The sequence below is a fragment of the Affinirhizobium helianthi genome, from assembly GCF_042680945.1.
GTDB lineage: Bacteria > Pseudomonadota > Alphaproteobacteria > Rhizobiales > Rhizobiaceae > Neorhizobium > Neorhizobium helianthi.
On record NZ_JBHUEQ010000017.1, the window covers coordinates 1 to 56,089 of the forward strand.

The 56,089-nt window shown below is 59.6% G+C and carries 52 protein-coding genes and 2 pseudogenes; 16 read left to right on the plus strand and 38 right to left on the minus strand.

What is annotated here, in order from left to right:
• Window positions 1-197: pseudogene (locus ACFSE1_RS10060) on the plus strand (methyl-accepting chemotaxis protein); the annotation flags it as partial.
• Between the two features lie 59 nt (window positions 198-256).
• Here ACFSE1_RS10060 and ACFSE1_RS10065 read toward each other — a convergent pair.
• From ACFSE1_RS10065 to ACFSE1_RS10115, 11 genes are all read right to left on the minus strand, one after another.
• Window positions 257-739: a 2-thiouracil desulfurase family protein gene (locus tag ACFSE1_RS10065; RefSeq protein WP_377400224.1), complete on the minus strand. Its 483-nt coding sequence runs from the start codon at window positions 737-739 to the stop codon at window positions 257-259.
• Window positions 740-744: 5 nt separating this feature from the next.
• Window positions 745-2,898, minus strand: a complete 2,154-nt coding sequence (glyS, locus tag ACFSE1_RS10070; protein ID WP_377400226.1) for a glycine--tRNA ligase subunit beta — start codon at window positions 2,896-2,898, stop codon at window positions 745-747.
• A 245-nt stretch (window positions 2,899-3,143) separates the two neighbouring features.
• Window positions 3,144-3,473, minus strand: a complete 330-nt coding sequence (locus tag ACFSE1_RS10075) for a TM2 domain-containing protein (RefSeq protein ID WP_377400230.1) — start codon at window positions 3,471-3,473, stop codon at window positions 3,144-3,146.
• Between the two features lie 117 nt (window positions 3,474-3,590).
• Window positions 3,591-5,540 carry a DUF2207 domain-containing protein gene (locus ACFSE1_RS10080; protein ID WP_377400783.1) on the minus strand — a complete coding sequence of 650 codons (1,950 nt, stop codon included), beginning with the start codon at window positions 5,538-5,540 and terminating at the stop codon, window positions 3,591-3,593.
• A gap of 6 nt (window positions 5,541-5,546) precedes the next feature.
• Entirely contained in the window at window positions 5,547-6,803 is a 1,257-nt protein-coding gene (locus tag ACFSE1_RS10085; RefSeq protein ID WP_377400233.1) for a 3-phosphoshikimate 1-carboxyvinyltransferase, read from the minus strand.
• Window positions 6,804-6,862: 59 nt separating this feature from the next.
• Window positions 6,863-7,414 carry a LemA family protein gene (locus ACFSE1_RS10090; protein ID WP_377400236.1) on the minus strand — a complete coding sequence of 184 codons (552 nt, stop codon included), beginning with the start codon at window positions 7,412-7,414 and terminating at the stop codon, window positions 6,863-6,865.
• Window positions 7,415-7,492: 78 nt separating this feature from the next.
• Window positions 7,493-8,425, minus strand: a complete 933-nt coding sequence (locus ACFSE1_RS10095) for a glycine--tRNA ligase subunit alpha (protein ID WP_377400786.1) — start codon at window positions 8,423-8,425, stop codon at window positions 7,493-7,495.
• Window positions 8,426-8,531: 106 nt separating this feature from the next.
• The gene (locus ACFSE1_RS10100; protein WP_377400239.1) at window positions 8,532-8,726 is read right to left on the minus strand and encodes a hypothetical protein; all 195 of its coding nucleotides are present in this window, start codon (window positions 8,724-8,726) and stop codon (window positions 8,532-8,534) included.
• 27 nt (window positions 8,727-8,753) lie between these two features.
• Window positions 8,754-9,626 carry a S49 family peptidase gene (locus tag ACFSE1_RS10105; protein ID WP_377400242.1) on the minus strand — a complete coding sequence of 291 codons (873 nt, stop codon included), beginning with the start codon at window positions 9,624-9,626 and terminating at the stop codon, window positions 8,754-8,756.
• 85 nt (window positions 9,627-9,711) lie between these two features.
• Window positions 9,712-10,482: a tRNA1(Val) (adenine(37)-N6)-methyltransferase gene (locus ACFSE1_RS10110; protein WP_377400245.1), complete on the minus strand. Its 771-nt coding sequence runs from the start codon at window positions 10,480-10,482 to the stop codon at window positions 9,712-9,714.
• Window positions 10,479-10,706: a putative signal transducing protein gene (locus ACFSE1_RS10115; RefSeq protein WP_377400248.1), complete on the minus strand. Its 228-nt coding sequence runs from the start codon at window positions 10,704-10,706 to the stop codon at window positions 10,479-10,481. The genes ACFSE1_RS10110 and ACFSE1_RS10115 overlap by 4 nt, the downstream gene beginning before the upstream one ends.
• A gap of 104 nt (window positions 10,707-10,810) precedes the next feature.
• On the opposite strand from ACFSE1_RS10115, the gene ACFSE1_RS10120 reads away from it, so the two are divergent.
• The 4 genes and pseudogenes from ACFSE1_RS10120 to moaB all read left to right on the plus strand — a co-directional run bounded on the left by ACFSE1_RS10120 (window position 10,811) and on the right by moaB (window position 15,499).
• Window positions 10,811-11,827 (plus strand): polyprenyl synthetase family protein, encoded by a 1,017-nt coding sequence (locus ACFSE1_RS10120; RefSeq protein ID WP_377400251.1) that lies wholly within the window; start codon window positions 10,811-10,813, stop codon window positions 11,825-11,827.
• Between the two features lie 232 nt (window positions 11,828-12,059).
• Window positions 12,060-13,820: pseudogene (locus ACFSE1_RS10125) on the plus strand (tetratricopeptide repeat protein); the annotation flags it as partial.
• A gap of 252 nt (window positions 13,821-14,072) precedes the next feature.
• Complete coding sequence (locus tag ACFSE1_RS10130; RefSeq protein ID WP_377400258.1) at window positions 14,073-14,951, plus strand: 4-(cytidine 5'-diphospho)-2-C-methyl-D-erythritol kinase; 879 nt, start codon at window positions 14,073-14,075, stop codon at window positions 14,949-14,951.
• The gene (gene moaB / locus ACFSE1_RS10135) at window positions 14,951-15,499 is read left to right on the plus strand and encodes a molybdenum cofactor biosynthesis protein B (protein ID WP_377400261.1); all 549 of its coding nucleotides are present in this window, start codon (window positions 14,951-14,953) and stop codon (window positions 15,497-15,499) included. Before ACFSE1_RS10130 ends, moaB begins: the two co-directional genes overlap by 1 nt.
• Before the next feature lie 6 nt (window positions 15,500-15,505).
• Here the strand turns inward: moaB and ACFSE1_RS10140 are convergent, their stop codons facing one another.
• Complete coding sequence (locus ACFSE1_RS10140) at window positions 15,506-16,021, minus strand: glycosyltransferase family protein (RefSeq protein ID WP_377400264.1); 516 nt, start codon at window positions 16,019-16,021, stop codon at window positions 15,506-15,508.
• A gap of 133 nt (window positions 16,022-16,154) precedes the next feature.
• Here ACFSE1_RS10140 and ACFSE1_RS10145 point away from each other — a divergent pair, with 133 nt between their 5' ends.
• Window positions 16,155-17,312 (plus strand): PA0069 family radical SAM protein, encoded by a 1,158-nt coding sequence (locus ACFSE1_RS10145; protein WP_377400268.1) that lies wholly within the window; start codon window positions 16,155-16,157, stop codon window positions 17,310-17,312.
• Window positions 17,313-17,635: 323 nt separating this feature from the next.
• On the plus strand, window positions 17,636-18,289 hold the full coding sequence (locus ACFSE1_RS10150; RefSeq protein ID WP_377400271.1) for a ribonuclease HII: 654 nt from the start codon (window positions 17,636-17,638) through the stop codon (window positions 18,287-18,289).
• Window positions 18,290-18,478: 189 nt separating this feature from the next.
• Here the strand turns inward: ACFSE1_RS10150 and ACFSE1_RS10155 are convergent, their stop codons facing one another.
• The 11 genes from ACFSE1_RS10155 to ACFSE1_RS10205 all read right to left on the minus strand — a co-directional run bounded on the left by ACFSE1_RS10155 (window position 18,479) and on the right by ACFSE1_RS10205 (window position 29,031).
• Window positions 18,479-18,964 (minus strand): F0F1 ATP synthase subunit B, encoded by a 486-nt coding sequence (locus ACFSE1_RS10155; RefSeq protein ID WP_377400274.1) that lies wholly within the window; start codon window positions 18,962-18,964, stop codon window positions 18,479-18,481.
• Window positions 18,965-18,969: 5 nt separating this feature from the next.
• Window positions 18,970-19,590, minus strand: a complete 621-nt coding sequence (locus ACFSE1_RS10160) for a F0F1 ATP synthase subunit B (protein ID WP_377400277.1) — start codon at window positions 19,588-19,590, stop codon at window positions 18,970-18,972.
• Between the two features lie 82 nt (window positions 19,591-19,672).
• Window positions 19,673-19,900, minus strand: coding sequence for a F0F1 ATP synthase subunit C (locus tag ACFSE1_RS10165; protein ID WP_137132375.1), 228 nt, complete (start codon window positions 19,898-19,900; stop codon window positions 19,673-19,675).
• 70 nt (window positions 19,901-19,970) lie between these two features.
• Window positions 19,971-20,720 (minus strand): F0F1 ATP synthase subunit A, encoded by a 750-nt coding sequence (locus ACFSE1_RS10170; RefSeq protein WP_377400280.1) that lies wholly within the window; start codon window positions 20,718-20,720, stop codon window positions 19,971-19,973.
• 61 nt (window positions 20,721-20,781) lie between these two features.
• Entirely contained in the window at window positions 20,782-21,132 is a 351-nt protein-coding gene (locus ACFSE1_RS10175; RefSeq protein ID WP_377400283.1) for an AtpZ/AtpI family protein, read from the minus strand.
• A 230-nt stretch (window positions 21,133-21,362) separates the two neighbouring features.
• Window positions 21,363-22,538: a cell wall hydrolase gene (locus ACFSE1_RS10180; RefSeq protein ID WP_377400789.1), complete on the minus strand. Its 1,176-nt coding sequence runs from the start codon at window positions 22,536-22,538 to the stop codon at window positions 21,363-21,365.
• A gap of 123 nt (window positions 22,539-22,661) precedes the next feature.
• Entirely contained in the window at window positions 22,662-24,575 is a 1,914-nt protein-coding gene (locus ACFSE1_RS10185; RefSeq protein WP_377400286.1) for a potassium transporter Kup, read from the minus strand.
• 14 nt (window positions 24,576-24,589) lie between these two features.
• Window positions 24,590-25,561: a magnesium transporter CorA family protein gene (locus ACFSE1_RS10190; RefSeq protein ID WP_377400289.1), complete on the minus strand. Its 972-nt coding sequence runs from the start codon at window positions 25,559-25,561 to the stop codon at window positions 24,590-24,592.
• 147 nt (window positions 25,562-25,708) lie between these two features.
• Complete coding sequence (locus ACFSE1_RS10195; RefSeq protein WP_377400292.1) at window positions 25,709-26,881, minus strand: Mrp/NBP35 family ATP-binding protein; 1,173 nt, start codon at window positions 26,879-26,881, stop codon at window positions 25,709-25,711.
• Window positions 26,882-27,351: 470 nt separating this feature from the next.
• Window positions 27,352-28,083 (minus strand): LuxR family transcriptional regulator, encoded by a 732-nt coding sequence (locus tag ACFSE1_RS10200; RefSeq protein WP_377400295.1) that lies wholly within the window; start codon window positions 28,081-28,083, stop codon window positions 27,352-27,354.
• A gap of 168 nt (window positions 28,084-28,251) precedes the next feature.
• On the minus strand, window positions 28,252-29,031 hold the full coding sequence (locus tag ACFSE1_RS10205) for an IclR family transcriptional regulator (RefSeq protein WP_377400298.1): 780 nt from the start codon (window positions 29,029-29,031) through the stop codon (window positions 28,252-28,254).
• Window positions 29,032-29,127: 96 nt separating this feature from the next.
• Between ACFSE1_RS10205 and ACFSE1_RS10210 the strand changes: the two genes are divergently transcribed.
• The 5 genes from ACFSE1_RS10210 (at window position 29,128) to ACFSE1_RS10230 (ending at window position 33,174) form a co-directional block, all read left to right on the plus strand.
• A complete protein-coding gene (locus tag ACFSE1_RS10210) occupies window positions 29,128-29,892 on the plus strand; it encodes an SDR family NAD(P)-dependent oxidoreductase (RefSeq protein WP_377400301.1) in 765 nt (254 codons plus the stop codon).
• Window positions 29,892-30,812 (plus strand): 2-dehydro-3-deoxygalactonokinase, encoded by a 921-nt coding sequence (locus tag ACFSE1_RS10215; protein WP_377400304.1) that lies wholly within the window; start codon window positions 29,892-29,894, stop codon window positions 30,810-30,812. Before ACFSE1_RS10210 ends, ACFSE1_RS10215 begins: the two co-directional genes overlap by 1 nt.
• 13 nt (window positions 30,813-30,825) lie before the next feature.
• Window positions 30,826-31,464, plus strand: a complete 639-nt coding sequence (locus tag ACFSE1_RS10220) for a 2-dehydro-3-deoxy-6-phosphogalactonate aldolase (protein ID WP_377400307.1) — start codon at window positions 30,826-30,828, stop codon at window positions 31,462-31,464.
• The gene (locus ACFSE1_RS10225) at window positions 31,461-32,348 is read left to right on the plus strand and encodes an SMP-30/gluconolactonase/LRE family protein (protein WP_377400310.1); all 888 of its coding nucleotides are present in this window, start codon (window positions 31,461-31,463) and stop codon (window positions 32,346-32,348) included. The genes ACFSE1_RS10220 and ACFSE1_RS10225 overlap by 4 nt, the downstream gene beginning before the upstream one ends.
• A 187-nt stretch (window positions 32,349-32,535) precedes the next feature.
• A complete protein-coding gene (locus ACFSE1_RS10230) occupies window positions 32,536-33,174 on the plus strand; it encodes a PRC-barrel domain-containing protein (protein WP_377400313.1) in 639 nt (212 codons plus the stop codon).
• Window positions 33,175-33,268: 94 nt separating this feature from the next.
• On the opposite strand, the gene ACFSE1_RS10235 is transcribed toward ACFSE1_RS10230, so the two are convergent.
• Together ACFSE1_RS10235 and ACFSE1_RS10240 are read right to left on the minus strand one after the other, a co-directional pair.
• Entirely contained in the window at window positions 33,269-34,576 is a 1,308-nt protein-coding gene (locus ACFSE1_RS10235; protein ID WP_377400792.1) for a putative bifunctional diguanylate cyclase/phosphodiesterase, read from the minus strand.
• Window positions 34,577-34,707: 131 nt separating this feature from the next.
• Window positions 34,708-36,387 (minus strand): response regulator, encoded by a 1,680-nt coding sequence (locus ACFSE1_RS10240; RefSeq protein WP_377400316.1) that lies wholly within the window; start codon window positions 36,385-36,387, stop codon window positions 34,708-34,710.
• A 385-nt stretch (window positions 36,388-36,772) separates the two neighbouring features.
• Between ACFSE1_RS10240 and mutL the strand changes: the two genes are divergently transcribed.
• Both mutL and ACFSE1_RS10250 read left to right on the plus strand, forming a co-directional pair.
• On the plus strand, window positions 36,773-38,623 hold the full coding sequence (gene mutL / locus ACFSE1_RS10245) for a DNA mismatch repair endonuclease MutL (protein ID WP_377400319.1): 1,851 nt from the start codon (window positions 36,773-36,775) through the stop codon (window positions 38,621-38,623).
• Between the two features lie 167 nt (window positions 38,624-38,790).
• Window positions 38,791-39,024, plus strand: a complete 234-nt coding sequence (locus ACFSE1_RS10250) for a DUF2093 domain-containing protein (RefSeq protein ID WP_377400322.1) — start codon at window positions 38,791-38,793, stop codon at window positions 39,022-39,024.
• Here ACFSE1_RS10250 and lpxK read toward each other — a convergent pair.
• The 6 genes from lpxK to ACFSE1_RS10280 form a co-directional block, all read right to left on the minus strand.
• On the minus strand, window positions 39,021-40,052 hold the full coding sequence (gene lpxK / locus ACFSE1_RS10255; protein ID WP_377400325.1) for a tetraacyldisaccharide 4'-kinase: 1,032 nt from the start codon (window positions 40,050-40,052) through the stop codon (window positions 39,021-39,023). The two genes, ACFSE1_RS10250 and lpxK, sit on opposite strands and share 4 nt — an antisense overlap.
• Window positions 40,052-40,786, minus strand: coding sequence for an HAD family hydrolase (locus ACFSE1_RS10260; protein ID WP_377400328.1), 735 nt, complete (start codon window positions 40,784-40,786; stop codon window positions 40,052-40,054). The genes lpxK and ACFSE1_RS10260 overlap by 1 nt, the downstream gene beginning before the upstream one ends.
• Window positions 40,786-42,102 (minus strand): lipid IV(A) 3-deoxy-D-manno-octulosonic acid transferase, encoded by a 1,317-nt coding sequence (gene waaA, locus ACFSE1_RS10265; RefSeq protein WP_377400331.1) that lies wholly within the window; start codon window positions 42,100-42,102, stop codon window positions 40,786-40,788. Before waaA ends, ACFSE1_RS10260 begins: the two co-directional genes overlap by 1 nt.
• Before the next feature lie 123 nt (window positions 42,103-42,225).
• Complete coding sequence (locus ACFSE1_RS10270; protein WP_377400334.1) at window positions 42,226-42,465, minus strand: DUF4170 domain-containing protein; 240 nt, start codon at window positions 42,463-42,465, stop codon at window positions 42,226-42,228.
• Between the two features lie 57 nt (window positions 42,466-42,522).
• On the minus strand, window positions 42,523-43,311 hold the full coding sequence (locus ACFSE1_RS10275; protein WP_377400337.1) for a 3'(2'),5'-bisphosphate nucleotidase CysQ: 789 nt from the start codon (window positions 43,309-43,311) through the stop codon (window positions 42,523-42,525).
• A gap of 16 nt (window positions 43,312-43,327) precedes the next feature.
• Window positions 43,328-44,674: a TldD/PmbA family protein gene (locus ACFSE1_RS10280; RefSeq protein WP_377400340.1), complete on the minus strand. Its 1,347-nt coding sequence runs from the start codon at window positions 44,672-44,674 to the stop codon at window positions 43,328-43,330.
• A 100-nt stretch (window positions 44,675-44,774) separates the two neighbouring features.
• Here ACFSE1_RS10280 and ACFSE1_RS10285 point away from each other — a divergent pair, with 100 nt between their 5' ends.
• On the plus strand, window positions 44,775-46,574 hold the full coding sequence (locus tag ACFSE1_RS10285; protein ID WP_377400343.1) for a monovalent cation:proton antiporter-2 (CPA2) family protein: 1,800 nt from the start codon (window positions 44,775-44,777) through the stop codon (window positions 46,572-46,574).
• Between the two features lie 31 nt (window positions 46,575-46,605).
• Here the strand turns inward: ACFSE1_RS10285 and ACFSE1_RS10290 are convergent, their stop codons facing one another.
• The 3 genes from ACFSE1_RS10290 to ACFSE1_RS10300 are packed head-to-tail and all read right to left on the minus strand — an operon-like array spanning window position 46,606 to window position 49,979.
• On the minus strand, window positions 46,606-47,484 hold the full coding sequence (locus ACFSE1_RS10290; RefSeq protein ID WP_377400346.1) for a patatin-like phospholipase family protein: 879 nt from the start codon (window positions 47,482-47,484) through the stop codon (window positions 46,606-46,608).
• Window positions 47,485-47,492: 8 nt separating this feature from the next.
• The gene (gene rsmD, locus ACFSE1_RS10295; RefSeq protein WP_377400349.1) at window positions 47,493-48,056 is read right to left on the minus strand and encodes a 16S rRNA (guanine(966)-N(2))-methyltransferase RsmD; all 564 of its coding nucleotides are present in this window, start codon (window positions 48,054-48,056) and stop codon (window positions 47,493-47,495) included.
• 3 nt (window positions 48,057-48,059) lie between these two features.
• Window positions 48,060-49,979 (minus strand): pseudouridine synthase, encoded by a 1,920-nt coding sequence (locus ACFSE1_RS10300; protein WP_377400352.1) that lies wholly within the window; start codon window positions 49,977-49,979, stop codon window positions 48,060-48,062.
• A gap of 158 nt (window positions 49,980-50,137) precedes the next feature.
• On the opposite strand from ACFSE1_RS10300, the gene ACFSE1_RS10305 reads away from it, so the two are divergent.
• On the plus strand, window positions 50,138-50,611 hold the full coding sequence (locus ACFSE1_RS10305) for a nucleoside deaminase (protein ID WP_377400355.1): 474 nt from the start codon (window positions 50,138-50,140) through the stop codon (window positions 50,609-50,611).
• Between the two features lie 47 nt (window positions 50,612-50,658).
• Here ACFSE1_RS10305 and ACFSE1_RS10310 read toward each other — a convergent pair whose 3' ends face one another.
• From ACFSE1_RS10310 to ACFSE1_RS10325, 4 genes are all read right to left on the minus strand, one after another.
• The gene (locus tag ACFSE1_RS10310; protein ID WP_377400358.1) at window positions 50,659-51,288 is read right to left on the minus strand and encodes a hypothetical protein; all 630 of its coding nucleotides are present in this window, start codon (window positions 51,286-51,288) and stop codon (window positions 50,659-50,661) included.
• A gap of 130 nt (window positions 51,289-51,418) precedes the next feature.
• A complete protein-coding gene (gene ileS / locus ACFSE1_RS10315; protein WP_377400361.1) occupies window positions 51,419-54,373 on the minus strand; it encodes an isoleucine--tRNA ligase in 2,955 nt (984 codons plus the stop codon).
• A gap of 328 nt (window positions 54,374-54,701) precedes the next feature.
• Complete coding sequence (locus ACFSE1_RS10320; protein WP_377400364.1) at window positions 54,702-54,950, minus strand: hypothetical protein; 249 nt, start codon at window positions 54,948-54,950, stop codon at window positions 54,702-54,704.
• Window positions 54,951-55,067: 117 nt separating this feature from the next.
• A complete protein-coding gene (locus ACFSE1_RS10325) occupies window positions 55,068-56,078 on the minus strand; it encodes a bifunctional riboflavin kinase/FAD synthetase (RefSeq protein WP_377400367.1) in 1,011 nt (336 codons plus the stop codon).
• Between the last annotated feature and the right edge of the window lie 11 nt (window positions 56,079-56,089).

The window sequence follows — 56,089 nt, forward strand, 5'->3', positions numbered from 1 at the left end:
CGTCTGCGCTGAACCAGCTGGATAGCGCCACGCAGCAGAACGCGGCCATGGCGGAAGAGACCACGGCTTCTGCCGAGGTTCTCGCCAATGACACCGGCGATCTTCTGGAGCTGATCGGCGGCTTCCGCACCGGAAATGGCAGTGCTTCCACAAGCGCCCTGCATGGCATGGCACAGCAGATGCGACGCGCTGGCTGATCCAGATCGATCACCGAAACACGAAAACGCCGGGCCAAAACCCGGCGTTTTTTTCTGTTTCAGAGGCTTCTTGCCAGATCGTCAATCTGGGACGGCGCAAAGATTTCAATGCCATTCCGCCTCAAAAGCGCGGCGGTTACACCATGGCCTGCGATCTTGCGGCCTGAGAAAGCGCCATCGTAAATCATCTGTGAGCCGCAGGATGGGCTGCCATCGATCAACAGGGCAAAGCGGCAATCATTCTGGCGGGCTGCGGCCAAGGCACGTTCTGCTCCCGCGGTGAAAGCTACGGTCACATCGCCACCCGTCAGTTCCAGAACCCGCGCGCGACCCGCGAGAACATCCTCGCCTGTCATGCCGTTTTCGATTTCCGCAGCTGGGCGCGGCACACTCATGCCGCCAGCCAGTTCAGGACAGAGAGGAACAAGACGCCCCTCCCCCTTCCATTGGTCGATGAATGGATGGACAAGCGGCTTTCCCTTGCCATCATACCGGACGGGCTGGCCGAGAAGGCAGGCGCTGATGAGGATGCGCCCTGCCATTGGCTTTAACCGCTGATCTTGGAGAAATCCGCGACCGTTCCCGTTGCTTCGCGAATAGCCTTTAGCAGAGCCAGGCGATTGGCGCGCACCGCTGCATCCTCATCATTGACGAGCACATCCTCGAAGAACCTATCCACCGGGCCGCGCAGCCTGGAAAGCGCTTCCATGGCAGAGCGGAAATCTTCCGTCTTCACAGCAGCAGCGGCATCCTGCGTCGCCGACGTGATGGCCGCATGAAGCGCCTTTTCCGCATCCAGCTTCAAGAGATCCGGCGAAACGCTGTCCGCAACCACGGTGCCCTTCTTTTCTTCGGCGGCCAGAAGCTGCGTTGCACGCTTGGTGCCCGCCAGCAGGTTCTTGCCATCTTCAGAAGTGATGAAGGCGGTCAGCGCTTCGGCACGACGCGCCACCAGCAGCAGGTCATCGGATTCCGGCGTCAGCACCGCATCGATAATGTCATGCCGCGCGCCCATATCACGCAGATAGACCTTCAGGCGCTCATGGAAGAAGGCGAGAAGATCAGCATCCTTGACGATCTGCGACAGGGGCAGCCGCACCTTGCGTTCAAGCATGATGCGCACGACACCCAGCGCTGCACGACGCAACGCGTAAGGATCCTTCGAGCCGGTCGGCTTTTCATCGATGGCCCAGAAGCCGACGAGCGTATCCAGCTTGTCAGCGAGCGCAACCGTGATCGCCACCTTGTCTTCCGGCACGCGGTCTGACGGGCCTTGCGGCTTGTAGTGATCTTCAATGGCGGCAGCAACGGAGGCATCCTCGCCCTGAAGCACCGCATATTTGCGGCCCATCACGCCTTGCAGTTCCGGGAATTCGCCCACGGCCTCGGTGCGCAGATCAGCCTTTGCGAGAACCACGGCGCGATCCACCAGCTTTTCATCCGCACCGACAATGGGGGCCAGCTGCTTGGCAAGCGCACGGATGCGCGAAACGCGCTCGCCCTGCGTGCCGAGCTTGGCATGGAAGGTGACATTCAGCGCATCGAGCTTGGCCATGCGCTGATCGAGCGGCTTTGCGAGATCAAGGCCGAACTTTTCAGCGGAGGTCTTCAGGGTTTCGAGATCCGGCAGATCGCCCTGGTCTCGGGTCCAGAAATGCTTGGCATCGGACAGGCGCGCACGCACGACCTTGCCATTGCCGTGAATGATTTCCTGCCCGCCATCCTTGGCTTCGATATTGGAGACGAGAATGAAGCGGTTGGAGAGCCCTTCCGTTGCCCCTTGCGGGCGGGTGACGAAGCACTTCTGGTTTGTCTTGATGGTCAGGCGGATGATTTCCGCCGGAATTTCAAGATAGTCTTCCTCGAAAGAGCCCATCAGAACATGCGGCCATTCGACAAGGCCGGATACTTCTTCCAGCAGGCCTTCATCTTCCACCAGATCCAGACCATTGGCAAAGGAGAGGTCGCGGGCGTCATGCAGGATCACATCCTTGCGGCGGTCGGCATCCAGCATGACCTTCGCCTTTTCGAGGCTCGAAACATAATCGTCAAAACGGCGAACCGTGATGGCGCCCGGCGCGTGGAAGCGGTGACCATAGGTCACGTTGGAGGCCTTGATGCCATCCACTTCGAAGGGAATGATCTGCGTCTCGTCATGTTCAGGCCCGAACATGCAGACGATGGACTGCAGCGGGCGCACCCAGCGCAGACTTTCCATACCCCTGCCCTCAATGCCTGCATACTTCATGCCTTTCGGCATGGAGGCGGCACCGGAACGCATGCTCTTTGGCCATGGGAACGAGCGGATGATGCCGGGCATCACATCGGCTATGATCTCTTCCGCCGCACGACCGGGCTTGGAGATGACGGCGACGTAGAAATCACCCTTTTTCGGATCGGATACGACCTGCGCTTCCGATACGGAAGAGAGACCTGCACCGCGCAGGAAGCCTTCAATGGCCTTTTCCGGCGCATCGGTTCGCGGGCCTTTACGCTCTTCCCGCTGGTCGGCAGAGCGAGCCGTCAGCCCACGAATATCCAGCGTCAGGCGGCGCGGCGTCCAGTATTCACGCGCACCCTCATAGGTCAGACCTGCCTCTACCAGCGCATCGGTCACAAGCTTCTTCAGATCGCCCGCAGCCTTGCGCTGCATGCGGGCAGGAATTTCCTCAGAGCGAAGTTCGAGCAGAAGATCAGGCATTGTTCAGTTCCTTGGCCCGCATGAGCTTTACTTCTTTGCGCGTCCTCGCGTCTGCAACGCTGCGGGTGCGCGGCGGGGCAGGAATTTCCTCAGAGCGAAGTTCGAGCAGAAGATCAGGCATTGTTCGGGCGGGCGTCATTGTTTTGCGTTGCGCCGACTTAGCAAGGCCACAGGCAAATGTCATCTGCCGCGATGCAAAAATGCAAGGCTTCCGGGAACGAGAAAGCCGGAGGCCTTGCCGAATATCATGCGCCCGTCAGCATCGCCTGCTGCAAGAGTTCGTTGCGGATCTTGTTCTTGTGCTCGGAGACCATGCCGGGAATGAGGAAAGCATCGACCAGCGCCCAGATGCCGACGATGAGGAACAGGAAAAGGCCAACACCAATGAAGCTGGTGACGAACCCAACCACCGTCAACAGCAGCATGGCCAGACCCGAACCCTTGCGGCCGAGATAAAAGCGGTGGCCACCCAGGCAACCAACAAAGAACCAGAGAAGATAGGCGGCCCCGATGGACTTGGCCTCATTCGTTACACGCTGCTCAATAAGTATCTGCTTTTCAGTCGAAACAGTCATAAATCTTACCCCCGAAATGACTTGTTCCTGCCTTAGCGATGCTTTCGACTTCAAGCAATTCCTAAAAATGATCGGCCATAGCTTCAGATAAATGAAGAGAATGGGCGGAAGGTTACGCTACCAGCCGCCGCCGCCACCACCGCCACCGCCGCCGCCGGAAAAGCCGCCGCTGGACGAGAAGCCCGACGAAGAGGATGCCACTGGCTGCGGAAGGGTGGATGCGATGGTTGACGACATCGAGGAGGAGAAATCACCGATGCTCTCCCCGAAGGATCCGTAGCTTTCTCCGCTATACCAGCCGGGATGATAGCTTGCTGCAACGGCACCGGCTGCGGCTGTGGCAAGCCAGGTCTCGAAGGTACGGCTCCAGGGTTTTTCCACGCCAAGCGCCACCGCATAGGGCAGCAGGGTTTCGAAATGACGGGGCGACATTTCGGGCGCACCGTTCATGTTCATCCGGTCCTTTTCGGCGAGTGTCAGATAAAGGCGCAGGCCCTCGATCTCGTCCATCCGCTTCGCGCCAAGCGGGGTCGGCGCGCCCATGAGGAAGAAGAAGAGCGCATTGAGCAGCACGATGCCGCCCACGCCGACGAAGAGCGGCCACTGGCCATTGCCGAGGCTTTCGACCAGAGAAATGGTGAAAGCGCCGCAGACGGCAAAACCCATGAAACCCAGAACGGCAAAGCTGAAGGCAGCACCGAGGCGAGAGCTGAAGCTTCGCCGGTTGCGCATGGATTTCGCAAGCCGGATGGCAATGCCACCCCAGAACAGACCGAAAAAGGCCGGCATGATGAGCAGACCTGCCAGATCCGGGTTGAGATCGCCAAGCACCAACATGGCCGCAAGCGAAAGAACGCTCAGCAGAATTCCCACCACAATATAGGCGGTGTTGGCCCTGTAATAGCGTCCACGGTTTTCCTTCTCGATGGCCTGCCGAAACAGCTTGCCCAGAGATTGAACCGCTTCGCCATTCTGTTTGTTGATGACGAATTTATCGTTGGCCATGCCGAGCTGGCGCAGAAGCGCCATCTGGCCCACCGGCAAATCTGGCGCTGCGGGCTTGTCCGTCCGGCGAATGACGATGCTTTTCTTCAGATCTTCCAGCAGCACATAGCCCTTCACCGCCAGATCGATGAAGCTGGCGGACAGAGCATCCCAGCCCTGACCGGAAAACCCCTTGTTATCGATGTAATTGACAAGCGCTGGAGACAGGCCCTCAGGCGGATGCCAGTTTGGCACCACAACGCCACGCGGCGGATCGCGCCCCACGCGACGCCAGCCCCACATATAAAAGAGAGCGACGACAGCCAAAGCGGGCAGCGCAATCATCAGATTGAGATTGTCGCGCAGGAGCCAGCCCCTTTGCTGCGCAGTGCTGGGCGGCAGGATGGAGCCATTCGGCATGGCAATCGCAATGGTCAGCCCTTCATTCGGCGCAAGCGCCCGTGTCGTCACGAAGCCGGGCGCGGTTTCGCTGCCTGTGCGGCGCGCATCCTTGCCCGTTGCCCCTTCCGGCCCGGTGAAGAAATCCGTGTTCAGAGCCTTCACGCCCGGCGGCAACTGCACCACCACCGACGCCTGATCGATGCGGAACATCCAGCCATTGCCGGTCACATTCCAATAGAATTCGTCGAAATTCTCCTGGTAACGGATCTGCCGGTCGGTGCGGTAGGTCAGCTCATAGGTGTGCAGCCCCCGATCCAGCTGGGTGTTCTGCGAACCCATATAGATCCGCACGCCACCGGAAATGCTTTCCGTCTTCCATTCTTCCGGCTTGCCATCGCGCGTCACGGACAGCACCTCGAAGCCGACCTTTTGCCGCCGCCCCTGCCGATCCAGCATATAGAGGGGAAAATCACGGAAGATGCCGCGCTTTATATCGTGCCCCTCGGCATTGACGGTGATGATTTCCGTCACGGTCACATCGCCCTGACGCGCAATCTGGATCTCGGAGCGGTAGGCGGCAATATATTCTGCCGCGCGCGCCTCGAAGGCAAAACCAAGCAGTGCCGCCTGCAAGAGAAGCAGGAGGACGAGCCGGATCACCGCCGATGGCGCACGAAGCATCGACACTCAGCCACGCTCCAACGTCACGCCGAGAGAAGCCATGGCATCCCAGTAATCGGGATAGGTCTTGGCCACACAGCCGGGATCGAGGATGGTGATGCCGTCAATCTTCAGGCCAGCCAGGGCAAAGCTCATGGCAATGCGGTGATCGGCAAAACTGTCGATGCGCGCAGGCAACGTCTGGCCAGCCAACCCGGGATCCGAAGCCACGAGAAGATCATCCCCCTCCTCTCTCGCCAGACCATCGCGAATGGTGTTGAGGCCAGTGGAGAGCGCACGAATGCGATCGCATTCCTTCACCCGAAGGTTTGCGATGCCAACGAAGCGCACCGGCGTTTCATTGAAGGCCGCCAGAACCGCAATGGTGGGAATGGCATCCTGCATCTGGCTGCCATCGATCACGGCAGGCATATGCGGAAAGGCAGAGATCACATCATAGGCCTTGGCATCCGGCTGGGTGAAGGCGGTGGCGGGCGTGCCGATATCGATAGCGCCGCCTGTCAGCACTTCCGCGCCCCAGAGATAGGTGGCGGCGGAGGCATCCGGCTCAATGTGGAAATCGGTTGCCGTGTAACCCGTCGGTTGGATGCGCCAGACGGAGGCGGAAGGTTGCTCCACATTCGCACCGAAGGCCCGCATGGCGGCAAGCGTCAGATCGATATAGCCGCGTGCGCCAATATCGGCACCGGCCAGTTCAATCTCGAAGGGCTCGGCAGCGCAGGCAGCAGCCATGAGCAGCGCCGACACATACTGGCTGGAAAGGCCCGCATCGATGACCACGCGATTGGTCTCGAAACGTCCGGTAGCCTCGATCGTGACCGGAGGGCAGCCAGACGGCGCTTCAACGGAAACCCCAAGCGAACGCAGCGCCTCGACGAGCGGCTGAATGGGGCGCTTGCGCATGTGCTGGTCACCGTCCACCACATAGCGACCGTGACCGAGGGCAACGGCTGCGGTGAGGAAGCGGGTGGCGGTTCCAGCATTGCCAAGGAAAAGCGGATGGGCGGGTGGCTTCAACTGGCCGCTGCTCGTCACCACGAACGTGGTCGGGTCCGGCTCGTTCACCGTCACGCCCATGGCCCGCAAGGCTTCTGCCATATAGCGGGTATCGTCGCTCTTCAAAGCGCCGGTCAGGCGACTGGTGCCCTTGGCCAATCCCGCCAGCAAAAGAGCGCGGTTGGTGATGGATTTCGAACCGGGCGGGCTCACCTTCCCCTTCAGGGGCTGAGCGGTCGGGTGAATGGTCAGTTGATCGGTACTCATTCTCGTCTCACAGGGCATTGTGGCGAAGCGCTGGCCTTGCAGCGCTGGCGGCTTGCATATCAGAATCTCACGGATGGGACGGCACGATCCGCTTCATTGGCGATCTCGAAGTAGGGCTTTTTGGCAAAGCCGAACTGGCCTGCAATCAGGTTGGAGGGAAAGCTTTCCACCTTCACGTTCAGATCCCGCGCAGCACCATTATAATAGCGGCGCGACATCTGGATCTCGCCCTCTACCGTTTCCAGTGAGCGCTGAAGCTCCAGAAAGTTTTCATTGGCTTTCAGCTCCGGGTAGGCCTCCGCAAGAGCAACGATCCGCCCAAGCGCCTGACCGAGCATACCTTCCACGGCAGCGCGGCCTGCCACATCGCCGGTTGGCACGGCTTGCGCCTTGTTGCGCAGCGCCACCACCTCTTCCAGCGTCGATTTCTCGTGGGTCGCATAGCCTTTGACGGTTTCGATAAGGTTCGGGATCAGATCGGCGCGGCGCTTCAGCTGCACGTCGATACCTGACCACGCCTCTTCCGCCATCTGGCGAGACTTCACCAGACCGTTGTAGACAAAGACAATATAGAGAGCGACGGCCGCCAAGGCGGCTAAAGCGATGTACATGAAAAGCTCCCGAATTCAGCGCGCGCGAACCCTAATCGTTTAGCGCGCGCCTGTCATCGGGATTTTCTCTTGGCGTTTTCAGGCCGCAGTCGTGAGGTTCACGCCACCGGCATCCGTCAGCAGGAAGGCTTCGCCGCAAGCTTTGGCCAGCGTGCGCACCCGCAGGATGTAGCTCTGACGTTCGGTGACGGAAATGACGCCGCGAGCATCCAGAAGGTTGAAGACGTGGCTGGCCTTGATGCACTGGTCATAGGCCGGAAACACACATTTATGCAGGCGATGATGATCGCTTTCGCCGGGAGCGCCAGCTGCGAGCAGCGCCTGGCATTCCTTTTCCGCATCGATGAAGTGACGATGCAGCATTTCCGTATTGGCGAATTCGAAGTTGTGGCGGGAATATTCCTGCTCTGCCTGCAGAAAGACATCGCCGTAGGAAATCTTTTCCTCGCCTTCGCGACCGTTGAAGTTCAGGTCATAGACATTGTCCACGCCCTGCACATACATGGCCAGACGTTCCAGACCATAGGTCAATTCACCGGCAACCGGCGAACAATCAATGCCGCAAACAGCCTGGAAGTAGGTAAACTGCGAGACTTCCATGCCATCGCACCAGCATTCCCAGCCAAGGCCCCAGGCACCCAGTGTCGGGCTTTCCCAATCATCTTCCACGAAACGGATATCGTGCAACAGAGGATCGAGCCCGATGGCGGCCAGCGAACCGAGGTAGAGTTCTTGCAGGTTGGAGGGGTTCGGCTTCAGAATGACCTGATACTGGTAGTAATGCTGCAAGCGGTTTGGGTTTTCGCCATAGCGCCCGTCGGAGGGGCGGCGCGATGGCTGCACATAGGCTGCTTTCCAGGGCTTTGGACCAAGCGCGCGCAGCGTGGTTGCCGGGTGGAAGGTGCCCGCTCCCACTTCCATGTCATAGGGTTGCAGAACGGCACAGCCCTTATCCGCCCAATAGTTATGGAGCGTCAGGATCAGCGCCTGAAACGAGCGCTTCGGGTCCATATGCGGGGCAAGTGTGGTGGTCATGGGATGATGTCCGAGCCAGTATTCGTGATTTTTGCCCGTCTGGTGCCACGGCAGGGCGCAAGGGTCAAGTGTGCGGGCCGTATCAGGCATCCTCATCGCGCCGAACGCGATATTCGCCAGTGACCGGATCCTTGACCAGCGTACCGATGGCGCCCGTCTCACGCTCCTTTTCCTGGCTGCGGCGGATGCGCGCCAGCTTCTCCGCATCGGCGACGAACTTCCGATACAACAGCCAGCCCCCGCCGATGAGAATGGCAAGAAACAGAAGCTGCGGCATGATGGCGAAGTCCTTGTGCTTGGATAATTAGAGACCGTATCGGCCCCACAATGCCTTTTCTTCCAGCGTTGCCGCAAGACCGGAAGCCGCACCCGCGGCAATTTCCGCAGCATGCGGCATTCCGGCGAGCGAAGCCACACCGGGCACCTTGCGACCGAGGAGGCCACGCGATGCCCCGATAAGCTGCAATTTCGCCTTCGGTCCGAAGCGACGCTTCAAGACGTCGCGCATCTCGCCGATCCCATCGACAAGCCCAAGCTCCACGCCGCGATTGCCGGTCCAGAACAGGCCGGAAAAGATGGTTTCATCATCGCTCAAACGCTCGCCACGCCGCGCCTTGACCATATCGATGAAGACCTTGTGGATCTCCAGTTGCAGCGTCTTGAGATAGTCGACATCGCTTTGCTTTTCCGGCTGGAAGGGATCGAGGATCACCTTGTTCTCGCCAGCGGTATAGACGCGCCGCTCCACGCCGATCTTGTTCAGGAGTTCCGGGAAGCCGAAACCGCCGGAGACAACGCCAATCGAGCCAACGATCGAGGTCGGGTCCACGAAAATCTCATCACCCGCCAGCGCGATCATGTAACCGCCCGATGCCGCCACATCTTCCACGAACATCAGCACGCGCTTGTTCTTTTCTTCGGCAAGCGCGCGAATGCGCTGATAGATCAGCCGCGATTGAACGGGCGAGCCGCCGGGCGAATTGATGGAGATGGCAACGACCGGCACATCTTTACGAGAAAAAGCGCGCTCCAGCATGGGCGCTACAGTGGCAAGGTTCAGCGTGGGGCGAAGCTGGCTTCCGCCAGCCATGATGGCACCGTGAAGCCGCACAACCGGAATGACCGTTTCATCCTTGCGAAAACGCTTCGGGACCAAAGTCTTCAACAAGCCGGCCATGTCATCTCCTGTTTTATCTGCTTTTCCGTCATGTATGCAACGGAATGGCCGGCGCAATGGTTGGTTCCTGTAAATTCCACGTCATTCACCGGCCTTTGCGGCCATAGGCATCGCGACCGTTGTTCAGCGCATCCACCGGGGGGGCGAAGGCATGGCCCTCTTCACCATGCATGAAAAGCGGCGCGCGCCAGACAAGCCGGGATTTGGAGCCCTTGATGGCCGTAACCAGTAGACGGATCGCATCTTCACCGGGACGTGGGTGGATCGCCGTCAACTCCAGCCCGCCGAAGCGTTTTCCACAGGCTGCAATAATATCTGCCACCGATTGCGGCCGGGCAATCAGCGACAATTGCCCGCCGGGAACCATGATGGCACCGGCCGTGCGCAGCCATTGCTCGAACAGATCCTCCGTCATGGCATGGGCTTCGGCCTTCAGCGCATCCGGGGTGCGGCGGTCGCGGCTGTCATTGAAGGGCGGGTTCATGATGACGTGGTGAAAGTGATCGTCCGGCAGGCCAGCGTCCAGCCGGGCCTTTCCGCGCAGCGTGACATCGGCCTCGATCACCGAGAGACGGCCGGAGAGAGCTGCGTTTTCAGCAAGAGCCAGATTTCGCCGCGCATAATCGGCCATCAGGGCCGAACGCTCGACAAGCACCACCTGCGCGCCTTTCAGGCGGGCGGCGACGGCAAAGCCTGCCGCCCCTGCCCCGGCCCCCAGATCCGCCACGCGAATCTCTCTCTCATCCGCCACGAGGGAGGCGAGCAGCATGGCATCCATGCCCGCGCGGTGGCCGCCCTTTTCCGGCTGAAGAAGATGGAAGGCACCACGATGGAAGGCGTCCAGCGTATCGGTCATCTCTCTGTCCGCAATTCCGCTTCAAGCCCCGCATCGATGAGAAGGCGGCGCGCCTCACCGGCCCTATCCTCTTCCACGAGAAGCCGTCTTGGCAGCAGTCCCAGGGAACCTTCCAGCACGCTCATCGATTGGTCAGCGATCAGCGAGTGGATGCCGGCATCGTTGAGGAGACTCGTGGCAAAGGAGAGGACAACCGCATTATTGGTGCGGATCAATTCTTTCATGCGTCAAAGCACCTCAATTCCCGGTCAAAACGATAATTGGCACTTGCCGGTTCTAGCGCCCCTTTCTATTGTCCGGCGCAACATTTGAACAGGAGGCCATTTCATTGGGCGTCGTTATTCCGCTCGAAGAGGGCAAAAACAAGCAGGCATCCGTAAAGCCATTGGTCGATCTTACCAAATCGGACATGGATCGGGTCAACCAGCTGATCCTGTCGAAGGCGGGATCGGATGTGCAGATGATTCCCGAGGTGGCCAACCACCTGATCTCTTCCGGGGGCAAGCGCCTGCGGCCCATGCTGACACTCGCTGCGGCGCAGATGTTCGGCTATGAAGGCGAAGGCCATATCAAGCTCGCCACCAGCGTCGAATTCATGCACACCGCCACGCTTCTGCATGACGATGTGGTGGATGAGAGCGATCTGCGCCGCGGCAAATCCACCGCCCGCATGATCTGGGGCAATCAGGCCAGCGTTCTGGTGGGAGATTTCCTGCTCGGCCAGGCCTTCAAGATGATGGTGGAGACCGGATCGCTGGATGCGCTCGACGTTCTCGCCTCCGCCGCCGCCGTGATTGCCGAAGGTGAAGTGTTGCAGCTTTCCGTTGCCAAGAACATGGAAACGACGGAAGACGATTATCTCTCGGTCATTCGCGCCAAGACGGCGGCGCTTTTCGCCGCTGCGGCAGAGGTTGGGCCGATCATCGCCAATACCGACAAAGCCAGCCGTGCAGCCCTTCGCTCCTACGGCATGAACCTTGGCCTTGCCTTCCAGCTTGTCGATGACGCGCTGGATTATGGCGGCAAGGCCGCCGATCTCGGCAAGAATGTTGGCGATGATTTCCGCGAGGGCAAGATCACGCTGCCGGTCATTCTCTCCTACCGCCGCGGCACGTCTGAGGATCGCGATTTCTGGAAAACGGCCATCGAACAGGGTGAGAGCAGCGACGAGAATCTGGAGCGCGCGCTCGGCCTCATCACCAAGTATAACGGTCTTGGTGACACGATTGCCCGGGCAAAGCATTACGGCGCAATCGCCCGCGATGCACTTTCGCCGCTTCCCGCCTCTGCGCACAAGGATGCGCTGATGGAAGTGATCGATTTCTGCATCGCCCGCGTAAACTGACCTCGGCACTGGACAGAGAGACAGCGCGCCGGACGAGACGAGCCGGCGTAAGGCAAAATCGGCGCGAACGGATGGCATTCGGCTCTTCACGAATTTTCGAACTTCGCGGCAGCCGTGAAGAGCGCCAGATTCTTGCGAAGCTGCTCCAAAAAAGCCATTCTGTAGTGAATCATCGGCTGATCTTTTTCGGCGGCCCCAAGCCCGCCCTCAGCTTTTCATGAAAGGCACCTTCATGCGGCAGAATTTCGCCCATCGTCTGCTATCCGGCGCGGCCTTCGTGTCGGCTCTCATGCTGGCGACGGTTGCGCCCGGTCTTGCATCGGCACAGGATAAGCCGGTCACGGAATCGGCGGTCTTCTCGGCTGACAAGGTCAACACCTTCTCCGGCGCGTTCCTTGCGGCACGCACGGCCGATGTGGATCATGACTACGCGACCGCCATCACGCTCTATCAGAAGGCGCTGGAATTCGAGCCCGCCAATCTGGACATTCGCGAGCGGTTGATGGTTTCGCTGCTGATGAACGGGCAGTTCGATGAAAGCCTGAAGCATGTGAACGCCTTGAAGGACGATGAGGCTGTCGAACGCATCACCACCATCGTTCGCGGGCTGGAAGCCATTCGCAAAGGCTCGTATGCCGAAGCGCAGAAAATCCTTGCCTATAAGGGCGGCAACGATCTGGACCGCCTGACCCATTCCCTGCTCATTGCCTGGGCAAAGGTTGGCGCAGGCAAGGGCCAGGAGGCGGTGAAACAGATCAAGTCCCTCAAGGGGCCGGACTGGTTCAAGGTCTTTACCGAATATCACATGGGCGCAATGGCCATTGTGGCCGGCGATGTTGCCACAGCCCGCACCCATCTGACCGCAGCCATTACCAGTGAGGAAGGCGTTGCCACCACACCGGACACCTTCATGCGCGCCGTGATGGCGCTGGCACGGCTGGAAGCGGCACAGGGCAACAAGCAGAAGGCGCTGGACGCGATTTCTGTCGCGGAACGCCTGATGCTGAACTATGCGCCGCTGAAGGCATTGCGCGCCAGCATCGAGCGCGGCGAAAAGCCCGAACAGCAGGTTGCCGACGCCACGCAAGGGGCAGCAGCCGTTCTCTTCTCCATTGGCGGCGCCCTCAACCGCCAGGGCGCGGAGGAGATGGTCTCGCTCTATCTGCAAATCTCCCATGCTCTCGACCCGAAAAGCGCCGATACGCTGATCATTCTGGGCGGCATTGCCGAAAAGCTGGAGCAGCCGAAGCAGGCCATCGAGCTTTACGGTCGCGTGCCGCAGGATTCGCCGATGCGGCGCATTTCCGAGTTGCAACTCGGCCTGACACTTGCCCAGACCGGCGACATGGAGGGCGCGAAGCAGCACCTGAAATCGCTTCTGGAATCGGATCCTTCCGACATCCGCAGCTACATTGCCTATGGCAGCGTGCTTTCCGATGCGAAAGACTATGCCGAAATGGCCCGCATCTATGACAAGGCCGTAGATGTCGTCGGGCCTGCGCCACGCCCGACCGATTGGTCTGTTTTCTTCCAGCGCGGCATTGCCTATGAGCGCCTGAAGGAATGGGACAAGGCAGAACCGAATTTCCGCAAGGCTCTGGAACTCAATCCGGACCAGCCACAGGTGCTGAACTATCTCGGTTATTCCTGGGTGGACATGAACCGGAACCTTGAGGAAGGTCTCAACATGATCCGCAAGGCCGTGGATCTGCGCCCCGATGATGGCTACATCGTCGATTCGCTGGGTTGGGCCTATTATCGCCTTGGCCGCTACGATGACGCCGTGACGGAACTGGAACGCGCCGTTCAGTTGCGGGCTGGCGATGCCACGATCAATGACCATCTGGGCGATGCCTACTGGCGTGTTGGACGGCAGCTGGAAGCCAAGTATCAGTGGCAGCGGGCGCTGACCATGAAGCCGGAAGCAACTGAAATCCCCAAGATCGAGCAGAAGATCCGCGAAGGTCTGGCCGAGGCGCCAACGCCTCCGGTTCAGACGGCCATGTCTTCCCCCGCCGCAACCGCGCCTGCAGTGGCAACGGATGCCCAGAACGGCGGCAAGCCTGAAGAACTGCAGAACTACACGGTGGGCGCGGGCGACACACTGCGGAAGATCGCCACGGATACCTTGGGCAATGGCGACCGGATTCAGGATATCATCGAGATCAATCCGGAGCTGAAGCGCAATCCGAACCGGCTCTATCCGGGGCAGGTTCTGAAGATCCCCGCCAAGAAAAACTGATCCATGGCAGGATCGATATCGGAAGCAGCGCGCGCAAAAATCAATCTCGCGCTGCATGTGACCGGACGCCGCGCGGATGGCTATCACCTGCTGGATAGCCTGGTCACCTTTGTCGATCTGGGTGACGCACTGGAATTTTGGCCTTCCGAGGCGGACGGATTTCACGTTGAAGGACAGTTTGGCGCGCTGCTGGGCGCAGAGCACGATAATCTTGTGCTGCGGGCGCGGGACGCCCTGCGCCAGCTGGCGCAAAACCTTGGATGCGCAACGCCGCCGGTCCGCATCAAGCTGGTGAAGAACCTGCCGATTGCATCAGGTATCGGCGGCGGATCGGCAGATGCCGCTGCAACCCTTCGCGGGCTGTCGCGGCTCTGGAAGCTCGATCTTCCAGAGGCAAAGCTGAAGACGCTGGCCGTTTCACTGGGCGCAGATGTGCCCATGTGTCTTGCCAGCACTCCGCTTGTCGCACGCGGCATAGGAGAGGAGCTGACCCTTCTTCCCGATCTGCCCGCCTTCCCCATTCTTCTTGCCAATCCGCTGGTCGGCGTATCGACGCCGGAGATCTTCCGGGCTTTGACGAAGCGCAATAACCCGCCCCTGCCACCCTTCCCGCTTGAAGGGGCGGATTGGTGGCCCTATCTGCATAATCTGCGCAATGATCTGCAGCCACCGGCTGAAGAGCTGGTACCAGAGATCTCCACCGTGATCACGGCGCTTGAAACAAGTGGCGCGGGCCTGGTTCGAATGTCTGGTTCAGGCGCAACCTGTTTCGCGCTGTATCACTCTCAGGCCGAGGTTGAGGCGGCACTTTCCCGCCTCAAAGAGACCCATCCGACCTGGTATCTGGCCGCAAGCCACACACTGACAGGGAGCCAAGCCTGATGCACCGCATTGATGAGAGCCGACCCTTCATTCCCGTTGGCATCGCGGTTCTAACCGTTTCCGATACAAGGCGGCTGGACAACGACAAATCCGGCGACACGCTGGTTCAAAGGATTGCCGAGGCGGGCCACACGCTCGTCGCACGTGCTATTGTTGCCGATGACCGGGAGCAGATTTTCGAGCAGGTTCGCAACTGGACGCTCTCCGACGAAGTGGATGTGGTCATCACCACCGGCGGCACGGGCTTTACAGGCCGCGATGTGACGCCAGACGCGCTGGAGCCACTGTTCGAGAAGCGCATGGATGGCTTCTCCGAAGTCTTTCACCGCATTTCCTATGACAAGATCGGCACATCCACCATCCAATCCCGCGCCACAGGCGGCGTGGCAAACGCGACCTTCATTTTCGTGCTTCCGGGATCTCCCGGTGCCTGCAAGGATGCATGGGACGGCATTCTGAAATGGCAGCTCGATTACCGCCATATGCCCTGCAATTTCGTTGAAATCATGCCGCGCCTGAATGAACATCTGAAGCGCAACAGCGGATAAGACGGTTCAGGCGCGTGAAGCCGCCCAGCTTGGCACCATTTCCGAGGCAAGCCGAAACGGTTTCAATCCGGCCGCCAGATCGGTGAGCCCCGCAGCCGGTTTTGCTTTCGAGAGTGCCAGCGACGCCGGCAGAACCAGACCCATTTCCAGGGGACCACGCCGGTGCAGGAACCGCGCCAGCAATGGCCTTCGATAATTGCGGGAAAGCGAGAAACGGATTGGCTGGCGGCTATGGGCCATATGCTCCGCCAATTCGTCGATCCAGCCCATCTGCGGCCGTGCTCCCGGCTCTATCAGTAGCACCCATTCCCCGCGAAGGGTTTTGAGCACATCCGGCAAGTCCCAGTCCTGCAGGAAACGGCAGCCTGCCGCATCGGCAACGCGGGCGCTGCCGTCTTTCGAACCCTTATCGAGAATGACGACATCACTCACGAGGCCTTCAACGGCACCCGCCACCAGCACAGACAAGGTCTGCGCCAGTTCAGACTCCTGATCTCGACATTCCATCAGCACTGTCAGCATAGATGACCTTTAGCCGATTGCATGACGGATTGCCATCATCAGGCTACGCCAAATTTGTTCTTGCAATGTTCTCTTTTGCGCGTTAGGTTCAACGCATCGCTCGGCAGTGGCCGCAGGCGTCAGGAGTTTTCCAATGAACGAGTTGTCGCAGTTGCGGCAGGTTGCATTTGCGCCTGCCCATGGGGCAGATATTGCCGATGCTCTGGTTCAGTCTTCCGGCCTCAGGGTGGAGGAAGAACGTCGCCGTGGCCGTGGCGCAGGTCTCAATCCAAGCGGCCGTTTTGAGGAAAAGCGCCGCGAAAGCTTCGACGATGGCTGGCAGAGCCTGGAAGAGCTGGAACCGTTCAAGACGACGGTGCAGATCGAAAAACCGAAGACTGCCATCACGCGCAACGATTCTCCCGACATTCCCTTTGACCGTTCGGTCAACCCCTATCGTGGCTGCGAACATGGCTGCATCTATTGCTTCGCCAGACCGACACATAGCTATATGGGGCTTTCCGCCGGGCTGGATTTCGAGGCCAAGCTTTTTGCAAAACCGGACGCACCACGCCTTCTGGAACGCGAATTGAGCAAGCCCGACTACAAGGTCAAGCCGATTGCCATTGGCACCAATACCGACCCATACCAGCCCATCGAAAAGGAATGGCGCATCATGCGCCAGCTTCTGGAAGTGCTGAGCAAAGCCAATCATCCGGTCATGATTGTCACCAAATCGGCCATGGTTACACGCGATATCGACATCCTGTCCGATATGGCGGCGAAGGGGCTGGCGAAAGTGGCAATTTCCGTGACGACGCTGGATCGCAAACTGGCTCGCACCATGGAGCCGCGCTGCTCCACCCCGGAAAAACGGCTCGATGCCATCCGCCAGCTAAGCGATGCAGGCATTCCAACGGCGACCCTTGTTTCGCCGCTGATACCAGCCCTCAACGATCATGAGTTGGAGCGCATTCTGGAGGCCGCCAAGGCCGCTGGTGCATCGGTGGCAGGCTATATCCTGCTGCGACTTCCCTTGGAGGTCAGCCCCCTCTTTCGCGACTGGTTGTTGCGCCACTACCCGGAGCGCTACCGGCATGTGATGTCGCTCATCAAATCCATGCGCGGAGGAAAGGATTACGACGCTGAATTCGGAAAGCGCATGAAGGGAGAAGGCCCCTATGCCTGGCAAATTTCCCGCCGCTTCGAAATGGCAACGAAACGCCTTGGTCTCGGTCGACGTGGCGTGGCCCTGCGGGATGATCTGTTCATTCGCCCGGATGGCGGCGGCATTCAGCTATCGCTGCTATAGCTAAGCGGAGCGGATGCGCTGCTCGTTCTCAAAGCTCATGAAAGTGAAAGGCAATATGGAGCCGCGAGGGATAGCGGTTTGCTGCATGATCTTCTGAAACACCTGACGTTCTGAATCAAACCAAGGGCTTGCGCGGCTTCCCTGAAACTTTGGCGCAAATGCTCTTCACAGGTCAGATGAAGGTGTGAATCTTAAAGTTTCAGTTCCAGCCGCCGCAGCTGGTTCGCCCCGTATGCCTGATCCCCTCAGGCAGGAAGCCGCACCGCCTGAATTGGCTTCCACGGGGCTTGCAGGAGATCGGGTGTGCGTGCGAGTGAAGCCGCATGTCACGTGTCACGCCACCCGATTCTCCCGCCCTTTTTGAACTGGCGGCTCCGCAACCCGATTTCAGTCTGGAAACGGCTGCACGCCGGGCTGGCTTCTGGCCCGTTGCTGGCACCGATGAGGCCGGTCGTGGCCCGCTTGCAGGGCCTGTGGTGGCGGCCGCCGTGATCCTCGATCCCGATCATATTCCTGCCGGACTGAATGATTCAAAGCAGTTGACGCTCAAGCAGCGCGAGCGCTTGTTCGAGGAAATCCTTGATACCGCTCATGTTTCCATAGCCTCATCCGGCCCCCGCAGCATTGATGAGCAGAACATTCTGCGCGCCAGCCTGGATGCCATGCGACGGGCAGTCGCCGGTCTACCCATCAGAGCGGATTATCTTCTCGTCGATGGGCGCGATGTGCCACCTGCGCTGGATTGTGAAGCCAAGGCTATCATTCAGGGCGATGCCCGCAGCCTCTCAATTGCCGCAGCCTCCGTCATTGCCAAGGTAACCCGCGACCGGATGATGGGGCGCGCCGATGCACTCTTCGGAAACTACGGCTTTGCAAAACATTCCGGCTATGGCACTGCACATCACCGGCGCGCTATCGAGGAACACGGCCCCTGCCCGCTCCATCGCATGAGCTTCCGCCCCCTGCGCAAGGACTAACCCAAGGTAGACTATTAGCCGCACATGGCTTCACGCGGTCTGGGAAAAGTCGTGTCCAGAAAACGGCACCATGCACGCTTGCGTCTTTGGCTATGTGCGGAGGTGCAATACATAGACGCCCAATCCAGAACGCAGAAAAGGCCGGGTTTCCCCAGCCTTTTCATAAACATTGTAACAGGATCAGAAGGATCAGTTCAAACGAGCCTTAACCTGACCGACCGACTGGGCGAACAAAGCCTGCTGTGTTGAACTATCTGCCTTGGAGGCGATGATCTTCTCAGCAGCTGCAATTGCCAGATCAACTGCTGCGGCACGCACGGCGCCAATGGCATCCGCTTCTGCCTGACGAATCTTCTGTTCGGACAGCGCATTGCGGCGGGCCACGAACTCCTCCGTCTTCTGACGCGCTTCTTCGGTCAGGGCAGCAGCTTCACGCTCTGCAGAAGCAATGATGTTTGCAGCATCGGCTTCCGCTTCCTGGCGCTTCTTCGCGTATTCTGCCACCAGAGCCTGAGCTTCTTCGCGCAGGCGCTTGGCCTGCTCCAGCTCGTCACGGATGTTGTCGGCGCGCTTGTCCAGAGCGCTAGCCATCATGCCGGGGACCTTGAGGTAGGCCAGAAGCACGAAGAACAGGATGAGTGCAACAAGTGCAAAGAATGATGCGTCCAATGCCATGGTGCTCAAGCCTCTACTTTGGCAGCGGAAACCGCAGCCCGGATGTCGTCGGCAGATGCCTTGGCGCCGATCAGCTGATCGACGATGGCTGTCGTAGCCTCTTCGGCGATAGCGCCGACCTCGGCAAACGCCTGCGCCTTGATGTCGCCAATGCGTGCTTCAGCAGCAGCAATCTTGGCAACCAGCTCAGCTTCGATCGCGGCACGATCAGCGGCTGCCTTGGCCTTGGCGGCTTCACGTGCGCTTTCAGCGATTGCGCTGCCCTTTGCGCGGGCATCCGCAAGTTCTTTTTCGTAGGTCTCGACAGCGGCGTCAGCTTCAGCCTTCAGGCGCGACGCTTCATCAAGATCCTGCGCGATGCGGTCATGGCGGTGTTCGAGGATACCGCCGAGACGCGGTACGATCACCTTCTGCATGACCCAGTAGAATGCAGCAAAAGTGATGACGAGCCACAGGACCTGCGACGCATAGTTCGAGCTATCGAAGGGCGGAAACACGCCAGTGGCATGATCACCGTGCGCCACACCGGTTTCAGTATGGACTTCGCCAGCCGGTTGAACGCCAACTGCTGCATTCGTATCGCCATTGGCCGGCGCGCCTTGCGCGAATGCCGGTGTCACGAACATCATCACCTCCAGGGGTATTCAAATACGAAGAATCACGGCGCGCTGTATTTCGAGCGGCCGTGATCCAAACTCCAGGCCGATATTAGACGGCGAACAGGAGAAGAAGAGCAACGAGCAGCGAGAAGATGCCCAGAGCTTCCGTAACGGCGAAGCCGAATACCAGACGGCCGAACTGGCTGTCAGCGGCAGACGGGTTGCGCAGAGCGCCGGTGAGGTAATCACCGAAAATGCGGCCGAGTGCGAGGGACGTACCAGCCATGCCGAGGCATGCGAGACCCGCGCCGATGAACTTTGCTGCTTCCGCTTCCATATGGATACTCCTTCGAAATGGTTGTTGCGGCTAGTAAGGGCCCGGCATGCCGGGACCCGCGACTATATTCTCAGTGACCACCATGCACGGCGTCGTTCAGGTACATGCAAGTCAGTACCGCGAAGACATATGCCTGCAAGAAAGCAACGAGAAATTCGAGAGCAGTCATGGCGACTGTCATCAAGAGCGGCAGAACCGCGCCGCCAACACCGAGTGCACCGAGCGCACTCATGGAAGCAACGAAGCCTGCGAAAACCTTCAGCGTGATGTGACCGGCAAGCATGTTGGCGAAGAGACGCACAGACAGACTGATCGGGCGCGACAGGAAGGAGATGATCTCGATGGAAGACACCAGCGGCAGCAGCACCTTGGGCACGCCAGACGGCGCAAACACACTGAGGAAATGCAGGCCATGCTTATAGAAACCGTAGATCACCACCGTCAGAATGACAAACAATGCCAATACGAAGGTGACGATGATCTGGCTGGTAACCGTGAAGAAATACGGGAACATGCCGAGCAGGTTCGCGGTCAGCACGAACATGAACAGCGAGAAAACCATGGGGAAGAACTTCATGCCCTGGTTGCCGGCGCCTTCGCGCAGCATCGAGGCGATGAATTCATAGGACATCTCCGCCACCGACTGCATGCGTGTGGGGATGAGCCCGCGGCTGGACGTGGCCAGATACAGGAAGCCCGCCGCACTGGCGACTGTCGCAACCATGAACAGCGAAGCGTTGGTGAACGAGAAGTCGATGCCACCGATTTCGATCGGGACGATCTTGAAGACCTGGAACTGATGCGTCGGATCGTTGGCCACCGCTTTACCTTCTCTCTTCCTTGCACCCGCCGCAATCGGCAGATTACCTCATCACGTCGTTTCAGCTGCCGCCCTTGTGGTCACCGTCCCCGAAGGATCCCGGCTGGGCAACCATACCCAGGGCACGCAGCACATTCAGCACACCGGCGCAAAAACCAAGCAGGAGTAGAACGATCATCCCCCAAGGCCCCGTACCGGCAAAACGGTCGAGCAGATAGCCAAGCAAACCGCCCACAGCGATGGCCGCAATAAACTCAGAGGAAATTTTCAACCCGAGAGCCATTCCCTTACGGCTTTCCTCGGATTGCTTTTCCTTTGCGGTTTCCACTGCCTCGCTGCGCTCTCTTGCCGCCAGTTTTGCGGAAAGAGCCTCGCGTCGTTGCTCCAGACTATCATCCCTGTTGTCCGTCATGCGCCTCTCCCTGGCTTCAGCAGGCTGCATTTGCAGCCTCAAGCCTCTCTCGAAGCCTTGGGAAATAGCGCCTTCCGGCCCGTTTTGAAGTCGGGCGCAACATAGTTTTGCGCGCCCCCATAGTCAAGGCGTTAACCGAGGCTCATCCAGAACAAAATCATCACGTGAAATCAATTATTTAGGGGAGACGTATATGCTTTATGCCCCCGCGACGACGGAATCACCCGCCGTCAGCTCCAGCCGCCGCCATAGGTGCGGTAAAAGACGTGCAGCCCTATGCGGCCTACCTTTTTCATGGTGCGGGCCCAGTTTGGCCGCACATAAACCGCATGATAATGGGTTGAAGAGCCTACTTCCTTGAGCCAGATCCTGCCCGCAGTCGTTGCCAGGGCAACCTCGCGCGCCAGTTTCCAATGCTGCTCGGAGCGTATTCTGTCCTTGATATTGTCACAGGCAAAAGAGAACTGGCAGCGGTTGCGCCAATCTTCATTCTGGTAAACCACACCACAAATTGTCTTGGGATAAGCCGGATTGCGCACGCGGTTGAGGATAACCTGAGCGACGGCGGCCTGTCCGCGCACCGATTCGCCACGCGCCTCGAAGTAAATTCCAGATGCCAGGCATTGCTGTTCTTCCGGCGTAAACACACCAGCTGGCAGCGGCGTTGCCGCCCAGGCATGATCGTCCGGCCCGATGCTGGGGACGAAGCGGCCATTATCCTTCTTTTCCGTCAGAATGGCATCGAAGGGCGACTGACGGGCAAAATCGGGCTTGGCCGGCGCAAAGGCGGTAGCCAGAACATCACCCTTGTCATTGTTCATCAGGCTCGCCACCATGGGCGAGACAGCCGTCTGCGGCTTCTTTTCCTCCTCACGACGGAAATAGAAAGCAGCAAGCTTCACTTCTTCGGCTGCCTTGGGGGGCTTTACGAAAGCGACATGATCGGCGTTGCGGGCCACCGGGGCCAAAAGTGAGCTGCTGCGCTGAAGCACGGATCCGGCGCTGAAGGCGCGCGGCGGCAGCATAGGCTCTACAGCAACCACCCGCCCCTTCTTGCCGGAACGATTAACACGCTCTTCATCCGGCACGGTCTGGTCATTCTTGGAACCCGCCGTAAAGGCAATCTTGCGCCCATCGGGCAAGGATAGGCCCGCATCGGCAACCAGCCTCTGCTCTTCGGCCGGAAAGGCAAGCTCTGCGGTGTGCAAAGAGCCTGCGGGCGAATTGGTCAGCACCATCCGCCATTGGGCGCTTCCACGATCGAAACCGGTGAACAGATCGGTCAGATCGCCGTGACCGGGAAGAGAGGGAAAAACAAGCCAGGCCACCAGCCCGAGACATGCGGGCGAGGTCCAGCGGTCGCGCAGGGAAAGCCGCCCTGTTCTTCTTACTTTACGCAGATCCACACGCAAAACCGCATACTCCAACGCGTCAACTCTTCAGCGAGGAGAATCTAATATTAACCTAAATGGAGGGTTAACGCGCAGGGACTCACGCCCGCCTTCACGCGAGCGTGAGGGATCTCCTCGTCAAATAATGACGTGCGAACCGAGTTCCACCACGCGATTGGCGGGCAGATGGAAGTAATCCGACGGATCGGTGGAGGTGTTGGCCAGCGCGATGAAGAGGCGATCCTGCCACATGGGCATGCCTGATTCGGCATCCGGCACCAGCTTGCGACGCCCGAGATAGAAAGAGGTCGACATGATATCGAACTTGATGCCGCATTTGCGCAGATAGCCCAGTGCCTGTGAGACATTGTGCGACTGCATGAAGCCGTAGCGCAGCTCGATCAAGGTGAAGCGATCGTTCAGCTTTTCGACGGAGAAACTGTTTTCCTGCGCCACACGCGGCTTGTTGACCGTGCGGATCGTCAAGATCACATTCTTTTCATGCAGAACATGATTGTGCTTCAAATTGTGCATCAGGGCGGCAGGCGCCGATTCCGGATCGCTGGTCAGGAAGATCGCGGTTCCCGGAACATTGACCGGCGCATGCGCGCTCTTGTTTTCGATCGATTTTTCGATCGAGGTGGCAAAGCTGGTCAATGGCACATCGATACGCTTGGTCTTTTCCGCAAGAATGAGCGTTCCGCGCTTCCACGTCCACATGATCAGTGTGAAGGCGATGGCCATCAAGACGGGCACATAGCCGCCATCATGGATCTTCAACAGGTTCGCGCCAAGGAAGATCAACTCCAGCACAAGCAGGGGTGCCAGTGCCACAGCTGCCAGAAGACGCGGCCAGTGCCAGCGCGCCCGCACGAATTCAAACGCCATCAGCGTTGTCACCACCATGGCACCGGTGACGGAAATACCATAGGCCGTGGCCAGCGCATCGGAGCTTTCAAAGCCCAGCACAAGCGCCAGAACACCCACCAAAAGGATGATGTTCACGGCAGGCAGGAAGATCTGCCCCGTATTGGTTTCCGATGTGAAAAGGATCTGCATGCGCGGCAGATAGCCAAGGTGAATTGCCTGACGCACCAGTGAGAAGCCCCCGGTGATGACTGCCTGGCTGGCAATGATGGTGGCAGCCGTCGCCAGAAGCACCATGGGCAGAAGCGCCCAGGAGGGGAACATCAGATAGAAGGGGTTTTCCATGGTTTCGGGATGCTTCATCACCAAAGCCCCCTGCCCCAGATAATTCAGTGTGAGCGCCGGGAAGACCAGCAGGAACCAGGCCCACTGAATGGGGCGGCGTCCGAAATGGCCGAGATCCGCATAAAGAGCTTCCGCCCCCGTGACCGTCAGGAACACCGCTCCGAGCACCACGATACCGACAAATTGCTCGTGAATGAGGAAGGTCACCGCATAGATCGGGTTGAAGGCCCAGAGGATCGAAATATCATCGGTGATATGCAGAACGCCGCCGGCACCCATGGCGATGAACCAGACCGCCGTGATGGGGCCGAAATAACGGGAAACCTTGGCTGTTCCCTGTGACTGGATGGCGAAGAGCGCAATCAGGATGACCACCGAGATCGGCAGCACCCACTCATCGAAAGCGGGGGTGACGAGTTTCAGGCCCTCCACCGCAGACATGACCGAAAGGGCTGGCGTGATCATGGCATCGCCCAGAAACAGCGCTGCTCCGATGAGCCCGAGAAAGATCAGGATCGTCTTGCTGCCGCCTGCGGTCTTGATCAACATGGCCAGCAGGGACAGCGTGCCGCCCTCACCGTCGTTATCCGCTCTCAGCAGAAACAGCACATATTTGATGGTGACGATGATGGTCAGCGTCCAGATCATCAGCGAGATGATGCCGATGATCTCCATCTGCGTCACGCCATCGGCGGACACCGGGCGCAGCGCCTCGCGAAAGGCATAAAGCGGACTTGTGCCAATATCGCCATAGACGACGCCGATCGAGCCGATCGTCAGCCCCACAAAGTGTCTGAGGCTGTTCGGGTCTTGAGTCTGTGCATCAGAAGCATGAGCCATCGGGTGATCTGGCGTCAAAGCCAGCCTTTCCAACGAAAGAAAAAGAAGGGGACTACGGCTGAAACAAGCATGGCGACAAGCGCCAGCGGATAGCCATGACTCCAGTTGAGTTCCGGCATGAACTGGAAATTCATGCCGTAAATGGATGCCACGAGGGTGGGCGGCAGAAAGACCACCGAGGCAATGGAGAAGATCTTGATGATTGCATTCTGCTCAACATTGATCAGGCCCAATGAAGCATCCAGAAGGAAAGAAATATTGCCCGCCACAAAACCCGCATGCTCCGAAAGCGTGGTCACGTCCCGTCCCACAGTCGCGCACAGATTGCGCACATTCTCGTCGCTCTGAATAGCGGGGGTGTTCAAAAGAAATGTGATTAGTCGCGAGAGCGAGCCCAGGCTGTCGCGCACTTTGCCCACCAAACGATGGGATTCGGCGATTTCAGCCAGCTTACCTTCGAGAAATTTGGGTGGTCGCCGTGTTTCCCTGTCGCGGAAGATATCGCTCGAAAGCCGGTCAAGGCGGGCTATGGCCGTCTCGAGAATTTCTGCGGTCCTGTCGGCAATGGTCTCAAGCAGATGGGCCAGCAGCGTCGGGCCGTTGCACGCATCCTCCGGCACGCGCCCCAAGGCCGCGATGAACAGGTTGAAGGACTTCGGATCAGCATAGCGCACGGTGACCAGACGATCGCCGGACAGAATGAAGCCGACATCGGTCAGCTGCGGATCGTGCGAGTCAGCCCGCCAGACAAGCGAGGCGGTCATATAGATCGCACCCTGCTCCAGATAGAGCCGGCTGGAAGGCTCAATGTCCTTCAATTCGTCGCGGGTTGGAATGTCAACGCCCAGCAATTGCTCGACATGGCTTTCCTCTTTCGGCCCGGGGCCGATCAGGTCAAGCCAGACGATGCCTTCGGGAAAGGCAGCCAGCGGCTCTTCCGGCGAGAGCCTCATCGTCGAGCCATCGGACAGGTAGGCGTTGATCAAGCAGCAACTCCGTGCCGGAAACACGCGGCACATGTTAACCCGGACCAGCTTTTTTTCGTTCCCTCAGGTGAGGAGCTGGCCCAAACGAAGGCGGCGTATAAGACTAGCCCCCTTCGATTGCAAGCAAAACGAGTCGCATTACCGCCTTTACTCGAATAGGATTGCCGGAGCCTGGCGCTGTTTGCTTCCGGTAAACTGCTCCCAAACGCGCTTTGCAATGTCGCGATAGATCAGGGCCGAAGGGCCTTGCGGATCGGAAACCACGACGGGTGTTCCGGCATCGGATTTCTCGCGGATATCCATAGTCAGCGGCACTTCGCCGAGGAATGGCACGCCAATCCGCTCAGCCTCGGCGCGGGCACCGCCATGGCCGAATATATCGTAGCGCGCGCCAGTATCGGGAGCGAGGAAGTAGCTCATGTTCTCGACAATGCCGAGAAGCGGAACTTCCACCTTCCTGAACATGGCAATGCCCTTGCGCGCATCGATCAGGGCCAGATCCTGCGGCGTGGAAATGATGACCGCACCAGCCAGCGGCACCTGTTGCGCCATGGTCAGTTGCGCATCGCCCGTACCGGGGGGCATGTCGACAATCAGTACATCCAGCTCACCCCAGGCCACGTCCCGCAGCATCTGAAGAATGGCGGACTGAACCATGGGGCCACGCCAGATCATGGCGGCATCCTCTTCCACAAGGAAGCCCATGGACATGGCCTTGAGGCCATAATTTTCCATCGGCACGATGATCCGGTTCTCGATCTGTTGCGGGCGGCCGGAAATCTTCAGAAGCTTCGGCACCGACGGGCCGTAAATATCCGCATCCAGGATGCCGACCCGCAGGCCGTTGGCCAGCATTCCAAGCGCAAGATTGACGGCGGTCGTGGATTTGCCAACTCCACCTTTGCCCGAGGCCACAGCGATGATGGCACCGACGCCGGGGACACCCGCCTTTTGGGGACGCACAGCACCGGCTTGTGGACCTGGCGCATGGGAATGACCATGCGCGTGTCCATGGGCATGAGAATGGCCGTGGCCGACAGCGGCGGGCTTTGCCGTCGGCGCACCGGCCTTGCGATCCGCCGTCAGCGTGACCAAGGCACTCTTTACGCCGGGTATTGCAGTAACCGATCGTTCGGCCGCCATGCGAAGGGGCTCCAACTCCTTGGCCCGTTCTGCCGGAACGGAAATGGAGAAATAGACCTTACCGTCGGCGATAAAAACATCCGACACCATGTTCCGGGATACGATATCACCTTCCAGGTCCGGGCCGCGCACCTTTCGCAAAGCCTCGATAACCGTATCCTTCGTTACTTCGGACATGCCTGCTCCTGCTGACTGCCCATCATCTGGTGAGGGCGTGGAAATAGTATTGGAGAGACATATAGGTTCGCTGGCGCAACGGTGGCAACCCGCTATCGCAGGATAGACCTCTTGTGCGGCAATCGGCGGTAGGACGTCCGGACGAGAAACGCCGCCGCCCGGCTGCTGCGCTTTGGCAACGCGCATGCCAGACGACGGCTTTTTCTTCTCCGCGCATCTTCGTGCGCTTTTCAGTCCCCTCTGGACCAATGACTGACATGCACAGGGCATGCCAGTTCGAGAGAAAGGGAAACTTTTTTCGAGACGCGCCGTGTTTTCCGCTTTGGCAAACGGCTGAGGCAACGACCTTATTCTTTCCTTTGCCTATCGCTCACCCGATGCAATGCACGGCACGCTTGCGCACTGCCGGTTTTTTGTGCGTCGCAGCCTGCACAAAAAATGTAGCTTAGATGCCTGTATGACGGCATCGTCTATTTGATCAATCCGAGGCGCAAAGCCTTCGCTACCGTCTGCGTGCGGTTGACCGCATCCAGCTTCTTGGTGGCCCGGTTGAGGTAATGATTGACGGTGTGCTCCGAAAGCTGCAGGATTTCAGCAATTTCGGCGCTTGTCTTTCCGGCCGCCGTCCAGATCAGGCAGGAAATTTCCCGCTCCACCAGATCGCCGCCCGTTTTTTCATCCCGCTGGCGAATGCCTGCAAGGCGCTGGAAGATATGGATGGAGAGAAAGGAAAGCTCCATCATCTCCGTGAGCGTGAACTCGGCCTTGTCACCGGAGAAGGAAACGCAGCCCCTTCGGCCTGAGTCGTCATGGACAGGAAAGATTGCGCTATTCGTCAGACCAAACCGTTCAAACAGGCGCTTGGATGTGTCGTCTCCCCGCTCCGCCGCGATTTGGTCCATGGAGAATGTGAAGGGGATGGTGGTGTCCCTCAGCTTGCGCACAAGAGGGCTGGTGTGGAGCAGTTGCGCCTTGTCGAAGAGGGTCAAAAGCTCGCTCGGCCAGTTTGTGATAATCGTCTTGCCGGACAACTCCAACGTTGCAGGATCCGGAAGCTGCGCGATCAGGAAGGCGCGGTTGCCATAGCCCTCCGCCAGTCTGCGCATGAAACGGAAAATGTCGAACTGTGTTTCCAGTGCGGCCAGTTCATCAAGCCAGCGAGCAATCGGGGTTTCGGCTAACTGCCGCTGATCTATGTCCATGATTTTATCTGCGAATCCTAAAGCTTGGTCAGCTGATACGACCGACGAAGCGGCGCTGCCGGATGCACGCTTACCGCAGGATGCCTATTGGCGCTATTGCAACTTTTCGCAACTGAACGGTAAATCGACAGGAATTATCGAGTGAAAAAGGACGGATTCTGCGACAGATTAACGACTCGGGCCAAGCCCGGACAGAATATCGGCGACAATGTCTTGCGCAGCCTCTTTGACAGCCGGAGCCCAAAGGCTCAACTGTTCCAGATCGGTACGGAACGCTGGTGCGGTTACTGATATACCCCCTAGAAAGTCCTGATCCGGCACATGAATGGGCGCGGCAACGCAGCGAATCCCAACTTGGTGTTCTTCCAGATCAAAGGCGCAACCCTCTTGTTTTGCAGCCTCCAGCTGGCGCTTGAGCGAGGATTTGTCGACCAGCGTGTGCGGTGTGAATTTATTAATCATCAATTGATCTAGGCGCGAATGCAGCTCACTTTCCGAGAGGCAGGACAGCGCTGCCTTGCCGATTCCCGTGCAGTAGACAGGAGAGGTATTGCCCACCTGCGAATGCATGCGCACGGCCTGCTTGCTCTCCAGCTTGTCGAGATAAATGATCTCCGTGCCGCGCAGCATGCCAAGATGGACGGTTTCGCCCGTGGCCTCATGCAGCGCCAGCATGTGCCGTTCCGCAAGCTGACGAACCGAACTTCTTGCCCATGCGCGCGATGCAAAGGCCAGAAGGCGCAAGCCCGGCGAAAACGCTCCGTCCTTGTTCTGATCGAGCAGACCTTCCGCCAGAAGGTGGCGCAATTGCCGATGAAGGCTGCCGCGTGGCTGTCCGGTCATTTTCAGAAGATCGGTGAAGCGCACAGGCTCATCGCAGCGTGAAACGAGATCAATAAGCTGAACCGCCTTGCCGAGCGTTCCCGTATCCTGCTTTTCCTGAGCCATGCGCGGCATCCCAACTTGACAATGAGCCCAGGTTAGATCTTGTATTCCGAATAGTCAAACTTAGTTCCGAATAATGGAACTGCTGCGGAGGGCGCGATGAGCGGGGCAAGGCATCCAGATCTGGCGGGGCGCGGCGTCCTCATCACCGGCGGCGGGTCCGGCATCGGTGCGGCTCTCACGGAGGCCTTTGCCGCCCAGGGCGCGAAGGTGGCATTCATCGATATTGCGGAAGATCCATCCCTTGCTTTGGCCGAGCGGCTTTCCCGCACTCACGGCCAGACTGTTCATTACATCAAGGCGGACCTGCGCGATGTGGCGGCAATCCGCAATGCGGTTGAAGAGGCGGCGGCAAAGCTTGGGCAGCTTGGCATCCTCATCAACAATGCAGCGCTCGATGACCGTCACGACCTTCTGGAGATGACAGAGGAATACTGGGACAAGAACCAGGCCATCAATGTGCGCCACATGGCCTTTGCGGCGCAGGCGGCGGCCCCTCATCTGATTGCGGATGGTCAAGGGGCCATTGTGAACATGTCGTCCATCGCCTTCCTGTTGAACATGGGGGCCATGCCCGCCTATGAAACGGCGAAGGCGGGTGTGCTGGGGCTGACGAAAAGCCTGGCGGGACGGCTTGGGCCGCAAGGCGTCCGGGTCAATGCCATTTTGCCCGGCATGATCGTGACCGACCGGCAGTTGAAGCTGTGGCTGACAGACGAGAGCATGGCGGCGATGCGTGAGCGTCAATGCCTGAAACGCAACCTTTTACCGGCTGATCTGGTGGGGCCGTGCCTGTTTCTGGCATCCTGCGCATCCGGCGCAATGACGGCGCAATGGATCACCGTCGACGGAGGAGTTTTGTAATGAGTGAAGCCGCCTATGTGGCCGTGGATTGGGGAACATCGAGCTTTCGGCTGTGGCTGATGGACCGGCAGGATCAGGTTCTGGCCGAGAGACGGAGCGGCGAAGGCATGACCAGCGCCAGCCAGACCGGCTTTTCCACTGTTCTAAATATGCATTTGCAGGCGGTTCAGGCAGGCCACTCTCTTCCCGTCATCATCTGCGGCATGGCAGGCGCTCGTCAGGGCTGGGTGGAGGCTGGCTATGTGGATGTGCCCGCCCCCCTTTCCTCTGTGCTCAAGGGGGCGGTGCCCGTCAACGGCGAAAGCCGCGACATTCGCATTCTTCCTGGCATTGCCCAGCGCAGCGAAGACATGCCGGATGTCATGCGCGGTGAAGAGACCCAATTGCTCGGCTCATCGCAGCAGGGCGGATCGAGGCTCGTCTGCATGCCCGGAACCCATTCCAAATGGGTGAGCGTGGCGGGTGAAACGGTGAAAGGCTTCTCCTCCTTCATGACCGGCGAGGTGTTCGAAGCCCTTTCCAAGCACACGATCCTGAAGCACGCCATGGCCGAGGCGCAAAGCTTTGACGGCCATCATCCGGCTTTCGTCGCCGCGTTGCAAGCCGCCCATGCCCGGCCCGCCATGTTCACCAATCTCATCTTCACCTGCCGTTCCGGCCAATTGCTGCATGGGCTTGATGCGACCGCCGCTGCAGCGCGCCTCTCCGGCATTCTGATTGGTACAGAAATGGCAGGCGGACTTTCCATCGCCGACCGGAACACGAAGATCCAGCTCGTGGCATCCGGCAAGTTGCAGGCGCTTTATGAAGCTGCCTTCGCGGCACTCGATCTCGACTTTTCAACCGTCGATGCCGATCTTGCCGTGAGAAAGGGGCTGGCCGCCGCCGCCCATTCCTTGTTTTCCGTAGCCCACAATTGAAAGGACCAGCGCCATGAGCCGCATTCCCTTCCCCGACATGAAGCGCCCGCTGGTTGCCATTCTGCGCGGGCTGAAGCCTGAAGAAACGCAAGCCGTTGTTGGCGGCCTGATCGAAACCGGCTTTACCGCCATCGAGATCCCGCTGAATTCGCCCGACCCCTTCCGCTCCATCGAAATGGCGGCCAGACTGGCACCGACCGATTGCCTGATTGGTGCTGGCACCGTGCTGACGGTTGAGGATGTGCGATCGCTGGACGCTGCGGGCGGCAAATTGATGGTCTCTCCCAATGTGGAACCGGAGGTCATTTCCACGGCGGCGGCCAAGGGCATGGTAACGCTTCCCGGCTGCTTTACCGCAACGGAAGCACTGGCTGCTGCACGCGCAGGTGCGACCGGCCTGAAGTTCTTCCCCGCCAGCGTTCTCGGCCCATCGGGCATCAACGCCATCCGCGCGGTTTTGCCGAAGGACCTGCTGATTGCCGCTGTGGGCGGGGTCTCAGATGCGAATTTTGCGGAATATGTCAAAGGCGGCATTACGGCTTTCGGCCTGGGGTCCAGCCTCTATCGTCCGGGCATGAGTGCCGCAGAGGTTATTCAGAAGGCACGTATCACCATCGAAGCCTATGATCGCGCCATGGGAGAAGCCGCATGACTGAGCTGCATGATTTTCAGGGCAGGATCCTGTCCGACGCCGCATGCGAACTGGGCGAAGGCCCGACCTTCGATCCGCATACGGGCACGCTTTACTGGTTCAACATTCTGGGCCAGGAACTGCATGAACTGCACCTCGCCACGGGGGCGAAGAAGGTTCACGCCCTGCCCTGCAAGGCAAGCGTTCTGTCGCGCATCGATGACGAACGGCAGCTTCTGGCAACCGAACAGGGCCTGATGATCCGCAACCGCATCTCAGGCAAGCTGGAGCGTTATCTGGAACTGGAACCGCCGCATATGGGCAATCGCTCCAATGATGGACGCGTTCACCAGAGCGGCGCGCTGTGGATTGGCACCATGGGACTAAAGGCCCAGGATGGCGCGGGCTCGATCTATCATGTGGCGAAAGGCAATATCACGCGCCTGTTTACCGGGATCAGCATTCCAAACTGCATCTGCTTCTCGCCAGACGGCTCGATTGCCTATTTCACCGATACGCGCGTCAACCGCATCATGCGCGTGTCGCTCGATCCGGCCACCGGCCTGCCGAAGGAAGACCCTTCCGTCTTCATCGACACGAGCGACCGGGGTGGCGGCGCAGATGGCGCAGTCTGTGATCGGGAAGGACATCTCTGGAATGCGCGCTGGGGTGAAGGTGCCATCGACAGATACTCCGCCGGAGGACGTTATCTGGCCCGCTACAAGCTCCCGACGGCTCGCACCTCCTGCCCAGCCTTTTTTGGCGAGAAGGCCGAACGCATGTTTGTGACGACGGCATTCGAGGGCGCAAGCGCACAGGAAATGGCCGAAGACAGGCAGGCAGGCTTTACCTTTGAGCTTGGCATAGAGGTTCAGGGACGTTTCGAACCCGATTACACACTTTGAAGCACACGTTGCAAAAGATCGCGCAAACCGTTGAAAGGCAAAAATGTTCCGGCATTTTTGCCTCTTTTTTTCGCAAACATCTTCGGAACTTACCTCCTGCGGGCGCATTTCCCTCTCGAACCGGCGCGGAGATAGACAACAAAGCAGCCGCGCTTTCGCTGAAACACCCAAGGAAGGTAGATTCGAGATGAAAAAGACCCTTAGCACCATGGCAGCAGCCGCCGTACTGATGGCCTCTACCGCAATTGCGCCGGCGTTCGCACAGTCCAATTCTGCAACTCCCGCAACGCCGAATACGCAGACGGACACTGGTGCAATGCCGAAGGCAGGTGCCCCGGCTGGTGGCGCGATGACGAATGACAGCGCAGCCTCCGGCACCAATGCCATGCCGAACAACACGGCAGCCGCTTCCGGTGAATACCTGACGCAGCAAAGCGAAACGCAGATCAGCGCCAATGACTACATCGGCAAGCCGATCTACAATTCCGAAAACAACAGCATCGGTGATGTGAACGACCTCATCCTGGAACAGAACGGCGGTATCGTCGCAGCCGTTGTTGGCGTCGGCGGCTTCCTCGGCATCGGTGAAAAGGATGTTGCTGTTCCGATGAGCAAGATCACCATGTCACGCGAAGACAATAACAATGTCCGTCTGACCACGACCGAAACGGCTGACAGTTTGAAGGCTGCTCCGGAATTCAAGACGCTGGATGACCAGCAGGCGGAAGCCCGCTCCAACTCCACGGATACGACCACCACATCCTCGACCGGTGGTGCAGCTCCGGCAGGCAACGCCACTACCCCGTCGACGCAGGCCAAGCCGTAATCCACGGCCAGCCGCTGGAACGAGAGACACGTTGCCAATAAACTGGGATGGTGCTTGTGCGCCATCCCTTTTTCGGTTCAGGCTGTTTTCGGTTTCAGGCTGTCTCGCGCTTAAGGTTGAAGCTCTCGCGATAATGGTGCGCCAGATAATCCAGCGTCGCAGCGGCATCGACCGGGCGGCCGTAAAAATAGCCCTGCCCCATGCTGCAACCCAGCGCACGAAGCTTTTCCGCATCGGCCTTTTCTTCAATTCCTTCCGCCACCACCTGCAGATCCAGGCCGTCGCACATGGCGATGATGGCCTTGACGATATGCTCCGAGGCACGATCCGTGGTGATGCGTGAGACAAAAGCACGGTCGATCTTCACCTTGTCGAAGGTGAAATCGCGAAGACGCCCGAGGCTCGACTGTCCCGTACCGAAGTCATCAAGGGAGATGCGCATACCCGCATTGCGAAGCTCGCAGATGATCCGCTCCGCGGTATCAGCGGAGGTCATCACCGCCGTTTCGGTGATTTCAAGCTCCACGCGGCCTGGATCGAGACCAACGCGCGAGAGGGTCGCAAGGATTGTCGGGGCAGTGCCCGGATCCATCAGTTGCGCGGAAGAGAGATTGAAGGAGAGGAAGAGTTCCCGGGGCCAGGACAGTGCCGCCTCCGCCGCCTTGCGCAGCAGCGTCTCCGAAAGAGCATCGATGAAGCCGCGCTCCTCCGCCAGTGGAACGAAAACGGCGGGCGATACGAAACCAAGGTCGGGATCGATCCAGCGCGCCAGGGCCTCGAAGCCCACGGTCGAGCCATCGCGAATGCGCACAATGGGCTGAAAATGCACATCCACCGCATCCGACATGATGGCGTTGCGCAGCGCCTGTTCCAACTGGGTGGAACGCTTCATTTCCTGCGCGATCTCGCGGGAATAGACCGTGACCTGCCCGCGTCCTCGCCGCTTTGAACGGTAAAGCGCCGTTTCTGCACTTTTCATCAGTTCGTCGAATTCTTCCCCGGCAAAGGGATAGATGGCAAAGCCGAAAGATGCCGACAGCCGCACATTACGATCGCCCAGGTCATAGGGCGCCGACAAAACTTCGCGGATCATCAAGCCAATGCGTTCAGCGCTGGTCTTCTCGAAAACAAGCGGAAGCAGGAAGGCGAACTCGTCTCCATCATGGCGTGTCACGACCGCACCATCGGGGATGCACGCCTTTAGGCGATGCGCGACCTGGCAGAGAATCTCGTCCCCGGCTTGGCTACCGAAGAGGTCGTTTATAGGCTTGAAGCCATCGAGATTTGCGATGCCAACGGTGAAGGGAGCAGGATCGTCTGCCCTCTCCTGAACAAGCGTACGCAGCTTTTCGCGCAGCCGATGACGATTGCCCAGGCCCGTCAAAGGGTCGCGATAGGCCATCACCTGCAGTTCGTTTTGCGTAACCTGTGGCAATGTACCCGCCGAATTACCAAACTTGCCCTGTTTTAGGGATTTCGATCACAATGCGGATGAAAGCTTAAAAAACTCTATCGGGAGAAGCCATAAAGATCTCAGTTGACCGCCGGAACGGTCAGAAGCTGGGGCGGCTGCTCGCAAAGAAACTTGCGGAATTTTTCCTCAAGGCTATCAGGGCTGAGCGGCTTCAGCACAACATCATTCATCCCGGCGGCCCAGCAGGCATCCCGGTCTCCTTCAACCGCGGGTGACAAAACGCCGATGATCGGGGTCTTTCCCGGATGCTCCTCGCTCTCACGGATCTTGGAGGCGGCCTCGAAGCCATTGAGCTTCGGCAGGGTAATATCCATGAGCACGATGCGCGGGTTCAGCTCGCGCCACATCCGGACCACTTCCTCGCCATCCCCGGCAATGGCATAGCGATAGCCGAAGCCTTCGAGGATCTGCTGGAAGACGATGCGGTTGACGGCATTGTCTTCCGCCACGAGCACATCGATGCTCTGGCTGGCGGAGGGCTTGTGTTGCGGCGATGCATCCTGCGCGGCTGCATCCGGCCTCGGCTGCGAGAGATGTCGCGCCAGTTTTTGAACAAGCTCGCACCCGAGCTGGAAGCTATCGAAAACCATCACATCGACACCGCTCGCTTCCGCCACATCCAGGCAAGAGAGATCCATCGCATTGTCGATTGCAATCAGGTCTATGCCGATCGTGTTTGCGGCAGCATATTCCAGAATGGCGTGAACTTCGTCGGCGCTGCGTGCGGCCGTGGCGTCCAGTCCCAGCCGCTCCATCTGGCTCAGGCACTCGGCTTCACCTTTGGCGTCCTGCGTGACCAGAAGAACGCGCTTGCCTGCAACCTCGTGCGGCAAAGGCTGTGCGGAAGCAGTCTCCTGCCTTGCCATGGGGCGAAGGTCTGAGTGAATGAAATCCACGCCCTCCAGTCCGTGGAAGATTGCCTCCTGCGGCACTCCGGATTGAAGCAGTTCCGTCACATCCTCCATGGCCGTGACAACCAGATAGCGCCCCGGCTTACCCACCCGGAAAAGATGCGTCACCATGGCTGAACTGCCGCCATCAGGGCGCACGACATGCTCTGCCACCTGGTAGGGTTCCCCGGTCTCCAGCACGCGCCGATCAACCGCGTCTATGCGTTCTGCGACCTCGACGGGCAAAAGATCGCCCAGACGCCGCCCGAGGATTTCTTCCTGCGGGTGATCGAACAGGTCAGCAGAGGCTTTGTTGATGCCGATGACGCTGAGATTGCGATCCTTCACCATGACGGGGAAAGGCAGGTTGTCCAGTATTTCTTCCGTGACCTGCACACGTTCGAGATCCGCCCGCCACTGATCCTCACGCTTGCGATGTTCCGAGACGTCACGGAAGACGCAAATACCGTAGCCGGAAGGCAGCCGGCGCTTCGAAAGGCTCATCCACCGATCAGAGCCCCGGCGTTCGACGCTTTCAACCCGCTCCTTCCAAAGAGAGGCGATCTCCCCGGCAATCCAGTCCTCGCGCGTAACCCGCGGCCCCTCTTTGCGAGAGGTCTTGCTGAAGGAATAGCCCCCTTGATCGTAGATTGCGCCAAAGAGATCCCTCAGACGTGTTCCGGGTGCTGGGGCGATGGCAAGCAGCGGCAGGAAGCTGCGGATCTGCGCACTCGCATAAAGCAGGATATCATTGGAATCGTAGATAAGGATGGCACCGGAGATCGCCTCCGCGACAATATCGAGAAGCGGGATATGATCCAGGCTACCTGTATGCACGCTCTCACTCATCGGCTTCCCCAACGAGTGCGAGAGTTCTCCTTTGAGGAGCCGCCGTTTTGACGGGCGCCGGTCGCATTCCAACCATTCCTTTTCCAGCGTTTCTCTACCTGACGCCGGTTGCCGTTGTTCTTTCGTCCGTGCCACACTATAAAGCGCATCGCGAAGTTTCAGATTCGCTTTGACACTTCAGGTCCCTGTTTTGCCACCAGCCGTAACGCAAAAACGCTTCACATTTCTGCATCACGGGTTTCCTGACCCGGGCAAGCGCGAGGCCGCCGGGTCCGTTCCAAATCAATCCATACCCTCCGGATGTTAAGTTGAGATTAATCTCTAAATCGGGGACAAATCGATTAAATGCTGCCACGTTCAGGCGCCAATCCGGGATCATGACGATATGCCTGTCAAACAACTGCCAGAGACCCTGATCAACCAGATTGCTGCTGGCGAAGTGATCGAGCGCCCTGCCAGCGCCGCCAAGGAATTGATCGAAAATGCCATCGACGCAGGCGCAAGCCGGATTGAAATCGCCACTGCTGGGGGCGGCAAAAGCCTGATCCGCATTACGGACAATGGCAGCGGCATGGATGCCGAGGACTTGAGCCTTGCGGTGCGCCGCCATTGCACGTCCAAGATCGATCAGACGCTGGACGATATCCGCACGCTTGGCTTTCGTGGCGAAGCACTGCCCTCCATCGGCTCCGTGGCAAAGCTTTCCATCGTCAGCCGCCGCGCCGGTTCGGACATGGGTGTCGAGATCACCGTGACTGGCGGACGCCTCGATCCTGTGCGCCCGGCTCCGGCCAATCAGGGAACCGTAGTGGAGGTTCGGGATATTTTCTTTGCCACGCCTGCCCGCCTGAAGTTCCTCAAAACCGAGCGGGCGGAAGCCGGTGCCATTACCGAAGTGGTCAAGCGCATGGCGATTGCGTTTCCGCATATCCGCTTCACGCTGTCCGGTTCCGACCGGTCGACACTGGAATTTCCCGCAACGCCCGGCGATCCGCTGGGCCGCATGGCGCAGGTTCTGGGCAGCGATTTCAAGGACAATGCCATCGAAATCGAGGCGGAGCGCGAGGATGTGGGCCTTAAAGGCTTCGTCGGCGTGCCCACTTTCAACCGTGGCAATTCCGCCCATCAATATGCCTTCGTCAATGGCCGTCCGGTTCAGGACAAGCTGATCCTGTCTGCCATTCGCGGTGCCTATGCGGAAACCATTCCCTCCGGTCGCTATCCGGTTGCTGTCCTTTCGATCACGCTCGATCCGGCGCTGGTGGATGTGAACGTGCACCCGGCGAAGGCCGATGTTCGTTTCCGCGATCCGGGTCTGGTGCGCGGACTGATTGTCGGCGCCATTCGCGAGGCGCTTGCCCGCGAGGGAGACCGCGCCGCAACCACAGGCGCTGACGGCCTTCTCCGCGCCTTCCGCCCAGGCTCCATCGCCCAGCCCGGCTTTATGCGCCAGACCTATAATGCAGGCTGGTCTGCCACGAATTCTCCCTCCCGCCCTTTCACCTTGGCGCAAAGCACGCGCTTTTCCGAACAGCGGCAAAGCAGTTTCGTGACCTTTTCCACCCCCAGTGCGCGTGGTGAAGATGAGGCGACAGCTGCTTTCCCATCCGTTTCGCCAGAGACGGCCTCCACCGCACTGGCTGAACCGCAGCTTCAACACCCGCTGGGTGCGGCACGGGCGCAGGTGCATGAGAATTATATCGTTGCGCAAACGGAAAACGGGCTGGTGATCGTGGATCAGCACGCAGCCCATGAGCGGCTGGTCTTTGAGGCCATGCGCAAGGCGCTGGAAAAAGACAGGCTGACCTCACAGGTGCTGCTGATCCCCGAGATCATCGACCTGCCGGAGGAGGATTGCGACCGGCTGATGATGCATGCCGAGCAATTGGACAGGCTGGGACTTTCCATCGAGCGCTTCGGCCCCGGTGCGATTGCCGTTCGTGAAACGCCTGCCATGCTGGGTGAAGTGGATACCCCGAGCCTGATCCGCGATCTTGCCGATGAAATTGGTGAATGGAATACGGCGGGAGGGCTGAAAAGCCGTCTTGAACATGTGGCCGCCACCATGGCCTGTCACGGCTCCGTTCGCTCCGGTCGCAGACTTCGAACCGATGAGATGAACGCGCTCTTGAGGCAAATGGAAGCCACACCCGGTTCCGGCCAGTGCAATCACGGGCGCCCGACCTATATCGAGTTGAAGCTGACAGACATCGAGCGCCTGTTCGGCCGCAGTTAAAGCATGTCGCGCAAAAGTGTGCAGCGGTTTTGTGATAACGACATGCGTAAAAACAAGAATCTAAAGCAGGTTGCATGAGGCTGATAGGCCGCAACTTGCTTTAGATCTAGCTTGCAGGATCACGCTAGGATAAAAGCATTCCCATGATTTTCGGCAGGAGACGACGCATGAACCGTTTTGAAGGAGGCGGAAGCCGCGAGGCAAAGATCCGCTATCTCGATGGAGATTACCAGATCCTTCAGCCGGGTTCCTTCGTGACCTGCGCCATGACGGGAGAAGCCATCCCCGTGGATGAGCTGCGCTATTGGAGCGTGGCCCGGCAGGAGGCCTATGCAAGCTGCGCTGCCTCTCTGGAGGCAGACAAGCGGGCCGGAATTTTGCCCAACCAGAGCCGCGCCTAAACTCGTTCCAGCAGGCGCTTTCTGCAGTTTTCCAGAGCAAGGTCGATCATTTTCGATGGACCTTGCGGATCGTCGAAGACAAGTTCCACTTCAACCACTTGGCAGCGCGCCAGAAGTTCTTCCGCCACACCGTGATGTCCTGCGAGGCGCGCGGCATCCTTGGCGGTGGTGACGAGGGTAAGTCCCTTTTTGTCCGCATCGCGCATCAGATCGCGCAGTTCATCCTCGGCAAAATAGTGATGGTCAGGAAAATCGCGCTTTTCCACGATCTCGCCGCCGATAGAGGCCACCGTGCGGTAAAACTTTGCCGGATCGGCAATGCCTGCAAAGGCCATCAGCTTGCGGTCCGAGACCTTCGCATTGGCAATCGGCACAAGATTGGCAACGGCAACCGGCTTTCCGGCCCGCGAAGCCTGACGCACCAGAGGATCGGCAGCGGCGCCGTTTCCCACCTTCAGCAGGCAAGACATCTGCCGCATCTGAATGACCAGGGGCGCACGCACAGGACCGGCAGGCACCATATAGCCATTGCCGATGCCACGAACGGAATCCACGACCACCAGCGCAAAATCGAGCGTGAGCCTTGCACTCTGGAAACCGTCATCCATGACGATCAGATCGCAGCCTTCCGCCACAAGCCTTTGCGCACCTTCCAGCCGACGGCGGGAAATAACGGTTGGTGCTTCGCGTGCCAGAAGCAGAGGCTCATCGCCCACGGCATCGGCCCGGTGATGACCGGGCTCAACCAGCGTTGTCACATCAAGGGAACCGCCATAGCCGCGACTGAGAAAACCCGGCCTCAGGCCCTTGGCCTTGGCGGCCCGTGCGATTGCAATGGCAGTCGGCGTCTTGCCGGCACCACCCACGGTGAAATTGCCGACACAAAACACCGGCACCGGCACAGCGGGACGTTTCGCCCGCGCCATGCGCCGACCGGCAACCTGCCCGTAAAGCGCCGAAAGCGGGGATAGACACCAGGCTCGCCAATCCGCCTTATCCCACCAGAAGGGAGGCGCTTCGGAAACCATCAGGCCCTCTCACGCGTGGGAAGAAGCGTTTCAATGCCGGTGATGTCGCCGAGCAGATGATCGGCCATGGCCTCCAGCGTGGCCGGAGAGCCGGTTCCGGTCAGCACCGCCACCTTCAATCCGGCACCGGCGGAAGCCGCCATATGCAGATCGTGATTGTTGTCGCCGATGACGGCGACCTGCGATGGATCGAGACCGACCGCCTTGCAGAACCCCAGCACCATTCCAGGCTCCGGCTTGCTGCCGTGGCCGCTATCGTATCCGGCAATGAAGTCCAGGTATTCGAGAAAACCGAAACGGCGCGCCGTCTCACGAATGGAGCGTTCGTTATCGCTGGAGGCAACGCCCAAGCGGAAGCCCCTCGCCTTCAAGCGCCCGAAAAAAGCGGAGAGATCGGTCACCGCCACGGAAAAATCCGAGGCGCGGACGAAGAGATCATCCAGTTCGACAGTCAACGCATCCACAGCCAGAGGTGAACCAGCCGTGACGAACCCTGCCGCAATTTCCGCAGCCGTACCGGCGGCAAAGAGGCTGTCGGGCCTTGTCTTGCCGCTCACCGGGTCCATGCCGCAGGCATCGAGCAACCGCTCTTCAAGCTCGCTGCCGCCGCCGGCTGCGGCAATGCGCGCCGCCTCACGGTTAACCGGGCCCCAGCTTTCATCATAGCGAAGAAGCGTTCCGTCCTTATCGAACAGCAGCCCCTGAATGGCGGAAAGATCGCTTTGTACCGCCATCAGCCGCTCGCACTCACAGGGCGCAGACGGGCAGTCACCGTCAGCGGATTGATATAGGGTTCCAGCGCCTTGATGGTGGTGGACAGCGCACCGCGCATATCCTGGATCGCCTCATGGCCGCAATCGATCATCTTGCGGCGGGCAATCTCGTTGCTCATGAGGTAATGCACCGCTTTCGCCAGCATTTCCATGTCGCGGATCATGCGGGCGCCACCGCGCCGGATGATGTGCTGATAGGTTTCACGGAAGTTCTGCACATTCGGGCCGGAGAGAACCGCGCAGCCCAGCATAGCGGATTCCATGGGGTTCTGCCCGCCTTCCGCCGTCAAGGAACGACCGACGAAAGAGATTTCGGTAAGGCGAAGATAAAGTCCCATTTCGCCAATCGTATCGCCGAGAAACACATCCGTCTCCGGCGTGATCTCATCATTGCGCGAACGGCGCGCAACGACGAGACCCTTTTCCTGCAACATGGCCTCGATGGCATCGCCCCGTTCGGGATGACGCGGAACGAGAATGGTCAATTGCTGGTGGCGGGGCTTCAGGGCGCGCTGAACAAAAGCAGCCCCCTCCTCTTCGCCCTCAAACGTGCAGACGGCGGCCCAGGTCGGGCGGGCGCCGATCTGGCTACGGTAGCGCTCAAGCACCGCTTCGTCACAGGGAGGAGGATCGCTATCGCCCTTCAGATTGCCGGAAACAACCACAGGCCATGCGCCAAGGTCCCGGAAACGCTCTGCGTCCACATCGGAGCGGGCGACCACAAGCGAAAGCTTTCCAAAGAGAAGTTCAGCGATCTTGCGATGACTTTTCCAACGGTCGAAAGACCGGTCGGACATGCGGGCATTCACCCGGATCTGCGGAATGTTTCTGCGGGCCAGTTCAGACAGCGTCGTCGGCCAGATTTCCGATTCGGCGGTGACTGCCGCATCGGGGCGCCAATAGGCAATGAAGCGCTTGATGGAGAATTTCAGGTCCAGCGGAACATATTGATGGATCACCTGTCCGCCCAGGCGGCTTTCCACCAGCGAAGCGGAGGTGACTGTGCCGGTGGTGAGCAACACATGGATCTCACGGCGCAGAAGTTCCTGAATGAGCGGAATGACGGCGTTCGTCTCGCCAACACTGGCGGCATGCACCCAGATCAAGGGGCCATGCGGGCGCGGCTGGCTGGCATAGCCGAAGCGCTCCAGCTTTCGCTTCTTGTCTTCCTTACCCTTCAAGGCACGGTAGGCGAGATAGGGAGAGGCGAGCGGATAGGCGCAGATGCCTGCCACGCGATATCCCAGGAGGGCTAATTGCGCCATGCCGCTACTCACTTCGCCTGCCCCTTCAATTTCGCCATCCGCCTTATGCCTTCGCCCGCCTTGCAGCACATCATGCTATGCTCGTGAATTGCGTCAAAAACGCGCCACAGCGTGGCTGGCGAGGGCACGCCCTTGTCAGGCTGCAGCGTCCGGATCCAGAAGGCGGTGCATGTGGACGATGAAATAGCGCATCTGCGCGTTATCAACCGTCTGCTGCGCCTTGGCCTTCCAAGCCTGGAGCGCCGTGGCATAATCCGGGAAGATGCCGACGATATCGAGCGCGTTGAGATCCTTGAACTCGACGCCCTGAAGACTGGACAGCTCGCCCCCGAAAACAAGGTGAAGAAGCTGTTTCTTGCCGCTTTGTTCGGTCATTTTAAGCTTTTCCTTTCATCTCCCCCGCTCCTCTCCTGCGAGATTTCGCAGCAAAGGTCAACAGGAGCCAATGCCCTCTATCAGGCTTTCCAGAACATGTTCCGCCCCGGCGCACAGTTCCTCGTGGGCAACGCCACGCCGGTTATAGCTGAGGCGGTTTCCCTGCCGGTCCACAAGCCTGCCGCCCGCACGCTCCAGAATGATGTCTGCGGCGGCCAGATCCCAGTCATGGGAGTTGCGCTTGACCACCGTACCATCGATCCGCCCATCGGCCACCATGGCAAGTCGATAGGCAAGCGAGGGGACATGGCGGATACGCTTCAGCGTTCTGCGCAGGTCCTGGGGGAAGCGCACCAGCATATCCTCCGGCAGGGCGATCTTTCGCGGCTCGCCTGCCTGCGCGGTCGAGACCTGGATCGAGACGCCATTCTTGAATGCCGGGCCGCCGCTGACAGCCCAGAACTCCTCTTCCAGCGCGGGCGCAAACAGCACGCCTGCCACAGGCACACCGCCATGCACCACAGCCACGCTGACGCACCAGACCTTGTCGCCATGGATGAAGGCGCGCGTACCGTCGATGGGGTCGATCACGAAGGCGGTTGAAGCGGTCAGTCTTGTCTCGTCGTCATCGGTCTCTTCGGATAGCCAGCCGTAATCCGGCCTCTCCTTCAGAAGCAACGCCCGAAGCCGGTCATTGGCGGCAAAATCGGCCGCGCTGACCGGTGAGCGTCCGCCCTCGCTCTTCCACCAGACCTCGGGCGATTGGCCGAAATAGCCAAGCGCGATCTCGCCAGCCTCACGGGCGGCCCGTCTGATCAGCGAGAGGTCATCGTTCCAGTTGGTCATCGCGGTCTGGGGTCGGTCACCGTCCGGCAAGTGTCATGCCCTCAATGGCAATGGTCGGCGCTGCCGTGCCGAACTTGCGATCGATATCACTGGCAGGCGTGATGCGCATGAACATGTCTTTCAGATTGGAGGCAATCGTGACTTCGGAAACGGGATAGGCGATCTCGCCATTCTCGATCCAGAAACCCGTCGCACCACGGCTATATTCACCCGTGATCATGTTGACGCCATGCCCGATGAGTTCCGTGACGTAGAAGCCCGTTCCAATGCTGCGGATCAGATCCTCGGGCGAGATATCGCCCGGCTCCAGCGCCAGATTGGTGGAGGCGGGCGTGACGCTGTTGCCGCCGCGAACACCGCGTCCATTGGTGGGGAGGCCGAGTTCCCGACCGGTGGAGGTGGAAAGGAACCAATGGTTCAGCACGCCATCCTCGATCATGACAAGCCGCTCTCCGCGCACGCCTTCGCCATCGAAGGGGCGAGAGGATGAGCCCCGAACGATCACCGGATCATCGGTGACATGCAGGCCGGATTTCAGCACCTGCTGGCCCATCTTGTCGCGCAGGAAACTGGTCTTGCGGGCAACCGATGCGCCATTGATGGCACTGGCAATATGCCCCACGAAACCGCGCGCCAGACGTGGCTCGAACACTACGGTCACATTGCTGGCAGTCGGCACCTGGCGGGGGTGCAGGCGCTTGACCACACGCTCGCCCGCACGGCGGCCAATCTCTGCCGAACTCTCCAGATCGGCGGCGTAAAGGCGGCTGTCGAATTCGTAATCGCGCTCCATCTTCGTGCCTTCGCCGGCAATCACGCTGACGGAGCGACCGAAGCGGCTGGCCATATAGCTGCCGGAAAAACCATGCGAGGTGACGAGCACCAATCCGCCCGCACCGGCAGAAGCCCCGGCACCCGAGGAATTGGTTACCCCCTGAACGGCGAGCGCTGCCGCTTCACAGGCAAGCGCCTCTTCGGTCAAGGCGTCCGTTGGAATCTCCGTCGGATCGAAGAGTTCAAGATCGGGAAATTCATGCGCCAGATCCTTGGCATCGGCTTGGGCTGCAAATGGATCTTCCGGCGAAACCTTCGCCATGGCAACGGCACGTTCAGCCAGGGCCTTCAGATCGAAACCCGGATTGGCCGACACGCTTGCCACCCGCTGACCGACAAAAACCCGCAGCGAAAAATCATCGCTTTCGGAGCTTTGCGTATTCTCCACCTTGCCAAGACGGACACTGACGGAACGCGAGCGGGAACGCACGATGACGGCATCCGCCTGATCGGCCCCCGCCTTCTTTGCCAGATCGATCAGATCACCAGCCCGCGCCAGCAGAGAAGAAGAGGAAATTTCAGACGCCATGATTATACCTTTCGTTGACGAACCATGTATTGTGCGCTCAAGAATCCATCAAGGGCGAGCTTGAGATTCTTCGAAGCTCGCCAGTCGCATCGAGATACCTATGGCTGCCCCGGATCCGCTTTTCAACGAAACGCTTCTTCTTTTGGGTGGCGCCGTGCTCGCCGCACCGATTTTTCGCAAGCTGGGCTTGGGAACCGTGCTGGGCTATCTGGCGGCGGGCGTCGTCATCGGCCCCATCCTGCGGCTGATATCCGATCCGGAAGAGGTGCTGCACGTCTCGGAACTCGGCGTGGTCTTCCTGCTTTTCATCATCGGGCTGGAACTGAAGCCCTCGCGTCTTTGGCAGATGCGCGGCGATATTTTCGTCCTCGGCACGGCGCAGGTTGTCTTTTCCGGCCTTCTGCTTTCCGGCCTTGCCTATCTCGCCAATATCGCCAGCTGGCAGGGCAGCGTGATTGCCGGCTTCGGCCTTGCCCTTTCCTCTACCGCCTTTGCGCTGCAAATTCTGGCCGATAATGGTGAAACCAACGCGCTTTACGGCAGGCGCGCCTTCTCTATTCTGCTGTTTCAGGATCTGGCCATCGTGCCGCTTCTGGCGCTTGTCACCATTCTGGGGTCCGGCCCGGAAGCCAGCACATCCACCATTCTCGTGGATGTGGGCCGTGCGGTGGTTGCCATTGTCGCCATGATTGTCGCAGGGCGCTACCTGCTGACGCCGATGTTCCAGATCATCGCCCGAACCGGTGCCCGCGAGGTCATGCTGGCTGCGGCGCTTCTGGTGGTGCTGGGATCGGCAGTTGCCATGCAGCTGGTCGGGCTTTCCATGGCCATGGGCGCGTTTCTGGCTGGCATAATGCTGGCGGAATCGAGCTATCGCCATGAGCTGGAGGCAGATATCGAACCCTTTCGCGGGCTGCTGCTTGCCATGTTCTTCATGGCGGTCGGTCTCTCCCTGGATCTCGAGGCAATCCTCTCCAACCTTCTGCTCATTCTCGCAGGCGTGCCGCTCTTCATGCTGGCAAAGGGACTGGTGATTTTTGTTCTCTGTCGCCTCTGGGGGTCCAACAAGGAGGATTCCTTGAGCATTGCAGCCCTTCTTCCGCAGGGCGGGGAATTCGGTTTCGTGCTCTTTACCACCGCCGTCAGTGCCGGGCTGCTTTCGGCTCAGACCTCCTCATTGCTGATTGCCAGCGTGACGCTATCGATGGCCCTCACACCTCTGGGTGCCGCACTTGTGCGCCGTTACCTGCCGGATGGCCGGAAGCCGGAGGAAATCGAAGAGGATTTCGAGGGGGCCGGTGCGGATGTGCTGATGGTTGGCTTCTCCCGTTTCGGCCAGATTGCCGCGCAGATCCTGCTGGCCGGTGGGCGCGATGTCACCGTGATCGACGATTCGCCGGATCGTATCCGCCAGGCCAGTTCCTTCGGTTTCCGCATCTATTTCGGTGATGGAGCGCGCAAGGAGGTCTTGCTGGCGGCGGGTATCGAACGTGCGAAAATCGTGGCTGTGTGCACCCATCGCCGCGACATTACTGACCGGATCGTGGATATGATCCGCACGGAATTTCCGGAAGTGAAGCTTTTCGTGCGCTCCTATGACCGCATCCACACCATTTCGCTGCGAGCGCGCGAAGTGGCCTATGAAATCCGCGAAACGCTGGAATCCGGTCTGGTCTTTGGCCAGAAGACGCTGGAAGCACTTGGCAAGACGGAAGCCGAAGCGAGCGAGATCGTCGACGACATTCGCCAGCGTGACGAGCAAAGGCTACAGATCCAGGCGGCGGAAGGGCTGTCTGCCGGTCTTCACATGCTGCACACACGCCCGGTTCGCCCGGAACCGCTGACCAAGCCGAAGCGCACGCCTGCCCCGCAGGAAGCGGAATCTGCCGGTCAGGCGTGAGAGCGCCGGTTTGGCAAGGGGGATCGGGCGATCAGCTGGAAATCCGCTGTAACAGCCCCTCATAGGCCCGCTTCAGCTCATCCTTGATCGGATCGGATTCCTCCAAGATCTCCCGGGCTTTGAGGAAATCGAGCACCCGGAAACGATTGACCGAGGGCCTGAGGAAAATATGCGGCGGATGCAGCTTCATCTTGAGGGCGATGGCCGATTGCATCATCAACTGGCTGGCACCGAACATGCTGTCAAAGCGGTTGGGCGCATGGGTTCCATCGCCTTCCGGCGCACCGACGACATCCACCCCGATCACGATGTCGCACACATCCATCAGATGTTCCCAGGGGATGGGGTTGAAAATGCCGCCATCCACCATGATGCGGCCATTGATGCGAACCGGCATGAACAGGCCCGGAATGGCGGCAGAGGCAGCAATGGCCGTGTGCAGCTTGCCTGTCTCCAGCATTGCCTCCGCCTGACCGTAGTAATCGGTCACGGCGATTTTCAGCGGGATCTTCAGATCGGCGAAATCCTGCGGAATAGTGTCCGGCAAAAAAGCTTCGAGGATCCGTTCGAGGTTGAAATGGCCGAGACGAAAGCCGCCGATGCCATCGCGCATGCTGGCAGGCCCCAGCGACCAGAGCCGATTGAGAACAGCACCGCGATTGCCAATCGTATCCAGCGTATAGGCCCTGATATCGGCCCCACTCATTCCGGCCGCCATGCCAGCGCCAAAGATGGCGCCGATGGAAGAGCCGGCAATGGCAACCGGTCGGATACCCAGTTCATTCAATGCTTCAATGACGGCGATATGGGCAATGCCCCGCGCACCGCCGCCGCCAAAGGCAATGGCCACGCGTGGCGCATGGCTGCCTGACACGAGCGTCTCATCAACAAGCGAGATCCGTGTCGTCATCGTCCGCCTCAGCCCGGCTGGTAGCGGAAGAAGTCGACGCGCGTATCACCGAACAGGCGGCTTTCCAGCGGCTGGAAAACCGGATCGAAGTGGATGGCGGCATCGGCCCGCTCTTCCAGAACGACCAAGGCACCAGGCATGATCCAGCCGCCCTGATGCGCGGACAGAAGGGCTGCCTCGCCAAGACCCTGGCCATAGGGCGGATCGGCGAAGACAAAGTGGAACGGCTCGATATTGCCCACCGAACCGAGCTTGGTGGCATCGCGCCGCATGATGCGGGCACGGCCATGCAAGCCGAACTGCTCGATGTTCTCCCAAAGGATGCCGCGCCCTTCGACGCCGTTCTCCACGAACAGAGCCGTGCGGCAACCGCGCGACAGCGCTTCCAGCCCCACCGCACCGGTTCCGGCGAAAAGGTCCAGCACGCGTGCTGAACCCTCGATTGCTTCCGGATAGACGTGCCCGATGATGTTGAACAGGCTTTCGCGAGTCCGGTCTATGGTGGGCCGGATTGCATTCGTCTTCGGCGTGACCAGGGAGCGGCCTCGAAACTCACCACCAACGATGCGCATCGATTAACCCCTTGGCCCTCTGGAACGGTTGCCACCGCCCTTGGGGCCGGAACCCGGGCCACGACCGCCTGTCGGCTTGCCACCCGGACGACCGCCGGAAGGCTTTCCGCCGCCCGGCTTGCCGCCAAACTTGCCAGCGGGCTTGCCGCCGAAGGATTTGCCACCCGGCTTGCCACCGAAGGATTTACCGCCTTCGGGTCTGCCGCCAAAGCCGCCGCGCTCACCCGAGGGACGACCGCGACCTTCGCCACGCTCACCGAATGGTTTGCCACGGGCTTCACCGCGCTCGCCTTGCGGACGGCCAAAACCGCCTTCACGGTTCGGGCGTTCCGATCTTTCCGGGCGCTCACCGCGGAAAGGACGTTCTGCCCGTGCCGGACGCTCGCTGCGCTCGCCACGATCCGGTCTCTCACCCCGGAATGGGCGATCACCGCGGTCTGAGCGTTCACCCCGGTCGGATCTTTCACCACGGAAGGGGCGGTCGGAACGCTCGCGGCGCTCGCCGCCACGTCCACCAGAACCTTCACCATCTTCGTCACGCGGGCGGCGCTGTGGCGGAGCCTCGGCGCGAATCCAATCGCTATCGCCCTCAACGCGATTGACGTTGGGACGGCGTGTCTCTTCCCGATCCTTCTTGAAAAAGCGTTCGGCCTCAGCGCGTGCAGCCGATTTTTTCTCCACGCCATCCGCCGTGGGACGTGCGCCCGGCGCCATCCACACATTCGCGGTGCGTGAGGTGCCCATGGGAGGACGCTTCTTCGGGCGCTCGTCATCGAAACGACCACCGCCCCTGCCCTCGGACTTGCCTTCGAACTTGCCGCCGGTTTTGCCGCCAAACTTATCGCCGCCACGCCCCTTCGGCTTGTCGCCAAAGCGGTCGCCACCTTCGCGTCTTGGCTTGCCACGGGCTTCGCCACGGTCTGCCGCCCAGTTTCCTTCGTCGGAGCGCGCCGCCTTCGGCTGCGGCTTCTCGTCGTCGGCCACCGGATTGTTGTAGATCGGCGCGTCGAAATTCGCCTTCGCCTCTTCGATGAGGCGCGGCCCCAACTGGTCGCGCAGCATGCGGCCGCGCACTTCCACCACATGGCCTTCCGGCAGGTCGCCCAGCTGGAACGGCCCGTAGGATACGCGGATGAGACGGTTCACATCCAGCCCCAGCGCGCCCAGCACGTTCTTGATTTCGCGGTTCTTGCCTTCGCGAAGGCCCATGGTGATCCACACATTGTGGCCCTGGGTGCGGTCCAGCGTGGCCTCGATCGAACCGTACAGAACGCCATCGACGGCAATGCCGTCCTTGAGCTTGTCGAGATCGTCCTGGCTCACCTCGCCATGGGCGCGCACGCGGTAACGGCGCAGCCAGCCGGTGGTGGGCAATTCCAGCACGCGGGAAAGACCGCCATCATTGGTCAGCAGCAGCAGGCCTTCGGTATTGATGTCGAGGCGACCGACGGACATGACACGCGGCAGATCATCCGGCAGGTTTTCGAAAACCGTCGGGCGGCCTTCCGGGTCGGAATTGGTCGTCACCAGACCGGCAGGCTTGTGGTAAAGCCACAGGCGCGTGCGCTCGATACCGCGGATCGGCTGACCGTCCACCTCGATCTTGTCGGCGAGCGTCGCATTGACCACCGGCGTATCCAGCACCTTGCCATTCAGGCTGACACGGCCTTCCATGATCATGCGCTCGACATCGCGGCGGGACGCCACGCCTGCACGGGCAAGGATCTTGGAAATGCGTTCCGGCTTGCTGGCCGTGGCTTCTGCCGCTTCCGATGCGTCGACCACGGGCTTGCGTGCCGCCTTCGGGGCGCTCTTTTCGCCTGAAAGGGAGGGACCGGCGCCCTTGCGCGGTGCGTTTGTTTTCTTGCTGTCGCGAGCGAAGGGTTTGCCCCCTTCGCGCTTCGGCTTGTCTTTAAAGCTCATTCGTTGTTTGCCTGAAGCGTGGGTCGAGCGGAATGCGCCCTGACCGAGTGCGTGTTGACTTGGACTTGCATCTTGTCGCATCTCGGAGAAACCGGCGCGACGCAGGTTGGGACCGTTCCTATCAGGTCAGGCTCTCCGGGTTAAGAGGAAATCGCCGCATGGGCGGGACAAATCGTTTCATGGATCTGGCGCTGGAGGAGGCCGAGAAGGCTGGTCAGCGCGATGAAGTGCCGATTGGTGCGGTGGTTGTTCTGGATGGCCGCATTATCGGCCGCGGCGGCAACCGGACCCGCGAGTGGAAAGATGTGACGGCGCATGCGGAAATCGTGGCGCTGCGAATGGCCTGCGAGGAAGTCGGGCAGGAAAGACTTCCCCTCGCAGATCTCTATGTCACGCTGGAACCCTGCACCATGTGCGCGGCGGCCATATCCTTTGCACGCATCCGCCGCCTTTACTACGGCGCGAGCGATCCCAAGGGAGGTGCGGTGGAAAGCGGCGTGCGCTTCTTCAACCAGCCAACCTGCCATCACGCGCCGGAGGTCTATTCCGGCATTGCCGAAACGGATTCAGCCAGACTGCTTCTGGATTTCTTTCAGGCAAAGCGAACCGGGACATTTCCGGCAGAAGGATAATTGCGCCCTTCCATCCGGAACGGCGCAAAAACTGTTGCTGAAACCGCTTACTTGAAGGGGTTCCACCAGGAAGACGTATTGGCGGAGGCAGCAGCGGCAGATTTCTTCCGCTCGCGCTCCTTCTTCAACTCCGGCTCGCCGAGATCGTTCAGATTGGCATTGTCTGCCACACGATATTGTACCGGCGGCTCCGTCAGGGTGCGGCGCTGGCCAGCAATCCCCGGGCTTTCCGCATTGGCCTTGGCCTGACGGAAGGCTTCCCACTTCTGACTCTCGGTCATGGTGCCCGCAGTGCCATTGCCCGCCAGCAGCGGCGAACGATAGTTGGGGTTGTTCTTGTTGGCTTCCGCCTCATCGCGAAGACGCTGGCGGGTTTCTTCCGGCGATTCCAGCCAGCCGGAATTGCCTTCGCGGCTGGCAAGCGATGTTTGCGGCGCAGGCAGCGTATCAACGCGGTTCTTGTTGACCACCAGAGCCGGACGCGGATTGTATTTCGTAGAGGGCTTGTCCTGCGGGCCAAGCGAAATGGCCGAACCGAGATCATCCACCAGCTGTTCACCGGCAGTCTTGCTCGTGCCATAGGTGGGGCTGGACACGCAGCCGGACAAACCCATTGCAGCAAGAACGGCCACGGCGCACACGCCTGACCTTGCACGAATTGCCTGCATCGTCTTCATACGAACCCTTCCAGACGCGCCCGTCCCGACACGCGAGATCTTCAAAAACCTCGACTGACCGAAAATTCCGGCCAATTTCAGGCAGACTTACCGGATGACGCGCCAAAGCGCAATCATCCGGTCAGAGACTTCATTTCTGTGCGGCCAATTCCCGCAGTGCCTGGGCATCGCGGGCGGAGACATCCGGATAGTCCGGATCGGAGCCGACATCCTTCGTGATCTTCCACGAACGGGCGCATTTGGTGCCTTCGGCAAGCTTCGGCTCAACCGCAACCTTGGTGCCGTCATCCAGACGGAAAGCCTCGGACGGCCCCTCGCCTGCCACAACGGAAATATCCGAGGTGATGCAGATTTCTGCGAAATCCAGCCCGTCCAGCGCCTTCAGCAGCTCCTGATCGCCCACGTAAACGACGGGGGCCGCTTCCAGCGACGAGCCAATGCGCTTTTCCTTGCGCTCCACTTCCAGAGCACCCGTCACGGCACGGCGAACCGCACGCACGCTTTTCCACTTGTTCGAGACGGCCTCGTTTGCCCATTCCGCAGGGACCACCGGGAATTGTTCCAGATGCACCGATTCCGCCTGCGGATTGCGCGAAAGCCATGCCTCTTCCGTGGTGAAGGGCATCATGGGTGCGAACCACAGCACGAGGCAATCGAACAGCTTGCGGATGACGTAAAGAGCTGCGCGGCGCTTCAGGCTGGACGGCGCATCGCAATAGAGCGTGTCCTTGCGGATATCGAAATAGAAGGCCGACAGTTCCACATTGGCGAAATCCGACAAAGCGCGAACGATGCGTTTGAAGTCGAATTCGTCATAGCCCTTGCGCACCAGCTGATCGAGCTCGCTCAAGCGATGCAGCATCAGCTTTTCAAGTTCCGGCAGATCGGCGTAAGCAATCTCGTCGCCATGGTCATGCGCCAGTGTGCCGAGCATCCAGCGGATCGTGTTGCGGATCTTGCGATAGGCATCGATATTGGTCTGGATGATCGTCTTGCCGAGGCGCTGGTCTTCTGCGTAATCCGTGCTCATGACCCAGAGGCGCAGGATATCGGCACCCGATTCCTTCATCACATCCTGCGGTGTCACCGTATTGCCGAGCGATTTCGACATCTTGCGACCGTCTTCCGCCATGGTGAAGCCATGCGTGATGACAGCATTATAGGGTGCACGGCCACGCGTTGCGCAGCTTTCCAGAAGCGAAGAATGGAACCAGCCACGATGCTGGTCCGAGCCTTCCAGATAGACATCGGCCGGCCATTTCAGATCCGGGCGGTCTTCCAGCGTGAAGGTGTGGGTGGAACCGGAATCGAACCAGACATCGAGGATGTCGGTCACCATCTGCCACTTGTCGCCATCATGCTCGGCTCCGAGGAAGCGCTCCTTGGCACCTTCCGCAAACCAGGCATCCGCGCCTTCCTTCTCGAAGGCTTCGAGAATGCGGGCATTGACCTTCTCATCCTGCAGCACGTTTCCTTCAGCATCGGCAAAGACGCAGATTGGCACGCCCCAGGCGCGCTGACGGGAGAGAACCCAATCCGGGCGCTGCTCGATCATGGCGCGCAGGCGGTTCTGGCCACCGGCAGGCACGAAACGCGTCTGGTCAATGGCGTTCAAAGCGCGGGTACGCAGCGTCGTGCCGTCGGAGAGGTCCTTGTCCATATAGACGAACCATTGCGGCGTGTTGCGGAAGATAACCGGCTTCTTGGAGCGCCAGGAATGCGGATAATCATGCTTGATGCGGCCACGGGCAAACAGGTTGTTGGCAGCAATCAGCGCCTCGATGACCCGCTTGTTGGCATCGCCCTTCTTGCCGTTATCGTCGATAACGCGGGCAGCGCCGCCTTCAGCCGACGGACCAAAGCCGGGGGCGTCTTCGGTGTAGAAACCGGCGTCATCGACCGGGAACGGGATCTTGGTATCAATGCCACGGGCTTCGAGCGCCTTGGCATGGCCCATCCAGGCGTCAAAGTCTTCGCGGCCGTGGGACGGCGCGGTGTGGACGAAACCGGTACCGGCATCGTCGGTCACGTGATCGCCGTCCAGCATGGGTACGGGGAATGTGTAGCCCATCGAGGCAAGAGGATGGGCGCAAGTGATCGCACCAAGCTCTTCTGCGGTCACTTGACGGATACGCTTGAACTCAAGCTTGGCCTTGGCGAAAGCATCACCCGCCAGCTTATCGGCAAAGATCAGCTTTTCGCCCGGCTGCGGGCCGAAATCATTGGCGGCAGCGGTAACTTCATAAAGGCCGTATTCGATCTTCGACGAATAGGAGATCGCCCGGTTACCGGGGATCGTCCAGGGTGTCGTCGTCCAGATGACGACGGAGGCACCCCGCAGGTCTGTAAGATTTCCGCCATTAACCAGTTGCGGCTGACCATCTTGGTCTGGCCGGATCACGTCATTCGAGATCGGGAACTTCACCCAGATCGTGTCGCTTTCGACCTCGTGATATTCCACTTCCGCCTCGGCCAAAGCCGTGCGCTCCACAACCGACCACATGATCGGCTTGGAACCGCGATAGAGCTGGCCGCTCATGGCGATTTTGAGCAACTCACCCGCGATGCGGGCTTCCGCATGGAAAGCCATGGTGGTGTAGGGATTATCGAAATCGCCCTCGACACCGAGACGGCGGAACTCTTCCGACTGGATGTTGATCCAGCCTTGCGCAAACTCGCGGCATTCCTTGCGGAATTCGTTGATCGGAACTTCGTTCTTGTCCTTGCCCTTGGCGCGGTAGGCTTCCTCGATCTTCCATTCGATCGGCAGGCCGTGGCAATCCCAGCCCGGAACATAGTTGGAGTCATAGCCGCGCATCTGGAACGAGCGGGTGATGACATCCTTCAGCACCTTGTTCAGCGCATGGCCGATATGGATGTTGCCGTTGGCGTAAGGCGGGCCATCATGCAGCACGAATTTTTCGCGGCCGGCGGCGGAGGCGCGCAAGCGCTTGTAAAGGCCCATCTCCTTCCACTTCTTTGCCATTTCCGGCTCTTTTTGCGGAAGGCCAGCGCGCATGGGAAAATCCGTCTGCGGCAGAAAAAGCGTGGAGGAGTAATCTTGTTTGTCCGTGGTCTCGGTCATGATCTTGCCATTGAATGGGCGGCCTGAAAGCGCACGCCTCGAACTGAATAAGGGGAGAGCGAGAAGCGTCTGGCGGCCATCACAAGCGCCTCAGAGGCGCAAACGAGCCGGGAAACGCCAAAAACCCGGACCTTCCGGCGGGCCATCAGGCCGCGCGAAAGGCCGGGCCAATAATTCGAAGCGTGCTTATTGGCGTAAGCTTTGTCATCGGGCGGTTGTTTAAGCGGTTTTGCCCGGAAAGAAAAGAGAAGAGTCCGGCCCGTAAAAGAAAGAAACGGAATGCGCCAGCCCTGTCCGGCCAACGCACTCCGCCTCATCGATCGAAAATTCAGGCAGCGCGGGATAGAGTGTTCTGGCCGCTCATCAGCTCAACCACTGCGGAAGCGGGAGCGCGGCGAATATCCCTTTGGTCCTTGCTTACAAGTGTCGCATATTTCAGCGCTGCTTCCTCACTGGCGAAAAGACCGCCAAAGCGATTGGCTTCATCCTGAAGGACCCAGTAGCCGTGCTGGTCGCGGCCAATGGTAAAACGGGGAGAAGACCGGAAATTCGAACGCTGATTTGCACATTCACTCATGACACGCACTCCTTCTGATCAAAGGCCGCACACCATGCCCGGCCATGAAGGCGCGTGTTTTAGCGCATTTGCCGCCAGAAAGCCTATGTCTTTCTGCATTCCTGTCATGCGCAAGGATCAGAGGCCGCTTGCCAGCGGCACCTTGGCGGCAAAGGCAATGGTCTGATCCACTTCGCTGAGGGGCGTGACGCCGGAAAGAAGCGCCCGCGCCTCCTCCTCATCCCGCTTCATCTGCGCGACCAGCGGATCGAGGCCATCGAATTTCAGCTCAGGCCGCAGATAGCCAAAGAAGGAAACGGCGGCAATTTCGCCATAAAGGCTTCCCGAAAAGCCAAAAACGAAGGTTTCCAGAAGCGGCGCGCCGTTATCCGTCACCGTTGGGCGACGGCCGTAGCTTGCCACGCCATCGAAGATCTCTCCGTTCTGCCTGCGGAACCGCACCGCATAAATGCCGGGTTTCAGGCCAGCTTCCGCGGCTATGCGCATATTGGCCGTGGGATAACCCAACTGGCGGCCAAGCTTTTCGCCATGCACCACTTCCGCTTCCACCGTGTAGCGATAACCAAGCAGGCCCGCCGCCTGCACCACATCGCCTTGCGCCAGGCAATCGCGAATGCGGCTCGAGGAAATCACCTCGGCATTCTCATCGCGATAGGCATCGACCAGCGATACATCGAAGCCGTGGCGGCGACCGGCTTCCATCAGGAAGGCGGGTCCGCCTTCGCGCCCACGCCCGAAGTGGAAATCGAAGCCTGTGACCACGGCACTGGCGGCAAGCCAATCCACCAGTACGGCCTGCACGAATCCTTCGGCGCTGCGCTTTGAAAACTCCTGGTCGAACGGATATTCGAGAACAGCATCGAAGCCCATTGCTTCCAGAAGGCGCGCTTTCAACGGCGCGGGGGTCAGCCGGTAGACAGGCTGATCGGGCTTGAACAATGTGCGCGGGTGCGGCTCGAAGGTGAGCACAAGGGCGGGCACGCCCCGGGCTTTTGCAACCTCCAGCGCCTTTTCCAGCACGCTGCGATGGCCGCGATGCACACCATCGAAGTTACCGATGGCAATCACACCGCCCTTCAAGGTCTCGGGCAGCGCTTCCTTTTGTTCGTTGCGGTGAAACACGGTCATCAATCAAGATC

What these genes read in the sequence shown, in the direction of transcription:
- ACFSE1_RS10065 (WP_377400224.1), bottom strand. Translation starts at nt 739, where the DNA reads ATGGCAGGGCGCATCCTCATCAGCGCCTGCCTTCTCGGCCAGCCCGTC.
- glyS (WP_377400226.1), bottom strand. Translation starts at nt 2,898, where the DNA reads ATGCCTGATCTTCTGCTCGAACTTCGCTCTGAGGAAATTCCTGCCCGC.
- ACFSE1_RS10075 (WP_377400230.1), bottom strand. Translation starts at nt 3,473, where the DNA reads ATGACTGTTTCGACTGAAAAGCAGATACTTATTGAGCAGCGTGTAACG.
- ACFSE1_RS10080 (WP_377400783.1), bottom strand. Translation starts at nt 5,540, where the DNA reads ATGCTTCGTGCGCCATCGGCGGTGATCCGGCTCGTCCTCCTGCTTCTC.
- ACFSE1_RS10085 (WP_377400233.1), bottom strand. Translation starts at nt 6,803, where the DNA reads ATGAGTACCGATCAACTGACCATTCACCCGACCGCTCAGCCCCTGAAG.
- ACFSE1_RS10090 (WP_377400236.1), bottom strand. Translation starts at nt 7,414, where the DNA reads ATGTACATCGCTTTAGCCGCCTTGGCGGCCGTCGCTCTCTATATTGTC.
- ACFSE1_RS10095 (WP_377400786.1), bottom strand. Translation starts at nt 8,425, where the DNA reads ATGGACCCGAAGCGCTCGTTTCAGGCGCTGATCCTGACGCTCCATAAC.
- ACFSE1_RS10100 (WP_377400239.1), bottom strand. Translation starts at nt 8,726, where the DNA reads ATGCCGCAGCTTCTGTTTCTTGCCATTCTCATCGGCGGGGGCTGGCTG.
- ACFSE1_RS10105 (WP_377400242.1), bottom strand. Translation starts at nt 9,626, where the DNA reads ATGGCCGGCTTGTTGAAGACTTTGGTCCCGAAGCGTTTTCGCAAGGAT.
- ACFSE1_RS10110 (WP_377400245.1), bottom strand. Translation starts at nt 10,482, where the DNA reads ATGACCGATACGCTGGACGCCTTCCATCGTGGTGCCTTCCATCTTCTT.
- ACFSE1_RS10115 (WP_377400248.1), bottom strand. Translation starts at nt 10,706, where the DNA reads ATGAAAGAATTGATCCGCACCAATAATGCGGTTGTCCTCTCCTTTGCC.
- ACFSE1_RS10130 (WP_377400258.1), top strand. Translation starts at nt 14,073, where the DNA reads ATGGCAGGATCGATATCGGAAGCAGCGCGCGCAAAAATCAATCTCGCG.
- moaB (WP_377400261.1), top strand. Translation starts at nt 14,951, where the DNA reads ATGCACCGCATTGATGAGAGCCGACCCTTCATTCCCGTTGGCATCGCG.
- ACFSE1_RS10140 (WP_377400264.1), bottom strand. Translation starts at nt 16,021, where the DNA reads ATGCTGACAGTGCTGATGGAATGTCGAGATCAGGAGTCTGAACTGGCG.
- ACFSE1_RS10145 (WP_377400268.1), top strand. Translation starts at nt 16,155, where the DNA reads ATGAACGAGTTGTCGCAGTTGCGGCAGGTTGCATTTGCGCCTGCCCAT.
- ACFSE1_RS10150 (WP_377400271.1), top strand. Translation starts at nt 17,636, where the DNA reads ATGTCACGTGTCACGCCACCCGATTCTCCCGCCCTTTTTGAACTGGCG.
- ACFSE1_RS10155 (WP_377400274.1), bottom strand. Translation starts at nt 18,964, where the DNA reads ATGGCATTGGACGCATCATTCTTTGCACTTGTTGCACTCATCCTGTTC.
- ACFSE1_RS10160 (WP_377400277.1), bottom strand. Translation starts at nt 19,590, where the DNA reads ATGTTCGTGACACCGGCATTCGCGCAAGGCGCGCCGGCCAATGGCGAT.
- ACFSE1_RS10165 (WP_137132375.1), bottom strand. Translation starts at nt 19,900, where the DNA reads ATGGAAGCGGAAGCAGCAAAGTTCATCGGCGCGGGTCTCGCATGCCTC.
- ACFSE1_RS10175 (WP_377400283.1), bottom strand. Translation starts at nt 21,132, where the DNA reads ATGACGGACAACAGGGATGATAGTCTGGAGCAACGACGCGAGGCTCTT.
- ACFSE1_RS10185 (WP_377400286.1), bottom strand. Translation starts at nt 24,575, where the DNA reads ATGGCTCATGCTTCTGATGCACAGACTCAAGACCCGAACAGCCTCAGA.
- ACFSE1_RS10195 (WP_377400292.1), bottom strand. Translation starts at nt 26,881, where the DNA reads ATGTCCGAAGTAACGAAGGATACGGTTATCGAGGCTTTGCGAAAGGTG.
- ACFSE1_RS10200 (WP_377400295.1), bottom strand. Translation starts at nt 28,083, where the DNA reads ATGGACATAGATCAGCGGCAGTTAGCCGAAACCCCGATTGCTCGCTGG.
- ACFSE1_RS10205 (WP_377400298.1), bottom strand. Translation starts at nt 29,031, where the DNA reads ATGGCTCAGGAAAAGCAGGATACGGGAACGCTCGGCAAGGCGGTTCAG.
- ACFSE1_RS10210 (WP_377400301.1), top strand. Translation starts at nt 29,128, where the DNA reads ATGAGCGGGGCAAGGCATCCAGATCTGGCGGGGCGCGGCGTCCTCATC.
- ACFSE1_RS10215 (WP_377400304.1), top strand. Translation starts at nt 29,892, where the DNA reads ATGAGTGAAGCCGCCTATGTGGCCGTGGATTGGGGAACATCGAGCTTT.
- ACFSE1_RS10220 (WP_377400307.1), top strand. Translation starts at nt 30,826, where the DNA reads ATGAGCCGCATTCCCTTCCCCGACATGAAGCGCCCGCTGGTTGCCATT.
- ACFSE1_RS10225 (WP_377400310.1), top strand. Translation starts at nt 31,461, where the DNA reads ATGACTGAGCTGCATGATTTTCAGGGCAGGATCCTGTCCGACGCCGCA.
- ACFSE1_RS10230 (WP_377400313.1), top strand. Translation starts at nt 32,536, where the DNA reads ATGAAAAAGACCCTTAGCACCATGGCAGCAGCCGCCGTACTGATGGCC.
- ACFSE1_RS10235 (WP_377400792.1), bottom strand. Translation starts at nt 34,576, where the DNA reads ATGGCCTATCGCGACCCTTTGACGGGCCTGGGCAATCGTCATCGGCTG.
- ACFSE1_RS10240 (WP_377400316.1), bottom strand. Translation starts at nt 36,387, where the DNA reads ATGAGTGAGAGCGTGCATACAGGTAGCCTGGATCATATCCCGCTTCTC.
- mutL (WP_377400319.1), top strand. Translation starts at nt 36,773, where the DNA reads ATGCCTGTCAAACAACTGCCAGAGACCCTGATCAACCAGATTGCTGCT.
- ACFSE1_RS10250 (WP_377400322.1), top strand. Translation starts at nt 38,791, where the DNA reads ATGAACCGTTTTGAAGGAGGCGGAAGCCGCGAGGCAAAGATCCGCTAT.
- lpxK (WP_377400325.1), bottom strand. Translation starts at nt 40,052, where the DNA reads ATGGTTTCCGAAGCGCCTCCCTTCTGGTGGGATAAGGCGGATTGGCGA.
- ACFSE1_RS10260 (WP_377400328.1), bottom strand. Translation starts at nt 40,786, where the DNA reads ATGGCGGTACAAAGCGATCTTTCCGCCATTCAGGGGCTGCTGTTCGAT.
- ACFSE1_RS10270 (WP_377400334.1), bottom strand. Translation starts at nt 42,465, where the DNA reads ATGACCGAACAAAGCGGCAAGAAACAGCTTCTTCACCTTGTTTTCGGG.
- ACFSE1_RS10275 (WP_377400337.1), bottom strand. Translation starts at nt 43,311, where the DNA reads ATGACCAACTGGAACGATGACCTCTCGCTGATCAGACGGGCCGCCCGT.
- ACFSE1_RS10280 (WP_377400340.1), bottom strand. Translation starts at nt 44,674, where the DNA reads ATGGCGTCTGAAATTTCCTCTTCTTCTCTGCTGGCGCGGGCTGGTGAT.
- ACFSE1_RS10285 (WP_377400343.1), top strand. Translation starts at nt 44,775, where the DNA reads ATGGCTGCCCCGGATCCGCTTTTCAACGAAACGCTTCTTCTTTTGGGT.
- ACFSE1_RS10290 (WP_377400346.1), bottom strand. Translation starts at nt 47,484, where the DNA reads ATGACGACACGGATCTCGCTTGTTGATGAGACGCTCGTGTCAGGCAGC.
- rsmD (WP_377400349.1), bottom strand. Translation starts at nt 48,056, where the DNA reads ATGCGCATCGTTGGTGGTGAGTTTCGAGGCCGCTCCCTGGTCACGCCG.
- ACFSE1_RS10300 (WP_377400352.1), bottom strand. Translation starts at nt 49,979, where the DNA reads ATGAGCTTTAAAGACAAGCCGAAGCGCGAAGGGGGCAAACCCTTCGCT.
- ACFSE1_RS10305 (WP_377400355.1), top strand. Translation starts at nt 50,138, where the DNA reads ATGGGCGGGACAAATCGTTTCATGGATCTGGCGCTGGAGGAGGCCGAG.
- ACFSE1_RS10310 (WP_377400358.1), bottom strand. Translation starts at nt 51,288, where the DNA reads ATGAAGACGATGCAGGCAATTCGTGCAAGGTCAGGCGTGTGCGCCGTG.
- ileS (WP_377400361.1), bottom strand. Translation starts at nt 54,373, where the DNA reads ATGACCGAGACCACGGACAAACAAGATTACTCCTCCACGCTTTTTCTG.
- ACFSE1_RS10320 (WP_377400364.1), bottom strand. Translation starts at nt 54,950, where the DNA reads ATGAGTGAATGTGCAAATCAGCGTTCGAATTTCCGGTCTTCTCCCCGT.
- ACFSE1_RS10325 (WP_377400367.1), bottom strand. Translation starts at nt 56,078, where the DNA reads ATGACCGTGTTTCACCGCAACGAACAAAAGGAAGCGCTGCCCGAGACC.